Origin of the sequence: Paenibacillus sp. LHD-117 (assembly GCF_030929555.1) — a bacterium.
In the GTDB taxonomy this organism is placed as follows: Bacteria; Bacillota; Bacilli; order Paenibacillales; family Paenibacillaceae; genus Pristimantibacillus.
The window spans coordinates 115,343-173,013 of record NZ_JAVFVT010000010.1; the positions used below are offsets into that span (position 1 = coordinate 115,343).

Below are 57,671 nucleotides of genomic sequence, written 5' to 3' on the forward strand. Positions count from 1 at the left end.
ATGTTGTGAAAGAGCTTGTCCAACGCCTTCTCTTCTGCGTACTTCCAGCCTTCTTCATATTCGAAGCCGATTCCCTGCAGATGCGGCAGCACGTCCTTGAACGCCTCAGGATCCTGCGTTCTGAGGTAGTCTCCCAGCCAGAAAACCTGCCTCGGTCCCGTGATCGGATCAGGCTTGACGAACGCGGAGTAGGACAGCCCGATCATGACGTTGTCCGTCTTGATGCCGTGGTCTTCCATCATCAACAGCAGCGTATAGGCGTCGCCCGCCATGATGGACGGCGCTGACAGGTTGAACACCGCCTGCAGCTTGTCCTCGCCTTCGGCCGAGATCGCCTGATCGTTCAAATACCTGCCCAACGAATGTTCCGAGCTTTCGTTCGTGCCCCATGCGACGGAGTTGCCGATCATAATGGCGTAATTCGTCAGGTTGTCGCGTTTGATCGTCTTCGCCATCTCTTCGATAACAACCTCGATCATCCCGCGGTCTTCCAGAAACATATTATAGTTGATGCGATGGTTGTAGACGGTATCCAGCTTCACGTAATAGCTGACGGCGAATTGGGCCGTGACAAAAAAGAATAAAGCGAACGCGAGTCCCAGCAGGCCGTATCGTTTTTTGCGAATTTTGTTAATTGTCGTGCGGCGCGGCGCCGCGCTTGTCCGTGTCGGTTGTGGTCGATTGTCTTCCATAATCGCTGCGCAAAGCCCCTTCTTTTGTAAAATCATATCAGTTTATTATATACCATGTCCGAATTGGGCGACCACCTTTAATTCGAAATAGGCTACTCTCTCATGAACGGCCATTTGTAGATGCTACTATCAAGCATGGAATTGCAACAGATATAGGGGATGCTCGGGTAGCGAATAAACAGTATAAAGTTATTGACTTGAAGGTATTAGCTGAAAACAAAAGATTTTTGGGTTTTAATGCACAAATGACTTTGTCTGAATTGAACCAAAAAAAAATGAAAATGGCCTTAACCAATAAAAAATCCTTAAAAGATGGAAACCATCTTTTAAGGATTTTTTGATTCTGCGTGAAGTGTGAAGCTTCCTAGGCAATGCCTCTTCTTATATTAGCTCACAGGCTTATATACATTCATCAGATCCTCTAACCTCAGATCCATAGAAATTGGACCCGAGTTCATCCAGAAGGCTTTTTGTAGCAAGAAGACACGATCGTTTTTGACGGCTCTCAAATTGCTAAGCAGACTATCCTTCTTCAACTCGTCCAATGCTTTCTTCGGATCAGTAGCCGAGTATAGGAATATCGTCCCTGGATCGGCAATAATGAACGCTTCTTGTTCAACCATACCCGCGTAACCATCAGGTACAATATCAGATTTTGGCAATTGAAGTTCCTGGTATAAGGCATCCGCAGAGCTAAGCGGTCCAGCTAACGCGATCTGTTTCAAACCGAAATCGGCATGAAAGAACACAGCGTCCTGCGGGTCGACTTTTTTCTTAACTTCTTCAATTTTATCGGACAGATCTTCCAGAATACGTTCCGCATGAGCTTCTTTTTGTACTGTCTTGGCAATCGTCTTGAATAATTCCCTCCAATCACTCTTTGTCATATCGAGCACGATTGTAGGAGCAATTTTGCTGAGTTGCTCGTATTGATCCAATTGATCTGCATACGCGATTATAAGATCAGGTTCCAACGCTAGTACTTGCTCTAAATTTGCTTTATTATCGATCATTTCGATAGGTTGAACACCTTCAAGGTTTAAGTATGGAACCGTTTCGATCTTGCCGGCCCCCCAGTCCTTAGCGGAGGCCCCTACCATCGGCACATCGAGTGCGGATAAATAATCCGAAGCAAAGGCTATGTCGACAATTCGCTTGCGCTCAGATTCAATCACAGTCGTGCCGGCTTCATGCTCGACCGAAATGGGATATGATGCTGTTGAAGTTTCACCTCTGGTCGATTTCTCAGTGTCAGACTCCTTCGAAGAGCATCCAGCGATTAAAACTACGCTTAGTACAACAAATAATATCAGCTTTTTCATCAGAGTTCACCTTTCTGTACATCCTCTAACTAACGGCCGCTATACTGACTTCGATGATCGAGGATGATAATTATTATCATCGAAATTATATCTCGCTTGTCTTCCCCCATCAATATACATTCTTCTTTTGATGATGGACGATCTTCACAATCGTTGACTTATGCTTTAGGTTCTTGTTCCCGACTTCGCGTTGCGAGAAGTTTCGATTTATATTGGCCGGGCGGTACACCTGTATACTTTTTGAACATGCGATTAAAGTAATACACATCGGAATAACCTACGCCGCTTGAAATCTCAATGAGACTGTCGTCAGTCAGGCTTAGCCTCTCTTTCGCCTTGTTAATGCGAATCCGCGTCAAATATTCGATTGGGCTAATTCCGGTTTGTTTCTTGAAAACATTCGACAAATAACCAGGAGTGCTACCCAAAGCCTGCGCTAACGAGTGAAGCGTAATCTTCTCCTTGTATCGTTCCTCCATGTATTGCTCCACGCGTTCCATGAGTGCAGGTGCCGCCTTGGTTTTCCCGAACAATATTTGACGGAACAAGTCATGCACGAATTGGTAAAATAACGTTTTTGCATAGAATCGATCGATCACGCCTGGTTTGTTCCAAGAACGGTACATTTGCTCGACTTTGCTCAAAATATAAAGCGGATCGGTTAACGCCGAATCGTAGACGGTCTGAAAAGGATCCCCTCGACGCATTACCGCTTCTAATTCCGGGCTACCGTTTACGGGCAGTTCTGCGGAAAACAAGATGATGTAATACTCAAACGGCTCTTCAAGAACGGTCAAATCGAGAATCATATCTTTAGCACCGTATTGCACGGTCAATTTATGGCCGACTAACTCTTCTGTTCCATTAAACACGAATCGCGCCTTGCCGCTTACAACAAATACAAAAGCATGCGCTGGCGTAATATACGAACGGTATGCATCCTCCAATCTCATCCTATTACGCCATACATCGATGATCGTGATCGACACCTCATTCCATACAGCGAAATGTTCGTTCGCATTCATCTCGTCCATCCATCCCTTCTTTCAGTCGCTATTGGACAAGGGTTTCAACTGTAGCTCTTTTGTGAATAGCAGCCTGTAACATAACATACTCAGAAGCATGCTTGTAATCGCCGCGGATCCCGTGAAGGAAAATACGATTAATAGTTGATACCGGCTTCTGATAGTGAATTCCCGTCTACATAACATTATAGTTAGTATAATTTGTTGAGAGCTCGACCGCATCCTAAAGTTTACTTACCAATTTAAAGCTAGTTCTTTCAGATTCAAATCATCCATCATCACGGAGTTTGACCGTTTTTTATTAATGCCGTCAAGGGGGTTATAATGATTAGAGACAGGCTTATCGGCTCTATACATACAGCTCCCAAGCGTATCCACTTGAGAGCTGCGAATTTCTTTATTTGTTATCAAGAGGGAGTTGGATATGTTGGAAAAGCCGGAGGAGTAATGGCTAAATCCAAAGTACCGCGTTATTCAATGAGTACGTTTTGGTGGAAATCCTATACTCTTTTAGGGACAGCCTTTCTTCGTCTACATGCGGCGCAACGGAGCGAACGTATACGAAAAACCATACACACAACGCCTAACCGTGGCGCAACGGAGCGAATGTGTACGAAAAACCATACACACAACGCCAACCGTGGCGCAACGGGGCGAACGTGTACGAAAAACCATACACACATCGCCCAACCGGGGCGCAACGGAGCGAACGTATACGAAAAACCATACACACAACTCCCAACCGGGGCCGAAAGGGCTGTCTCATCAAGTGTGCAGAACTACTTGTGAGACAGCCCCTTATGATCATACTAGCTCATACCCATTCACAGCCGCCTACTCTCCCCGGTCTTCAGGCTCCGGCTGGTCCGGCAGCTGGCTCACGTAGCTGTCGGACAGATGAAGCAACTCCAGAGCTCGGTTGAACTCGTCCTCCGTCGAAGCGGATGCTTCCGTGCTGTCGCTTCCGGAGAGCGTATAGTGTTTGCCGTCCTCGAAGCCGCTGCCCGGCAAGAACAGCTCCTCGTTGTTGACGAACGAGCCGGTCGGCAAGTAATAACGCTGCGGCAGCAAGTTATATTGCTTCTGGTTCAGCAAGTCCTGTCCGAAGTGGATTTGCTCCTTCATGGATATGCCCAGCAAGTTGGCCAGCGTAGGCAAAATATCCACCTGACCGCCTAGCTGCTGGAACTCCGAAGGCGTCGTGACGCCATCACCCGCAATAACGAAAGGCACGTTGATCATATCGCGTTCGAGATAGGTGCCGCCGAAGATCTCCTCGAGCAGCACGCGGTCCTCCTCGTCGAGCGAGAACACCGGCAGTCCGCGATGATCACCGTAGAACAGGAGGAGGCTATCCTCGAGCAAGCCCCTTCCCTTCAAGTCTTCAAGGAATAACCCTAAGCAGTAGTCCGCATAATTTTGAGATTGGATATAATCCCCGACATAAGTGCCTTCGAACCGCTCCGGCAAGGTCATCTTGTACTTCTCCTCGGGAAGCTCGAACGGATTGTGGGCGGACATCGAAATGACATGCGCGTAGAACGGCTGCGCGCTTGCGTCCATCCGCTGCAGTTCTTCCGCCGTCTTGCTGTAGAGCACCTCATCCGAAGGTCCGAACCATAACTCGTCATTCCCTTCGCCGAAAAACGTCTTGTCATAATAGCGATTGAACCCTAACCCTTCGTACAACTCGTCGCGGTTCCAAAAGCCCACTTCGTTCGTATGGAAGGTCGCGGTATCGTAGCCGTGCGACTCCAGCAGTTTCGCCATGCTCGGAAGCTCCTTCTTGGCATAGATCTGCGTGGCGGGGCCGTCAGGCGGAACGTAGAACGAAGTGTTTACCACGAATTCCGCATCCGACGTATTGCCCTGCCCCACCTGCTGATAGAAGCGCGGGAAATAATAGTTGCCATGGGCGAGCTTGTTCATGACGGGCGTAATTTCTTGTCCGTCGATCTTCAGATCGATCAAAAAGTTTTGGAACGATTCCATCTGCAAAATGATCACGTTCTTGCCCTTCGCCTTGCCGAACAGGACAGGCGTCGCCGGTTCCGTTATGCCCTTCAGCTCGTGAATCGTGGATTGGGTAATCAAGTTTTGCTGGACCGGCGTTTCTTCATCGTCCTCCAGCAGACTATAAGCTTCGTAATTCAGAATGCCCATCTGCTCCGCCTGCACGGTTTCATTAATACTTTCCGTATGGGGGAGTATGTTAAACAGACAAGCAAACAAGGAGATCGAGAATACCGCCGCCACCGTCTTGCGGCTGGCTCTGACCGTCAACGCGCGTTTCCAGTCTACCGCAATCCTGCGGCGAAGAAGAACATAACCGAGGATGAGAATATCCATATAGATGAGCAGATACTTCGGATGAATGACGGAGAAGATGCTTTTCTTCACCGCGCCGACTTGATCGGCCTGCTCCAGCACATGATAAGTCGGAATGATGCCGAAATGCCTGAAATAAACGATTAAGGTAAAAAACAACACCGTAATGAGCAGGTTGACGAACAGATACCACCAAAGCTTCCGTTTGACCGCGAACCATTCGATAAAGCAGAACACGATCAGAATAAAAGGGAGCTCCTTGAGCCACACCGTATTGAACGAGCTTCCTTCGAACAGGACCGTCCAGGTGAGATAGCTTTTGATCAACATAATGACAGAAAATACGAGGATGGATCTGGCGCTCCATCTCCGGGACAAGCTTTTAGTCATCGTAACGACTTCCTTTCCATGCGACATGCCGTCGAGCCGTAACATCGCCCCGAATCTTCCTCGAGCCGTAAGTTATTCTATGATAAAATCTCGGCGCCGTTGGCGCAAGCCCGTGGGCCCGTCCATGCGCTAGGAATGGATGGCAATTTGGTGACAAAAAGCAAGACGCCCAACACCTTTCCGAATGACAGCGGCTCAAAACATTAAAATTTACTAAGCCGCCCTCCCGCTAGTCTCCGGAGGAGAGCGGAAGGGCGGCCGGTCATGCGCTTATTAATGGCTTAGAAACGCAAGCTGGATGAAGAACAACACGGCGAACAGGTAGAAGATCGGATGAACGTCGCGCCACTTGCCGCGGATCGCCATCAGGATCGGGTAGACGATGAAGCCGACGCCGATGCCCGTCGCGATGCTGTACGTCAGCGGCATAAGCACGATGATCAAGAACGCCGGGAACACGACCTCGAAATCCTGCCATTCGATCTTCTGGACGACGCTGATCATGAGAAAGCCGACGATGATGAGTGACGGAGCGGTAATGGCCGGGATCGACGCCAGCACCGAAACGATCGGTGAGAAAAACAACGTCAGCGCGAGCAGCAAGCTGACCGTTACCGCCGTGAGTCCCGTGCGGCCGCCCACGGCGACGCCCGCGCTGGATTCGATGTAGGCGGATGTCGGGCTCGTCCCGAGCATCGCGCCGGAGGTCGTGCCGACCGCATCGGCGAGCAGCGCGCAGCGCGACCGCGGGAACTTGCCGTCCTTCATCATTCCGGCCTGCTCGGCGACGCCGAGCATCGTGCCCGTCGTGTCGAACAGCGTAATAAGCAGGAACGTGAAGATGACCGCGTACAGGCCGTTCTCGAACACGCCCCCGATGTCCATCTGCAGCGCCGTCTCGGAGAGGCCGCTCGGCAGCGCCACGATTTGCGAAGGCAGCTCCAGCAGACCCATGGAATAAGCGATGATCGCCGTCACGATCATGCCGATGAACAAGTATCCTTTGACCCGATAAGACATTAGCACAAGCGATATAATCAGTCCAATTATCGTAAGCAGCGTCATCGGCTCCGTCAGCTTGCCCAGCGTGAGCAGCGTAGCCGGCGAATCCACGATCAGCTTCGAATTTTGCAACCCGATAAACGTGATGAACAGACCGATGCCCGCCGTAATCGCATGCTTCAAGCTAGCCGGAATCGCGTCCAGCAGCATGTAGCGGAACGAAGTAAGCGATAGCAGAACGAACAAAGCTCCCGCGACGAACACCGCGCCAAGCGCCGTCTGCCAATCAATCCCTTCCCCGCCGACGACGGTGAAAGCGAAGTACGCGTTAAGCCCCATGCCCGGCGCGATGACGATCGGATAATTCGACGCGAGCCCCATGATCAGCGTGCCGACGATGCTGGCCAGCACCGTCGCGACGAACACGCCGTGGAAGTCCATGCCCGCCTCGCCGAGTATCCCCGGGTTGACGATGACGATGTACACCATCGTGAAAAACGTCGTCACGCCCGCGATCAATTCCGTAGGCACGGTCGTGCCTCTTTCTGTTAACCTAAACCACTTCTCCAACATGTCCGATGCCTCCGCCAAAAAAAATAATCCTAACCCAAATATAGGGTGCGTCATAAGACGCGCACGCTATACCCGTAGTCAGGATTAATTGGCTCCTGGTAGAGACCCTCAAACCATATTAGTGAGGATATACGAATGTTCTGCGATCATTAGATTACTGCAATCGGACACTCGAGTCAATAAAAATGTTTGTTTTTACCGGAAATTCCCGAACTATTATTTAATCTTGTTGAAATATCGTTCGCCTATCTTGCATTCGAAGTTGTATCGTTAGCCCATGCTCTCTACCAGATATCCGCCCGCCGCTCCCAGTAACACGATCGTCCAAGGAGGCAGCTTCCAATAAACCAGCAAAACAAATAAAGAGGCCGCCAGCACAAAATCCCGCGTGGACGCGACCGCGCTCGTCCAAATCGGATCATAAAGCGCCGCGAGCAGGATGCCGACGACCGCCGCATTCGCGCCGGCCAAGGCGTGCTGCACCTTCGGCAGCGCTCGCAGCGTCTGCCAGAACGGCATGGCGCCCGCCATCAACAAGTAGGCTGGCAGGAATATCGCGAGCGTGGCAGCCAACCCGCCTAACCAACCGTCCGACGCCGCGCCCAAGAAGGACGCGAAAGTGAACAACGGCCCCGGAACGGCTTGCGCCGCGCTATAGCCGGCGAGAAACTGTTCTTCCGTGACCCATCCCGTAGGCACGACCTCGCTCTCAAGCAGCGGAAGCACTACATGGCCGCCGCCGAATACGAGCGATCCCGACCGGTAGAAGCCGTCCGCCATCGCGATCCAGTGGTTCGCGGTCAGCTCGCGCGCCAAAGGCAGAACCAGGAGAAGCAGCAGGAACAACGCCAAACAAACGAAGCCGGCTATTCGGGAAACGCCGGGGACATCTGTTTCGGATGGTCCGAGCGCGATGGAATCAGCGGGTTTCGGCCTAACCAAGTCCACCGCTTGGTTCCCATCAACCTTGCCCGTGCCGCTTCCGGATGCAGCATCGGCGCCTCCCGCCCCGCGCCTTCCGAATAACCACCAGCCGGCGAGCGCGGCGGCGGCGATGACGGCGACTTGGCTGTACGCCGCATTCCATAACAAAACGATCGCCGCCGATAGGATAGCCATCGTCATGCGGGTGCGCCCCGCCGCCAGCTTCTGCCCCATCCCCCATACCGCCTGCGCGACGATGGCCACCGCGACGAGCTTGAGGCCGTGCAGCCAACCCGCGTCGACGATGCCCGCTCCTTGAAGGAGCAAGGCAAACACAGCTAACACTATCGCCGACGGCAGCGTGAAACCAGCCATCGAAACCGCGCCGCCTATCAATCCGCCGCGCATAATGCCGATGCCGATGCCGACCTGGCTGCTCGCCGGCCCCGGCAGGAACTGCGCGAGCGCTACTATATCGGCATAACTGCCTTCATCCAGCCACTTGCGGCGGCGGACGTATTCTTCATGAAAATAACCCAGATGCGCGATCGGCCCGCCGAAGGACGTCAGCCCAAGCTTGGTCGATACCGCGAATAGCTCCCATAATCGTTTGCCTCTGCCCGACACTTCCCCGGCCCCCAATGCCAGTAGAATCAAACCGATCTGCAATTCATCAAAATCTTAGAGGATACCCCCCTTCTTCAAGTGGGGGAGGAATGTGCGTCAGGCGCTAGCCTGAATGATTTTTCAAATGTTCTTGACCTCCAATATATGCTATCATAAGTATAGAAAGGAGGCGAACGTATGATCGCAACCGTTACGGCAAAAATCAAGATTAAGCCGACGGATAGTCAAATGGAGGCGCTGCATCAAACCATGATTGCTTATCGGCGAGGCTGCAATCTGGTCTCTGACTGTGTGTTCGACTCGAGCGAATTAAAGCAGCCTGCTTTGCACCGAATGACCTATCAATTCCTCCGCGGTACGATTGGTCTGCGCTCCCAAATGGCTCAGTCGGTGATGAAAACCGTCATTGCCAGATACAAGACGATTCGGAGCAGCGGCCACGATTGGACGCGCGTGCAGTTTAAGAAGCCGGAATATGATCTAGTCTGGAATAGGGATTATTCGCTGAACGCGCAGCTGTTCTCCGTGAATACACTTCAGGGCCGCATCAAAGTCCCCTTCGAATCCAAGGGAATGGAAGCCTATTTCGACGGCTCTTGGACATTCGGCACAGCAAAGCTTATCTGGAAAAAAAGCAAATGGTTTCTGCATATTCCTGTATCTAAGGAAATAGCAGCTCCTGGGCTGCAGGACATTGAACAAGTTGCTGGGATCGATCTAGGCATCAACTTTATTGCCACGGCGTACGGCACCGATGGCAAGACCGTCTTCTATCGGGGCAGGGCGCTGAAACGAAAACGAGCGAACTACAAACGATTGCGTTCCGAGCTTCAGCGCAAACAAACGGCCTCGTCACGCCGCAGGCTGAAACAAATCGGAGAGCGAGAAACCCGCTGGATGACTGATGTGAATCATCAGGTCAGTAAGGCACTCGCCCACCGGTACGGGGCGAATACGCTGTTCGTGCTGGAAGATTTGACAGGTATTCGCCGTGCAACGGAAAAGACCAAGCTAAAGGATCGATATGTGATGGTATCATGGGCGTTCTACCAGCTTCGCAACATGCTGGCGTACAAGGCGCAGCTTGTTGGATCGATCGCGATTGCGGTTGATCCGAAGCACACGTCGCAAGCGTGTCCGGTATGCGGCCACATCGCAAAAGAAAATCGGGATAAAGGGAAGCATCGTTTCCATTGCCGGGATTGCGGATATGCAAGCAATGATGACCGCATAGGCGCTATGAATCTCTGTCTGAAGGGAAAACAGTACCTTCTTCAAGGTGCAGGCGTAGCATGACTAGGCTTGCAGGGCAGCTGTCAATCTGCCCATCGATAGGCGTATGCTTATCGTGGATGTAACACCACGTTCTTCTGAACGCAAAGAGATCGGAGTCGTAGAGACGTTACCACGATTGGGTAGTTACAAGCTCCCACTTCAAACAATAATTAAGTGGGAGTCATTGACTGGAACCATTATACCCGATTCCGCTTATAGGCTAAAGTTGAGCTATTGTAAACGTCATGCGGAAATCCCCTTCCCGTCCGACCGGCGCTGCCGCTCCGCGAACAAGGATCTTGCGCCGGCGGCCGTCACGAGGATGAAACAGGCGGCCGCGGCAAGAGGCAGCGCCGACCATTCCAGCAGCGGGCGGCCGAGCAGCGTCTGCCAGCCCATAGCGAGCAGGCCGAGGAAAAACGCGATGCCCGAGACGTGGATCAGCGTCCGGCGGAACGCCGCGGGAAGCGCCGATCCCACCGCCAGCCACGCGATGAACGGCAGCGCCTGAATGGCATGGAAGCCCATACCGTGCAGCCAGATCAGATTGCCCTCCGCGCCGATGAACCGGCCGCCGTTCATGGAAATCGAGATGCCGCCGGCAAACGCGACCATGATCGAAACCATCGCGTAACGAATGCCGAGCACGAGCTCCGGGTTCGCTTCATACGTTGTTCTTTTAAAGAATTGAATCGCGAATAACAAATAGTAGCCTGCCAACAGAAGGGCGACGAGGCCGAATACCCCTGCCGCAATGATGTCGAAGGTCGAGCCGTTCTCCGCGAAACGCGGATTCACTCCGCGAATATTTTGCACGGTCTCCAAGAAGTAGGAATAAAGCGCAAGCACGATATATGACCAGCGAAAAAATGCCCTCCCCTTCCGTCCCATGCCCGATAACGGACTAATTGCCGCCGTAGAAAGCATAAATATGCCCAAAGCAGCGTTAAACGAAAACGCCTTCCACAGATTCCCGTCGGGCGGCATTTCTGCGCCTCCGATGAGTGCCCAAACGCCGCACATCAGCGCCAGCGCGAAACCCAGCAGCCCCGTCGCGACCATCCATTTCTCGCCTGTGAACCAACCGGCTTCGCCTTGCGCCTTATCTGTTCCCATAATCATCATCCCCATCATCGTTTTCCTTAAATTTACAGGATTACTAGCTGAGGCGTAACAGTCGCTGGAAGGGTTCTCCCCTGCTCCGTAGGACGGTTGCCGTTTCCGACCGAAGAACGGGACGCCTCCCCGCCCTAAGTCAGTGACAACGCGTCGATTGCCGGGAGTCGCAAGCTAGAAACATCCGACGTCATCGATTCGTCTAGGAAGTCATAGAATCTTGTAGCCATGGAAAGGAAGGGATCCGTAAAATGAAAGAACAGAACGAATCGGCTTGTCCGTTTACCATTGAAGTCTTGGGAGAAGGTCTGGCAACGGCGAAACCGGACGAGACGCGCGTGACGCTTGGCGTGATAAGCGAAGGGGAGAAGCTGGAGGAGCTGCAAGCGGGCAACGCCGCCAAAATCGCGGCGATCGTTCAAGCGTTGACGGCGCTTGGCGTCGCGCGCGAGAACATCGCCACCGCGAGCTTCGCCATCGAGCCGCAGTACGACTACGTCGACGGCAAACAGGTCTTCCGCGGCTACAAGGCGACCCACCTGCTGCAGGTAACGATCGCCGGCACGGAAGCCGCCGGCCGGATCATCGACGCGGCGGTTGCCAATGGGGCGAACACGGTCACCGACGTCTCGTTCCGCTCGTCCATGGCTGACGAGGCGCAGCACGATGCTCTGACGCTGGCGGTACGCAACGCGCAGGCGAAAGCGCTCGCCATCGCCGACACGCTGGGTGTCTCTCTTTCGGCCGTGCCTTGCAAGGTAGAGGAAACGCAAAAGACCGGCTTCGAGCCGGTCCAATTCAAAGCCGCGATGCCCGTCGGCGACGCCGCGACGACGCTCGAACCCGGGACGCTGACTTTCCGGGCCGCGGTTCGCGTTTGGTATTTGTACGCATAAGCGACCCTCCTTCAGAGGCTTCCGCTGGCATTCGAGATCAACCGAAATGATAACGGTTTTAGGATCGCTCCACTAGACTAGTAGTTCGATTCAGAATTACCGTCACTACTCTACATTTGCCATACAGCCATGATCTGCAAATCGATGGCAACCGTTTGAGATGGCTAACGGCGGCCACAGTCGTTATTTGCTCCAAAATCGGTTGTTTACTAATTCTAACGGAGCTGGAGGCTGCTATTGGCCATCAAACAGTGCCATTTCCCTGGAAATCCGTCCAATAAGCGCGCGTAGCTCCGTTAGATTTTAGAATGAGGCATGAAAGGCAAAATAACGGCTGTGCGCTCCGTTAGCCATCTTTTCAGTTCGGCATACCGTTTGAAGGATCGCCGAAGTCGCGATGGTTACGGAATTTTAGAATCGTTCCACTAGACTAGTCTACCTCCGCAGCGAAGAAGTGCTCACGACGCCATATCGCGATAGCAGCCTGCGGCCCAGCAGCGCGACGGCCCGGTCGGTCAGGAAACCCATCAAGCCGAGGCAGATGAGGCCGACGAAGATCCAATCCGTGCGGAAGAACAGCCGCGAGTTCCAAATCAAGTAGCCGACGCCTTCGTTGGACGCGATCATCTCCGCTCCGATAATCGCCATGAACGAGGTGCCCATCGCGAGTCTGATGCCCGTGAACATAAAAGGCACCGTCGCGGGAATAATGACGTGGAGCACGATCTGCCACTCGGAGGCGCCCATGCTGCGGGCGGAGCGAATTTTGTCCTCCTCGACGGACAGAACGCCGGTGAGCGTGTTCAGCACGACGATGAAAAACGTAGCGTAGAGGATCAGCATGATTTTCGACGTTTCGCCGATGCCGAACCAGACCAGGAACAACGTAATAAACGCGATCGGGGGAATGAAGCGGATGAAGTTCAGGAACGGCTCCGCCACGATGCGGACCGCGCTCACCTTCCCGATGATCAGGCCGACCGGAATCGCGACCAGGCTTCCGAGCGTCCAGCCTAGCAATACCCGGTAAGAGCTAATGCCGATATATTGCAGCAGAGTGCCGTCCGAGAGCAGCTCGTAGCCGCCCTTTGCCGTGTAGACGGGACCCGGCAGTATTTCCGGTCCGTACAGCAGCGCAAGCAGCTGCCAGAGTCCGAGTCCGGCGATCCAGAACAGAAGGGTGAACCCTATTTTTTTCCATTTTCCGCTCAAGTCGATCCCTCCTTTATTCATCGAAATGCGATTGGATTTGGGCATGCAGCGCGTGGAAGGCCGGGTCGGCGATATCCCTCGGATAGGATAGCGGCACGTCGTAAATATGCGATATTTTGGAGGAAGGTCCCGGGGACATAATGCCGATGCGACCTCCTAGCAGGATAGCCTCCTGAATGTCGTGCGTGACGAAAATAACGGTTTTGTCGGTATCCCGCCAAATCCGGACGAGCTCCTTCTGCATCGTGCGCCGGGTCATCGCGTCTAGTGCGCCGAACGGCTCATCCATGAGCAGGATCGCCGGATCGTTAGACAGGACGCGTGCCAGCTGTACCCGCTGCTTCATGCCGCCGGACAATTCGCGCGGGAATTTCCCCTCATGCCCTTTCAGCCCGACCAGCTCGATGAACTGATCGGAAATTTCCTTGCGCTTCGCCGCCGCGATCCGCTTAATCCGAAGTCCGAATTCGACGTTCTCGCGGACGGTCAGCCAAGGGAACAAGGAAGAATCCGCTTGCTGGAACACGACCGCGCGATCCTGGCCGGGGCGCTCCACTTCCTTCTCGCCGACCCGTACCGCACCCGACGTTTTGGAGACGAATCCGGCAATCAGCCCAAGCAGCGTCGACTTGCCGCAGCCGCTCGGCCCCAGCAGCACGAAGAACTCCCCGCCCTTCACCGCCAGATTGACGTCCTGAATGATGTAATGCAGCTCGCCTGCCGAAGGCTGCGCATAGCTTTTGTCCAATCGCTCGATCCGAATTTCGTTCCGTTTCGCCGCCGGTCCCATCGTCTCAGCTCCTTATTCGGGTTCGATGACGCGATCCGGGAACGCTTCCCGCGCGACATCCAGTCTTAGCTTGCCGATCAGGTCGAAGTCCTTCTCGATGATGCCGGTCTCGACCATGTACTGCTTCTGCCCTTTTAATCCTTCGTAAGCTTTCTCGGTAAAACCGATCTTCCATGGGTTCTTCGGCAAATCCTTCAGTGTCGCTTCCTTCGGCTGTTTGACGGCATCGTACATGATGTCGGCCGTTTCGTCTGGATGCGCCTGGGCATATGTCGACGCTTCGTCGAGCGCCTTCAGGAAGCCGACCAATACGTCCTTCTTGCCGTCGATCAATTCGTCGGAGGCAATCAAGCCTTGCCCAAGACGGAGCGAGGTTTTCGACATGTCGCTGATCTCGTGCACGCCCTCCAGCGCGCCGAACTTCTCATGGTTGACCGCGTTGTACACCCATACCCCGTCGATCTCACCCTTCTTCAGCGCCACGTAGGCTTCGTCGAGGCCGCCTTGGCCGATCAGCTCCGCGTCCTTTAGCGTCAGCCCGTTGTCCGTCAGGTAAAGGTCCCAAAGATACGGAAGAAAAGTACCGCGCAGGAAGCTCAGCTTCTTCCCCTTCAGATCCGCCCCGCTCGCGATCTCGTCGCGGACGAACAGCTTCCAGTCGCTTGCGCTTAGATCCGTCGCCGTGCCGGACGAGGCGAAGATCGAATATTCGCCTTTGCTTACCGCGTTCAGCAGCGGGAAGTCCGCTCCGAACGCGATGTCGACCTGCTTGATGAACAACGAATTGACGCCTTCCGCCGGCGTTGCGAAAGTGATGAGTTCGGCGTCGATGCCGTTTTTCTCGAAGAATCCTTTCTCCTTCGCAACCCGGAACGTTATGTTCGTCGTGATGTCGGCGATTTTCAGCTTGGTGACCGTCCCTGCCGCGCCCGCTCCGCCGTCTCCGCAGGCCGTTAACAAGGCGCCGGTTAGCGCCAATATAAATACCAATAATGCCAATTGTTTTACACGGAATTTACGCATGGGAATCCCCCTCTTTTTTTAGCTCCTGGCTCTCGTCTGTCCGGGCGACGCACAAGGCGCCTTCCCCGTAGGAAATCGTTCCTTCCACTTCGACGGCCGTAACGGCGCCTCGTGCTGCCGCTCCCGGCAAGCGGAAATCCGCTACATCGATCGGCTCGATCTCCGATTCCTCCGGCTGCGAGAGTTGTGGCACCCACTCGTAGGGTACGCGGTAGGCGCGATAGACCATGTTGGAGTTCCGTTTGTTCTTGTACGGCGAAATGTATTCCCACACCAGCTCGTGTTCGGCCGTAACTTCGAAAATCCGGCCGTCCGCGCCTTCCGTGATAAGCGTATTGCCGTTCGGCAGCCGCTGGGCGGAGCTAATGTACGGGCTGTAGAACCGATAGGAGTCGAGCGGCGCTTGGAAGCCGGCTTCCGTCGGCGTGTACTGCCACTCGATCTCCAGCGTGATCGGGTTAATCTCCAGGATCCGCGAATGGTCGCGGCGGGCGTTCTTGAGACCGTCCGGCGATTCCGGATTCGGCTTGCCATAGCCGCCCCAGCCGCCGTTATCGAAGATCAGGATGTTGCCCGCGCCGGGCAGTCCTTGCGGAATGAGATGGGCGTGATGCTGGCCGATGATCCAGCCGATGCCCTTCGTCTCCTCCGTATCGTAGTCGGGGCCAAGTCTCCATACGATCTTGCCCGTCCGTTTGTCCGTGATCGCGATAATGTTCGACTCCCGCGCGTCCCAGATGATGTTGTCCGGATGGAAGCGCTCGTCGCCCGCATCGTAATGTTTGTTCGGCCCGAGTGTGGAAGCAGAGTTGATATGCATCCAATCCCCGTAATGCGTGCCGAATGCCCGCGTGTTGGGATCTTGGTACAATGCTGCTTTGGCGTCTTCGTCGAAGCCAAGCTCGTCGAAGTGATCGCTGACCGCCCACTCCCAGACGACCTCGCCATCCCAAGTCACTTCGATGATCGTATCGTCGAGAAGCTCCTTATCGGAAATTTCGGGACGCGTCACGTTTTTGTGCGAGAGGATGATCGTGTTGCCCGAATCCGTCTTCGGCTCCTGGCCGGGGACGTAATAACCGACCGGATTGCCCTCTCGCTGGTAATCGTGATGCTGCCTTGCCATCCATTGCGCCGGATGTCCGGGATCCTCGATCCATTCGTACTTGTCGAACTTCCAGACGATGTTGCCGTCCCAGTCGACCTGGACCAGATTCAGCTCATCCTGGAAGCCGTACTTCGGATCGCGCTCCGCCGTGCTTCCGAGCACGTAACCGCCTGGTAGCAGCTTGTTCGGGAAGCCGCGCAGCCCTTTCCATAAATGCACTTCCCTGCCGTTCATGTCGATGAGGAGCGCACCTGTATCTGCCGCTTGGTAAATCGTATAACCGCTCCATGCCTTCTCAGGCTTGTATACCGTTGTTCCTGTCGGATAAATCGTGGGATGTCCCATATTTCATTTCTCCCTTCCATGCATAGGTTCGTTCTTTTATTTTAGTAGGAAATAAATCGATTCGCCGGTTTGTTCGGCACCTGCTTGCGCGGCGGCACTGTCACGGCGGCCTCTTCTCCCGCATGCAGCATAACCTTGTCGGCGAACTGTTCAAGATGATCGATGAGCCGTTTGTAGATCACGATTTGCGCTTCCAGCTCGGGCTTCGTGAAAGAGCCGAACAACAAATCGATCATATAGCCGCCCGTTTCGCGGGTGCGCACCAGCAGCTCCCTGCCTTTCGGCATGATGTCGAGGACAATCGAGCGGCGATCAGTCTCGCTCCGCTTCCTGATCGCATAACCGCCAGCTTCCAGCTTATCGCATTGCGCCGTAACCGCGCCGGACGTGAAGTCCAGCCGTTCCGCCAGCTCGCCCAGCCGCTGTTCTCCTTCTCGGGCGATCGCGTTCAGGATGAGCATGCCCGGCAGCGCCACGCCGTCGATCGCGATTTTGTCGCGTTCCTTCACGAATCTCCGGACCAGCTTACGAAATAGCCAGTCGGCTTCCTCTAGCAAAGCTATGTCTCTGTCGTCCATGTCGCTCCTTTCCTACTCCAGCTTCGAGTTCCAAGTAAACAGAAAGGCTCCCGGCAACTCTTCCGTTCAAGCGGTAAGAGTAGTCGGGAGCCTTTGGCGGTCCAATCGGCTGTCCTTATGTTATAAATTCGAGATAATGATCGTTCGTTTAATGAGCTTTAATCAAATGATCTTGGAGTAAGATTAAACCAATTAATCATACCTGTCAAGTGGGTATTTAAAAAGAATGGCGGATGCGCGCTGACTATACGTTCTCTCCGTGCACCAGTAAGCTGATTTTTCGGCCAATTGCCCCGACACACCCGCACCGTGCACTCGTAAGCCGACTTTCTCGGCCTATCACGCTCACCGCACCCGCTCCGCGCACCCGTAAGCCGACTTTCTCGGCCTATTGCTGCCGACACACCCTCTCCGCGCACCCGTAAGCCGAATTTCTCGGCCTATCGCGCTCGCCGCCCCCGCTCTGCGCACCCGTAAGCCGACTTTCTCGGCCTATTGCTGCCGACACACCCGCTCCGAGCACTCGTGAGCCGACTTTCTCGGCCTATCGCGCTCGCCGCTCCGCCATTGTTTTTCGTTTTAATTAGTCAGCGAAAAAAACGCCCACTCAGGCGGGAGCTAGTCTCCGACTGCCTGAATGGGCGTTCATGTTTTTATTATTACTTCACGAATTTCACGCGATTCTCAAGCGGGCTGAATTGTTTCTCGCCAGCGGGAGCGACGACTTTGCCGAACGGCATTTGTGCAAGCAGCTTCCAACTGGACGGAACGTTCCACTCGGCCTTCACTTTGTCGTCGATCAGCGGGTTATAGTGCTGCAGCGAAGCCCCGAAGCCTTCCAGCTCGAGCGATGTCCAGATGACGAATTGCAGCATGCCGTTCGATTGGTTGGACCAGACCGGGAAGTTGTCGGCGTATGAAGCGAACTGCTTTTGCAAACCTTCCACGACTTCGTTGTCCTCGAAAAACAGCACCGTGCCGTAACCCGCTCCGAAAGCATTCATCTTCTCTTGCGTAGGGCCGAACTGATCGGCAGGAACGATCGCCTTCAGCGTATCCGTCGTGATGCTCCACAGCTTCTTGTGCTGGTCGCCAAGCAGGACGACAACGCGCGCGCTTTGGGAGTTGAAGGAAGAAGGCGTATGTTTCACCGCGTGGTTAATTACCTCTTGAATACGTTCGTCCGAGACAACTTGTTCATTGCTGATGGCGTAGATGGATCGTCTCGATTGTAACGCTGTATAAAAGTCTTTCGTCGCTGTTAAAGTTCCCATGTTTGTAACCTCCGTATATTCGTAATGAAATGGATGAAAAGTTCATGCAATGCAAATCATTTGAAGAAGTCAATCCGTACGTGTGACCTTATTTCCCCTCTGACACTAGCTTGACTCGGATTCCGAACGGGTCCGTCAAAAAAATCGCGCCGTCCTGTTTGGTCGGCTCAAAGCCCGCCGCCGCGGCGGATTCGGCTACTTTCGCCGTCTCTTCGTCATTCGGCTGCACGATCGTGAAATAATCGATACCCGTGCCATTTGGCGGTGTCGGAGGCGCGCCTGCTCCCGCCCACAGATTCAAGCCAACATGGTGATGGTAGCCGCCGGCCGCGATGAAGAGCGCGCCCATTCGCATCCAATCGGCAACAATGTCGAATCCGAGAACGTCGCAATAGAACCTTCTTGCTTTCGCCATATCCCCGATATGGAAATGGACATGGCCCATCGTTGTTCCGGCGGGCATGCCGCTCCACGCCGTGCTCCCGGCTTCCTGAAGCAATCCGTCCCAATCGATGGGATCGGAAGCCATGCGCACGGTGCCGTCGGAATTGATGTTCCACTCCTCTCGCGGACGATCTCGATAAATCTCGATGCCGTTATGATCCGGATCGGAGATATACAGCGCTTCGCTGACCAGGTGATCCGCTTGCCCGATCTCGATGCCCGACTCGATCAATCTTCTGAGCGCGAGACCGAGATCCTTCCTCGTCGGCAGCAGAATCGCGAAGTGGTACAAACCGCTGAAGGATCGCGGCGGCGTTATGACGGCGTTCGGAACTTCCTCCAAAATGAGCAGCGCCGTGCTGCCGTCAACAGTCAGCTCAGCCGTTCGGCCATGTTGCTTCAGCAGTCGAAGACCGACAACGTCTTCGTAAAATTTCAGCGAACGTTCCAAGTCGCTTATTTTTAGTTTAACCACACCCAGCTTGGTGCCAGGATGCAATTTATGGCTCAAGGAAGCTCACCCTCCTGTTTCGTTTTATGTGTTACTTACTATTTGTTATTAAGTATATAATGTGAACTTACTTAAGTCAAGTACGTTTTCTGTCCGGTCGCAGCAAAAAATCCACGCAGCTATTTGAGCTTGTGGATTTTGAGTCTAACTTATTCTCGTTCGCCGGTCTTCGCTGCTTCTCAAATCTTGGTGCGCTGCAGCCGCAGCGCGTTCAGAACGACGGATACCGAGCTTAGCGCCATCGCCGCGCCAGCTACCCACGGCGCCAGCAAGCCGATCGCGGCAATCGGAATGCCGAGCGTGTTGTAACCGAGCGCCCAGAACAAGTTCTGTTTAATATTCGCCATCGTCTTGCGGCTCATCTCTATGGCGCCCGGGATGCTCGCGAGGTCTCCGCGCATGAGCGTTACGTCGGCCGCTTCGATCGCGACGTCAGTACCGGTTCCGATGGCCATGCCTACGTCCGCCGTAGCCAAAGCCGGCGCGTCATTGATGCCGTCCCCGACCATGGCCACCCTGCGGCCTTGCGCCTGCAGTTTTTTCACTTCGTCGGCTTTTCCTTCCGGCAGCACCTCCGCCAACACGCGCTTGATTCCGACTTGGGAAGCGATCGTTTTTGCCGTACGCTCGTTGTCACCGGTCATCATGATGACCTCGATGCCCATGGCCTGAAGCTTTGCTACGGCTGCAGCCGATGTTTCTTTGACCGTATCGGCCACCGCTACGAGCCCGGCGTACGAGCCGTCGATGGCAGCGAGCATCGCCGTCTTGCCTTCGTTTTCGAGCATCGTCATAATATTATAGGCTTCCGATGCATCGACCCCTCTGCCCTCCATGAGCCGTCTGGTTCCGACGAGCACCGATCTTCCGTCCACTACGGCTTCAATTCCGAATCCGGGAATCGCTTCGAACGAATCCGCCGACGGCATCCCCACGCCTCTCCGCTCGATTCCGCCAACTATGGCTTCCGCCAGCGGATGCTCGGAATTTCGCTCCGCCGCTCCAACAAGCCGCAAGAACTCCGTCTCGTCCATAGCCGTGTGGATATCGGTCAACTCCGGCTTGCCTTTGGTCACCGTGCCCGTCTTATCCAAGACGACGGTGTCGATTCGGTGCGTATTCTCCAGGTGTTCGCCTCCCTTGAACAGGATGCCGAGCTCGGCTGCCCGTCCGGAGCCTGCCATAATCGAAGTCGGCGTAGCGAGACCCAAGGCGCAAGGGCATGCGATTACGAGAATGGCGATTGCCTTCTCGAGCGCCTCGGCGAAATCGCCCGGCGTGACAAAGAAGTACCAAACCAGGAACGCCGCAATCGCAATGACGACGACGATCGGCACGAAAATGCCGGAGATGACGTCCGCCACCCGTTGAATCGGCGCTTTGGAGCCTTGCGCTTCTTCCACCACTTTGATGATTTGCGCGAGGGCCGTATCCTTGCCGACCTTGGTCGCTTGAAGGCGAAGGCTTCCGTTTTTGTTCAGCGTCGCGCCGATGACGGGGTCTCCCGCCGCCTTCGATACGGGCAAACTTTCGCCGGTCAGCATCGATTCGTCCACGGCGGACGTTCCTTCCAGAACGATACCGTCCACCGGTATTTTCTCTCCTGGCTTCACGATCACGATATCGCCGGGCACGACGTCTTCGACCGCGATCGATTGCTCGGCTCCTTCCCGAATAACGGTGGCGTTCTTCGCCTGCAGGCCCATCAACGATTTAATCGCTTCCGACGTCCGCCCTTTGGCCATGGACTCGAAGAGTTTGCCCATCACGACGAGCGTGATCAAGACGGCGCTCGTCTCGTAATAAAGCGCCGGTCCTCCATGCCCGCCATGCGTCGATGCGTCTGACAAATACCACTCGATGGTCAAATACAGGCTGTAGAAGTAAGCCGCCGACGTGCCGAGCGAGACGAGCACATCCATGTTGGCGCTACGGTTGCGCAGCGCCTTGTAAGCGCCGGAATAGAACGGCCAGCCAACGTAGAATTGCACCGGCGTGGCCAACAGCAGCTGAAACCACGGATTCATGAACAGCTCCGGCACATAGATCCATGAAGTAAAGGAGAAATGCCCGACCATACTCCAAAGCAGCGGCAGCGAGAGAATCGCGGACAGAATCAGCTTCCGCTTATGTTTCCCGAGCTCCTCCGCCCGCCTTCCCGCGGAATCTTTCTCCGCTTGTTTTTGGACGGCTTCGTATCCCAGCTGCTTTACCTTCTCCTGAAGGTTCGCTACAGTGAGCTCGTTTGCCGAGTAGGAGACGCTGGCGGTCTCCATCGCGAAGTTCACGGCCGCGTTCGCGACTCCCGGCATTTTGGACAACCCCTTCTCGATTCGGTTCGCGCATGCCGCGCAGGTCATACCAGTTATATTCAAAGTGACTTGTTCCAAAGTTTGGTCGTTTCGGTCATTCCGTTGTGCTTCCATGGGTGAGACACGCTCCCGTCTTATCCGATTATTGTCATTCAAATCGTTAGTAACCATTCCTTTTATGGTTTGAGTATACCCCACCCAGGTATATTAGTCAACATAAATTTACAATACCCCCGTTCCCTATATTGAATATTGTCAATTCGTGCTATTCTAATTAAAAGCTTGAAGCGAGAATCCCAAGAAAGGCGGATGGATCATATGAAGTTAACGATTCTGCAAGTGAAGACAGCGGAAGAGATCGAGGATCTAGCTAGTCTGGCGGCCGAAATATGGCGCGAGTATTATGTAATCCTGATTACGATGGAACAGATCGATTACATGATTGGCAAATTCCAATCGGTTCCGGCGATCACGGATCAGATCAATCATCAAGGCTACGAATATTATTTGATCCGTGAAGATGGCTTCGCGGTCGGGTATTTATCATGCAAACAAGAAGAGGATAAGCTCTTCCTGAGCAAGTTTTATATAGACAAGGAGCGCCGGGGACGCGGCTATGCGAGCCAAGCGATGGTTTTCCTAGAGCAGTTGTGCCAAGAACGAAATCTGCGACGTATTTGGCTGACGGTCAATCGCCATAATGAATCTAGTATTGGAGTATATGAGAAAAAAGGCTTTAGGATCGTCCGAGATCAACTTGCGGATATCGGAAATGGATTCGTCATGGATGATTACATCATGGAGAAAGAAATTCCGGCTCCGGTCAATCGCCCCTATTAGATGCTTCCGCCTAAAAAAAGGCCGTCGTCCGGACTGCGGCTAGCGGCGGTCGGACAACGGCTTATATAACGATGGGAGTTGATGCGGTCAAAAGATTTACAAATACTTGTTACTCGTTTTCTTGCCCGGTCTTCCGCAAATAAACGCGCCAGCTCGTGCACCACTTGTCCGGCTCGTCGAACGAAGATTCGTCGATCCGGTGGACGGTGCTCGCATGAGGGGCAACCTTCACGACGCCCGGCGTATGGTATGCCTCGTAGGAAATTTGCTCGAGCGCCGCGATATATTCGTCCAGATCGTCCTTGGAATAGGACTCCGTCGGCTCCAGCGTGAACGGCTGCTTGACGATATACGGATGATGGCTGGTCCAGTAATGCAGGCCGAAGTCGCACATTCTGCGCTGCACGTCCTCGGTCGTCACGCCCGTCTCCTTCGTCATTTGCTCCCAGCTGTAGCGAACCTGTTCCAAGCGGCTGCCCGATACGTAAGGCGCGCTCGCGCCGCGGATTTTCGTGATTTTGTGATAAAGATAGTTGTTGTTCAGCACCGCGATCTTCGCGACCTGCTCGAGCCCCTCCGCGCCCAAGCTGCGAATCCAGGCGTAGGAACGAAGCACCGTCTGGGCGACGCCGTGGAAGGAACGAACCTTTCCGATGCTGCGGTCATGATCCCACCTGAACGTGTAGCGGTCCCCTTCCTTTTCGACATAAGGACCGGGCAGGAACGGCTTCAGCTCCTCCGTCACGCCTAGCGCGCCGGTCGCCGGACCTCCGCACATATGCGGTGCCGCGAACGTCTTGTGCAGGTTGAAGAAACACATATCGAAACCCGCTTCCTTCGCCCTGGCGATGCCGAGCAATCCGTTCGCGTTCGCTTGATCGTAGTAGCAGATGCCGCCTGCTTCACGCACAATGTCCGTAAACTCTTTTATTCGCGGGTTAAAAATGCCGGTGTCCTCCGGATTCGCCACGACGAATCCCGCCGTGCGCTCCGAGACGACCGCCTTCAGCTTCTCGATATCCGGAAAGCCGTTCTCGTCCGGGTACAACGTAATGATCTTGTACCCCTTCACAGCGGCGGTCGCCGCTTGGGAAGGATGGGAGAAGATCGTCGTGATGATCTCGTCCCGCTGCTCGCCCTCGCCGTTCGCCTCATGGTAGGCCCGCACGATGGACGCCATGGCGAAGAGAGCCTGCGTGCCGCTGCTCGGCTGGAAGGAGAACGCGTCCAGTCCGGAAATTTCGCGCATCGCCAGATCCATGCGATGGTAGATTTCAAGCATGCCCTGCACGGTGCTTTCGTCCTGAAGCGGATGCAGGTCAGCCACCTTGTCGGTACGGATCAGCATTTCGTTCACGCGCGGGATATATTTCATCGTGCAGGTGCCTTGGCCGATCTCGACGTTAAAGTCGGAACCGAGCGTCTCCTGGGACAGTCGCAAATAATGGCGCAGCACCTTCGCTTGTCCGATCTCCGGAAGCTTCGGCGAGATTGTTCTGCGCATCCCTTCCGGTATGGCGGATATGCCGTCGCCGACGGCGGCCGCGATGCCCGCTTCCGCTTCCGGAGGAAGCACGCCTCTCTCGCCCGCTTGATGAAGCTCGAAGATGACGGGTTCATCCCATTTGGCCTGATGGAAAGCTCTTACCTTATGTTCTCTACGAATACGTTTCATCGATCTCTCTCCTCTCTTCTCCGCGTTATGACAAGGCGTTCGCCTTGGCCGTCGCTCTCGCCAAAACATCCGCCAGCCTGTCGATGTCTTCCACGCCGATAACCTCCGTTACGCAATACAAGGCGCATTGCCCAAGCTCCGGGAAGTCCTCCGACAGATCCTTGCCGCCGAAGATCTTTTCCTTCAACAACATCTCGTTAATCGCCTTCACGCTCAGGCCGGAGTTATTGAAATCGACAACGAATTCTTTGAAAAACGGCGATCCGAAACGGATGCCAACGCCCGGAATGGCGGCAAGCCGCTTTGCGGCATACTGCGATTTCTGCAGAATCGTCGTCCCAAGCTCACTCATCCCGTGCGGTCCCATCAAGGCCAGATAGACGCCGGCAACGATACCCCAAAGCGCCGTCTGCGTGCCGACCGACTCCTTGCCCTTCTCGCGCTTCGCGAAGGAAGTGCGCTCGTAAGCAACGTCGCCGAAGCCGTATTCCCCGTCCACGCTAGTCGGAGCTATGCCGAAGAGACGGGACGGGTATTCCATGACGTAACGTTCCTCGTCGCGTGTTGCGATAAAGCCGGACTGGCCGCCTCCGTAGTTCATCCGGATGCCGAGCGGCTGCAAATCGCCGCACACGATATCCGCCCCGTAAGAGCTCGGAGGCGAAAGCACGCCCAGCGAGCTCGGGTCCACGCCTACGACGCATTCCGCGCCGACGCCGTGCGCCATATCCGCGATTGTCCGTCCTTGATGTTCGATCATGCCCAGGTAACCCGGGTTCTCGAAATAAACCGCGGCCACCTCGTCCGTCAGCTTGGCTGCCAGATCGTTCAGGTCCATGAGACCGGTGCGCTCGTCGAACTCCACCGTCCGCACTTCGACCTGAGGCGAGCAGTAATTGACGATGATCTTAAGCTTATCGGGCGAGATCGAGCGGGCTACCAATACTTTGCCGCGTCCCGTCATCCGGGCCGCCATCCGCAGCGCCGTCGAAGCCGCCTGCGCCCAGTCGAACGTCGGCACGTTGACGACGTCCATGTCGAGCAGCTCCGCCATTAGGCTTTGGTATTCGAACAGCGTCTGGAAGCGGCCATGATCCTCGTAAGGCTCGCCCGCATAGGCGGTGACGAACTCCGAACGCTGGCTGATTTCGTCGCATACCGCGGGGATAAAATGCTGCCAGCAGCCGGCTCCGAGGAAGCTTACCGCTTCCTTCGCGCTGACGTTGCGGGCTACTGTTTTCTCGATATGCCGCTGCAGCTCGTATTCCGTCAGCTCGGGCGGAAGATCCATTTTACCTGAAAGCCTCAGCTCTCCCGGCACTCCCGCGTACAGCTCTTCCAAATTCGCGACACCGATCTCGCGCAGCATCGACTCCTGCACTTCCGGCACGGTGTTAGGGATATAGGGATGGGAAATCCGTTTATCGTTTCGAGTCATCACATTCGCCTCCAGTTAGATAGATTTATAAGTTCAAAAGTGGACTTTTTGAATAACCTTTAAGCCAAACCTCCGCCGTCGACGACGAGTACCGATCCACTTACCCAAAGAGACATGTCGCTTGCGAGGAACAGGACCGCGTTCGCGATGTCCCGCGGCGTGCCGAGCCTTGCCAGCGGGCGATCGGCGGAGGAGACGAGGAACGCGCCCTCGTCCAGCTGCAGCTGCTTTGCTTCGTCGCGCAGCAGCGGCGTATCGGTATCGCCCGGGCAGACGCAGTTGACCCGGATGTTTTCCTTGCCGTGGTCGATCGCCATCGCCTTGGTCAGATTGACCATGCCTGCTTTGGCCGCGCAATAAGCGGCGGCTTTGTCTCCGCCCTTCAGCCCCCAGCCGGAGCCCGTATTGATGATGCTGCCGCCGCCCCCGGCCGCCATCAAAGGAATGATGTGTTTGGAGAGCAGGTATGCGCCCTTGAGCGACACGTCCATGACGAGATCCCACTCGCGCTCCTCCAATTCGACGACCGTCTTCCTGCGGATAACGCCGGCGTTGTTGAACAGGATATCAACCCCGCCGAACCGTTCTTTCACCGCGCGGACCGTCTCTTCGCATTGTTCCGCCGACGTGACATCGCAGCGGAAGCTCTCCGCTTCGCCTCCGGAGGCGTTGATGTCCTCGGCGGCCTTGCGCCCCTGCTCCCCGTTGATATCCAGGATCGCGACCTTCGCGCCGAAATTCGCCAGCGCTCCCGCTGTCGCGAGTCCGATCCCGGAAGCGCCTCCCGTCACGACCGCGACCTTGCCCTTCAAGTTCAAAAGTCCGTCGATCATCTTGTTCGTCATCTTAGCTGCTCCTCTCCGATTGCAAGGTTTTGCTGAGCGTAATTGGTGACACTTCCTCCGCGTGGAACGGCATGAGCCCGATCCCGAACGCGAACGGCTCCGGAACCGCCCGGTAAGGCGGCAGCTGGCCCGGTCCGCAGCTGTTGCTGCCGAGGCCGGATTGCTTCCAGTCCAGGTGCAGCGTAATAAAATCCCGTTCCGTCAATTCATGCCGATGTCTCGCCTCGTCCAAATCTTCCGTCGTATAATAATGGGCGCCGAAATTCAGCTCCGGCAGTCCGCAAGCCATCAAGCCGAGGCCTCTGTCGTCATGCAGCGCGGTCCAGCGCACATCGGTCCGGTTCCCGTTCTCCTGCGGAAAAATATAAGGGAAATGAAGCTCCTTGACGGAGCTGCGATAGATCCCCATCGCGCTTGCCCGCTTGCTGTCGGAATAGCTCTCGCCAGGCCCGCGGCCGTACCAAACGGTATTGCGCAAGCTGCCCGGCAATTCCATCCGCCAGCCGATTCTCGGCAGCAGCTCCGGCGGCTTGCCTTCCGGCGTGCCCGATGCCCGCAGCGTCACGAAGCCGTCCCCACGGATCGCATAGCTAACTTCGCAGCGGAAGCCCCAGTCGTAGACCGGAGGCGCGATCCGCAGCTCGAACGATACGTTTAGCTCGCCGTCCCTTTCCTCGACGCTCCAAGCGTCGACCCGCGTCGTAAGGCGGTCGAGATGCGCTTTCCGCCACTCCTTGACGACGTACATGTCATTGTCGATGGTCGCGCGCCAGAACGCCAGCTTCGGTCCTGCCTTCAGGAGCGATGTCCCTTCGAACGTCCATTCCGTCAGCGAGGCGGAAGGCAGATCGAAGGTCATCGAGAAGCGGTCGCCCGTTATTCGAAGCTCCGTCCCGGATTGTTCGCGGATCAGCTTGCCGCGAACATCGATCGGCGCCGCTATCAACGACGGCCGCTCTTGCTCGGCAGCTACGGGGAGGCGCCATTGTTCCCAAGCCAGCTCATGTCCGCTTCCAGCCCAAGGCTGATCCGTCGCGAGGACAAAGCCGACGCGCAGCCAAGCTTCATCATGCTTGTTGCCTGCGATCGGAAGGCTTACGATGCCCGTTGCGCCTGCCGGAATCGGCGGCAGATCCAGCGCTCCGCTGTCCCTAACCGAGCCGTCCACCGTCACCGTCCATACAAGACGAACATGCGCGAGCGTAAGGAAATCGAAGCGGTTGCGGATTTCCAGCTCGCCGCCTTCCAGCCGCGCGGCCTCCACCGTCACCGGTTCGATCGTTTTCTTATATTCCAATAGTCCCGGCGATGGCGTCCGATCCGGCAGGATCAAGCCGTCGAGGCAGAAATTGCCGTTGTTCGGCTCGTCTCCGAAATCACCGCCATAAGCGTAGAAGGAAGTGCCGTCCTCCCGTTTCGTCAGCAGGCCGTGATCGATCCATTCCCATATGAACCCGCCTTGCAGCCGGTCGTGCGCACGGAACGCCTCCTCGTATTCATGCAGGCCGCCCGGTCCGTTGCCCATGGCGTGGGCGTACTCGCACAGAATATGCGGTTTGTCCAGTTCGGCGCGCTGGCCGAAGCCCGTTATTTTCTCCACTGAGGAATACATCGTGCTGTACACGTCGCAGACTTCGGCTTCCCGGTCCCCCTCGTAATGGACGAGCCTTGTTGGATCGTTCGCCTTCACCCACGCGCTCATCGCCCGCTGATTGCAGCCGAAGCCGGATTCGTTGCCGAGCGACCACATGATGATGGACGGATGGTTTTTGTCCCGCTGCACCATTCTCGCGACGCGGTCCACGTAGGCGGCTTCCCAGGCGGGATCGTCGCTCAGCATGTCCGGTTTGTCCACCAGCTCCACGCCGTGGCATTCCAGATCGGCTTCGTCCATGACGTACAGGCCGTATTCGTCGCACAAGTCGTAGAATCGCGGATCGTTCGGATAATGGGCCGTCCGGACGGCATTGATGTTATGCCGCTTCATCATAAGAATGTCTTGCTTCATGATCTCGTAAGGCACGTATCTGCCGAGCTCGGGATGATGGTCGTGACGGTTCACGCCCTTCAGCGTGATCGGCACCCCGTTCACCCTCATCAGCCCTCCGCTTACCTCCACTTGCCGGAAGCCGACGCGGCACGGCACAACCTCTACCGTCGCGCCCGCGGCATCCTTAAGCGTAAGCAGCAGCATATATAAATTCGGCTCTTCCGCGGACCATTGCCGCGGGGAAACCACCGTTATTTTCTCATTCGTATGCGAAATGCCGCCTTCGCCGATTGCCGCTTGGAAAGGCGCTCCCTCGCGAACGAGGATTTCCTTGCCGGAAGGCACTTCGATCAATGCGTATTCCAGACGATAGTCGCCGCGCTGCGCATCCTTGCTTGCTCCCGACTCTCCATCTGCAGAGGAATAAGCGCTTTCGAGGCTTGCGATCTCCGCGTCTACGGACAACATCGCTTCTCCCGTCTCTCGCGACAGCTCCGTGCGGACCGTAAAGTCGCGGATATGGACGCGCGGATGCGCGATCAGCGAGACGTCGCGGAAGATGCCGCTCAGCCACCACATATCCTGGTCCTCGATATAGCTGCCGTCCGACCATTGGTACACCTTCACGGACAAGGAGTTACTCCCCTCCCGAAGATATGGCGTAATGTCGAACTCGGAAGGCAGACGGCTCCCCTGACTGTATCCCGCGAACTCGCCGTTCACCCAAACGTGGAACGCGCTGTCCACGCCTTCGAACCGCAGCGTCACCTTGCGCGACAGCCATGCGGCCGGAAGCTTGAATTCCCGCCGGTAACAACCGGTAGGATTGTCGTTCGGCACGCGCGGCGGATCAATCGGGAAGGGATAATATAAATCCGTGTAATGCGGACTTCCGTAGCCTTGCATCTGCCAGTGCCCCGGCACCTGAATATCCGCCCATGTCCCGGTATCGTAACCGTCAAGATGGAAATGCTCGGGCGCGAGCTGCGGCGATGCCGCATAATGAAATTTCCAAGCCCCGTTCAGCAGTCGAAACCATGGGGACATCCCCCGGTCGTAGCTCATCGCCGAAGGCTTGTCGGAATACGGCACGAAGTACGTCCGTCCCGCTTCTCTCCCCCGCTCCAGCACGTCCAGTCGCTGCCAGTCGGGCAGCTTCGCATGTTTGTTCATCGTGTATGGCCTCCCATCTCTGTCTCTTGCATCAGTGGTTGTACGTAGCGGCCGAAATAGCCATAGCCGATTAATAACATCAATCCCGCGATCAGGAACGGGAGCGAATAATAGCCCGCGGTTAGCATAAAGCCGACGGCGAATGTCGTGCCGGCCGCGCCGGCGCTCCGAAACACCGAGCGCATGCCGGCGTACAGATTGCGATCCCGCTCCGGCAGCGCGGACATCGACCGGCTGTCGATCATATTGCTAAGCATCGTGAAGCCGCCTCCCCGAAGCAGCAAAAGAACCGCGAACGCGGCAGCCGGAAGCTGCAGCGCCAGCACGAATGCAATGAGCGCGTTCCCCAGGTACATGAACCGAAAAGCCCTCTTCACCCCGTAACGCTCCAGCATCCAAGGCGTCAGCAGGGAACCAATGAACATAAAGGCGCCATTGACGGACAACAGGATGGAAACCATGCCGTCGTCCCATTGCAGCCGCTCCTTCGCGATCACGTTCAGGAACCCGCCGATCAGAGCGAAGCTGATCCCGCTGATCAGCGTGTAAATCGCGAGCTTCCACACGGTGCGGCTCGGCCAGCTCGCGACGCTTTTTGGCGCGTTCGTCGCTTTAAGCGGGACGGCATTGGCGCCGTTTCGGCTTTTCCCCCGAGTTTCCGAAACGTATGGCGTTCCATCAACGCCCAGACGTCTGGCCGTAGATTCATTCGATTCCGGTTCGCGAATGACGGCGGCCTCGGCGACCTTAGCGGCTTCGGCGGCTTCGGCAACCTCGGCGGCTTCTCGCGCGATTGCCTCCTTTGCGGCGGCTTCTCGAGCAATTGCCTCCTTTGCGGCGGCTATCTCCGAGACTGCGCTCTTCGCATGCTTTTCACTCGGCAGCCAGAACGCCCTCAGACATCCCAGCGCCAGCAACACGACGGAGGCGCACACCAGCACCGGCCGATAACGAAGCTCGCCATCCGCGCCTAGCCACTCCGGGATGAAACCGCCGAGCAGCGTTCCCGCGCCGATGAAAATCGTGAACACCGCGAACATCAGGCTGAACGCCGCCGTCTCCTCGCGCCTGTTGCGGCTGTAGCCGAACAGCAGCTGCACCTCCGTCGTTTCGATGCACGCCAGCCCGACGGATACCAGCAGCTGAGCGGCATAAAATTCGGGCAGACTCTTGCCGTATGCGTATAGAAGAATCCCTCCGCTTACAAGCAGAACGCCTCCCGCCAGAAGCGGCTTCCGCCCCGTACGTCCGGCCAGCACGCTGACCGGAATCGCCAATGCGCCCATCGTCAAAATGCCCGCGGACGCAACCGCGCCGACGGCTGCTTCGCTCATGCCGAGCGCGAGCAGATGATAGTTTAGCGCCAGCGTGTACAATCCCATGCCGATCCCGTACAGCGCCTCGCTGCTCAAAAATCGACGAACCCCCGTGCTTAAGTCGAACAATTGTCTCCAGTAACTTCCCATGATGAATAACCCTTCTACCCCTTAATGCCCGTGCCCGCCACGCCGTCGACGATGTAACGCTGCGCGAAGAAGAAGATGGCGAGCGGCGGAATGCAGATGAGCGTCGTCACCGCCATGATGCCTTCCATGTCGACGCCGTACATGCCGCGGAATTGGGCGAGGCCGAGCGTCAGCGTGTATTTGCTCTGGTCGTTCAGGAACACGAGCGGTCCCAAATAATCGTTCCAGCTGTTCAAGATGTGGAATACGCCCACGAGTATGAGTGCAGGTACCATCAGCGGCGCGATAACGCGCAGGAACGTCTGGATCGGGTTCGCTCCGTCGATCTTGGCAGCGTCCTCGAGCTCCATCGGGATCGTCATGATGAACTGCCGGAGCAGGAAAATAAAGAACGGAGCGCCGAACCAAGACGGCACGATCAAAGGCTTCAGCGTATTGATCCATCCGAGGTAATTAAACTCCATATAAAGCGGGATCATCGTCACTTCCCACGGGATCATCATCGTGGACAGCAGCACGACAAACAGCGCGTCCCTGCCCTTGAACTTGAATCTCGCGAAGCCGTAGGCGACCAGCGCTGACGAGAGCAGCTGTCCCGCCAGGGAGACGATCGTCACGATCAGCGAATTTTTCAGAAATTGGTTAAAAGGCTGCGAAGTCCACGCCTTGGCGAAATTGCCGACATGCAGCTCCGACGGAATCCACCGCGGCGGGTATAGGTACAGCTCCTCCGGCGACTTCAGCGAAGTCGTCAGCAGCCAGAAGAACGGCGCAAGGAAAAGGAGGGACATCAAGACAAGCAGCGCGTACGTAAAGGTTTTTTTCATCATCGCCCCTCCGTTCGCTTGCGTTTCTTTCCGCCGTTTTTCATCTCGCCCTCGTAGTACACCCACATGCTGGACGACTTGAACACCAGCATCGTAAGCGACAGCACGATCAGGAACATAAACCAGGCATTCGCCGAAGCGTAGCCCATCTTGCTGAATTTGAACGCGTTCTCGTACATGTACATCGCGTAGAAGTACGTGGAGAGCATCGGGCCGCCGCCCGTCAGCACGAGCGCCAGCGTCAGCTGCTGGAATGCCGCGATAATGGTCGTGATCAGATTAAAAAGCAGCGTCGGGCTGAGCATCGGAAGCGTTATGCGGAAAAACTGCCCGACCTTGCCGGCTCCGTCGATGGAAGCCGCTTCGTACAGCTCCTTCGGGATGTTCTTCAGTCCCGCAAGGAAAATGAGCATCATCGTACCTTGCCCCCATAAGCTCGCGATGACGATCGCCACCGGCGCCCATGTCGTGCTGTTCAGCCAATCCGGCCCCGCGATGCCGATCATCGACAGGAAATAATTTAGAATGCCGTATTCTCCGCTGTATACCCAAGCCCAAATCATGGCGAGCGCCACGCCGGATATGACGGACGGCAGGTAGAACACGGTGCGGAACACCGCTTTGCCGCGCACGTTCTGGTTAAGCATCATGGCGAGTCCCAGCGCGATGACCATGTTCAGCGGGACGAATAAAGCCGCGAATTTCAAGGTCACAAGCAGCGAGCTCCAGAACATGGAGTCCTGCGTGAACATTTCGATGTAATTTTGCAACCCGACAAACCGTACTTCGCCCACGATCGGCCAATCAAAAAAACTGATGACGAGGGAGAAGACGAGCGGCCCCAGCGTAAAAGCGAACAAACCGACGATCCAAGGAAGAATGAAGAGGTAGGGCGTAACCCTACCCCTCCGGAACTTGCGTCTTCGCTTCGCGGCGGGAGGAGGGACGAGCGCTGTTTCGTTCAAAGTAGTCATCGTCATTGCCCCTTTCCTGGCGGCGCTTCTATTTCAGGAATTTCTCGGAATCCTTCACGGCCTGGTTTAGCATTTCCTGCGGATCGTTGCCGAGCATGATCGCCTCCACGGCCGTCGACAGATTGCGGTTCATCTGGCTCCAGTTCGGATGAAGCAGGAACGCGGGTCCGTTCGACGAACGCTCCAGCATCGTGTAGAACGGCTTATACAGCGCGTCGTTCTGCAATCCTTTCTCTTCCACGACGCTGATGCGGATCGGCAGGTCGGCCGTTCTCATCTTGATCGCTTCCTCGGAAACGTAGAACTTCACGAATTCCCATGCCTCTTGCTTATGTTTGGAGTCCTTGGCGATGGAGACGGCTGATTGCGCGAGGACGCCTTTCACCGGCTTGCCCGCGAACGCCGGGGGTTCCACGGTGCCAACGTCGATGCCCGCTTCCTTGAACCCTTCCAGCGGCCAGATGCCGCTTTCCCACATCGCGATTTTGCCCGCTTTGAAAATATCGTCGCCGCTCTGCTGGTTTTTGCCGCCGACCAGGACGCCGTAACCGTCCTTCACCGCGCTGCCCAGCACGCCGATCGCTTCGGCGGTTTCCTTGCTGTTCATGAACCCTTCGATTTTCGTGCCGTCTTCGCTGATGAAGCTGCTGCCGTTGCTCCATACGAAGCCCTGCAGGTCGTACGTGTCGTTCTCGGCGCGAACGCCGATGCCGTATTGCTTCTTGCTCTTATCCGTCAGCTTCTGGGCGGCCGCCTTCATGTCGTCCCATGTCCATCCGTCCTGCGGATACGCGACGCCTGCATCGTCGAACAGCTTCTTGTTGTAGTAAAACACGCGCGTCGTGAATCCGGCGGGCAAGCCGTACAGATTGCCTTCCACCTTGTTGTAGGCGAACAAGCCGGGGTAGAAATCGTCGATGTTCAGGCTGCTGTCCTGCTCCACGAAAGCATCCAGCGGTTCAAGCGATTTATAGTACGTCGGGAAGTCCCACATATACATGACGTCCGGCGGGTTGCTTGCGCCGAAGCCGGCCGCCAGCTTCTGGTCGAAACCATCGCCGTAAGGCTCGACCTGTACTTTAATGCCGGGATGGCTCTCTTCGAATTTCTTGGCGATATCCTGCTGAATCTTAAGCGCTTCACCCGTATCCCATGTAGCGAAACGGATCGTCGCCTCGCCGCCCTTGCCTTCCGACGGTTTGTCGTTGTCTTGGGTCCCGCCTTCGGCGTTGCTGCCTCCGGCGCTGCCGCCGCTGCATGCGCTAAGCGCGAATGCGGCCAGCATTGCGATGGCGAGAAGAAGAATGGCTGATTTCTTCATTTCGAATTCCCCCTAATCTGATGTAAGATTCTTGAGACAAAATAATTGAACCGCTTTCATTGTAGCCTGAATGAAAGCGGTTCAAAACGTTTTGGCGTTTGCCGATTGGTCGCCCTTTGTTCGAATCGGACGGGACCGGCCGGACGCTCGTTATTTTGTTTTCTGCTGTTCTCCTTTTTGTTTCTGACGGAACTCGCTTGGCGTCTCGCCGCCGGCGCGCTTGAACCATTTGCTGAAATATTTGCCGTCGATCAGGCCGATGTGCTCCGCGATATCCTGCTGCGTCATCGGGGTATGAGCCAGCAGATCCCGCGCAGCCTTTAGCCTCATCCGATATATAAATTCCACGAAATTCTCGCCCGTCACCTTCTTGAACACCGTGCTGAAGTGGCTCCGGCTGAGTCCGACGCGGTCGGCCACATCGCTGACGGACCACGGGTGCTTCAGGTCTTGCGACACGATATGGACGGCCTGCCGAAGCGGCTCCGGCCACGATTCCGCGTGAATGCCGTAGTTTTTGTCCCGCTCGGCTCTTGCATGAAGCTCCCGCACGGCCGAGATCCAAGCCTCGACGCCGATCCGCGGCTCTTCCTTGTACCAGCGCAATGTCGGATCGATGCCGATTCGCGACATGATGTAAGCGTCCAGCTCTTTTTTGGCATGCGGCGGGAACCAAACGTAACAGCGGTCTCTGCCGCATGGCATCGTGACGGCCTGTAGCTCCGGCGGCAAACCCGCCTCAATCTCTTCCATTCCCTTATTCTTCTGCAGCAGATACACATAATATTCCTGCGTCAGCAAGCTCCAAGGGCCATGCGACCGCAGCCGAAGCTCCTCCTCGAACTCCTGCCCCGCACCGTATAGCCATGCGCAGAAGAGCGTCTTGCATCGGTCTTCCCCGGCTTCGGGAGAGAGCGAAGCCGGCGCTGCAGGCGCGTTCAGCTCGTCGCGGAAGCCGCCCAGCAGACGGCCCAGCTCGTCGTCCTCGAACGCCGTCTTCAGCAAGTAACCGGAGACGCCGAGCTGGATGCCTTGCTGCGCGTATTCGAAATCGCGATGGCAGCTTAGCAGCAATATTTTCGTAGCGGGGGAAACTTCCCTGATCTTGCGGGTCAGCTCAATTCCGTCCATCTCCGGCATGACGATGTCGGTTACGACCACTTGAGGCCGATGCTCCAGGAAACATTCCCACGCCTTCCGGCCGTTCGCTGCGTCCGCGACGACTTCCATGCCGAACCCGGCCCAGTCGACCGTCGCTTTCAGACCTTTGCGCACGATGCTCTCGTCATCCGCGATCAACACTTTAATCGATTCGCTCATCGCTCTCTGCCCCCTTCTTCGGCCATACGATCGTAATGGTTGTGCCTTCCCCAGCCGCCGATTCGATGCTCAGTCCGTAAGCCGGCCCGAAATGCAGCTTGAACTTCTGGTCGACGTTGCCGACGCCGAGACCGCCTCTGCCGATTCGTTTCGCGCCGGGATCCAGCACCGTTCTTCTGCGCTCTTCCGCCATGCCCGTCCCGTTATCGGACAGCGTCAAGACGAGCAGCCCGCCTTCTTCGCGGAGCTGCAGCGCGATTGCGCCTTCCCCGTCCTCGAACGCGTGGAAAAAAATATTTTCGAACAGGGGCTGCAGGCTCATTCTCGGAATGAGACATCCGAGCGCCGAGCCGTCCACGTCGCTCTCGTATCGGAACACGTCCCCGTACCGGATGCGCTGGATGTGCAGGAAGTGGTCGATCATCGCGAGCTCGCGTTCCACGGTCACGAGCTCCTGGCGAATATCGAGGCTTCCCTCCAACACCATCGTAAGATGGTACAACATTTGGCGGATCTCCTCGTTCCCCTGAAGCCGCGCTTTCCACTGAATGGAGTTGAGCGTATTAAAAAGGAGATGAGGGTTAATTTGATAATGGATCGCGCGCAGCTCCGCTTCCTTCTTCAGCTGCTCCGTCAGCGTCACTTCGTCGACCAGCGATTGGATCTGGCCCAGCATGTTGTTGAAGCTGCGTCCGAGCACGCCGAGCTCGTCGTCGGAATCGACGTCGATCCGCGTGCCGAGCCTGCCCGTACCCGCCTTGTTCATGGATTCCTTCAGCCGCTTGATGCGGAACGTGAAGCGCGACGACAACAGGAACGCGAGCAGCAGCGCAAGCAGCGCCGACAATCCGATGCCGATGTACGTATAGAAACGAATGACGGTAGACGATTGGTAAAATTGTTCGTAAGGCACGCGCGCCTCGATCGTCCAATTGTTTTCCTGAAGCCGCTTCGTCCAGATGACGTCGTTCTCACGCGGCGCGTAGTCCGTCCCGGACTCGTAGATCGCCCGGCCGCCGGCATCCCGGATCGTCAGGTTCGCGTTCATGTCCCGTTCGAATGCTTCGAGCTGCCGGTAAATTCCGTCCGCCTTCATCTCCACCAGAATCCGGCTGTCTCTCAGCGGACCTTCCTGGTTCCGGATCGGGACGACAAGGCCCAGCAGACGGTTAGCCGGATTGCCGTGCGACTTGGAATAATGGCGAGGCTCGTACAGCCCGGCCCAGTAGGGACCTCTATGGGAAGGAGGAATGTCGTTCCACCAGCTCTCCCGTTCCAGCTCCCTCGTCTGCAGCGCGTTCTCCCCGTAATAATAACCCGATTGCGTAACGATGAAGATTCCCGCGTGCGCCTCCGTTTTAAGCGCTTTCAAAAAATCCTCCAAATTGTTTTTCTCTTGAATTTGCGAATAAGACTTCGGAATTTCTTCCGTGATCACGCTCTTAGCGGGGTCGAGCAGGTAGGAATGGATATAGCTCGCCGTCAGCGCCATCTGCTTCAGCTGCGCGTCCAGCTGGGATTGCAGCTGTCCCACCGCGTTCTGGCCGAATTTCCCGAACTGCACGTGCAGGAGATCGGACGAAGTGCGGTACGACAAGAACCCCAAAGACAATAACGGAATGATCGCCACGATCAGAAAAAAACTAACCAGCTTGAAGCGTATGCTCTTGCGGGGCGATTGGAACGCGCCCCGGAGCCACGCGGCCATCCCTCTCGCCATATCGTCGCTCTCCTTCTTCTTCGGGTTCGTACTGGATGTACCAGAAGTGTACCATGTCCGCTCGCGGGGCATCAAACGGTAATAAATGCGCAGACCGCCGCCAACGACCTTACGCCCTCCGAATTCGAAGGGCGTAACTAGTGAGTTATTGCGCCGCGGTCGGCGCGTATTCGCTGGCGAGCATCAAGAAGACGCTGGACGTCCAGGTGAAGGCGCGGTCGCGAAGCCCTTCTCCCGTAAGCGCGTCGAAATTCTCGGCCATGCCGCTCTTGCCGGCCATGCGGCAGAACCGCTCTGCGGCAAGCGAAGCCAGCTCGGTTTCGCCGGCCGATGCGAGCCCGTCCGCCAGCAGCATCATGACCGGCGCCCAGATCGGGCCGCGCCAGTAGCCGTCAGGCGAGTAATAATCGCTTGCGACGTTCTCCGTCGCGAAGCCGTTCTCCGTCAGGAAGCGGCCCTCTTCCCGCAGCCCCGCAAGCAACGTTTGGAAAACATCCTCCGGCAGCCTGAGTCCGAGAATGATCGGCATATAGAGAAGCAGGCTGTCCCCTTGCCCTTCATGCCGCTCATCCCTCACGTACGCGACGAACCGGTCTCCTGTCCAGAACCGCTCCAGCATCCGGGCAAGCAGGGCGTCGGCTGCCATCTGCCACTGATCCGCTTCGATCGGTTTCCCTAGCCGCTCGGCGACGAGCGCGAGCGTTTCGCATTGCAGAATGAGGAACGCGCACAGCTCCGGCGTCTCGACGGGCCCTCCGTGCAGGAATACGGTGCTGTTGTCCCAGCCGCAGTCGTTGCCGTGCTGGTATTCCGGGATACCGTTGCCGTTGTCGTCCCGCTGCTCGAACCACCACCTCGTCCAGCGGGACAGAGGCTCGTAGACTTCCTCCAACTGCTCGGCGCCGATCCAGTCGGTCCGCTCCATCATCCACCTCAGCGTCCATCCGTGGATCGGCGGCTTGCAGCAGTTCCATAACGCGTACTTATCGTTGATGAAATCGGGCAGCGCCCCGCTTGCGTCCTGCGCGTCGAAAAAAATCATGAACTGATCCCAAGCCAGCTCCGGCCTGGATCGGATCAGCGCCATCGCGTTAAAGCAGTGGTCCCAGCTCCAGATGTTTGTCATCCAGTTCTTGGACATATACATCGCCTGTCTCGTCAGCAATCCGCGCTTCGGCACCACGCAAGACCAAGTTATATAGGCGGCCAGCTCGCGCGCTTCGCTCCACTCCGCTCTGACGGGCAATATTTTGGACAACCACTCCCGAAACTCCGCCCCCGCTTCCGCCCTGCGTTCCGCCATGGGCGCGAACGCCCTGACGGGCGGCCGCACGGTCCAGAACTGCTCCAGCGTCGCGTCGACGGTCCCGTCATGTCCGGGAGCCAATTCGGCCAGCACGTAAGCGCAGCGCGTTCCCGACCACGGCGCATCCACGCGCAGCCCGCCTGAATGGCACTGCAGCATGAACCTCGACTCCGTCGTGAAATGGTTGATCTCCCATCGCCCGTCGCTCATCGGGGACGCGTAATCGTAGCTGCCGCCGGTCAGGCTAAGCCGCAAGCCGACGCCCGAAGCATGGAGCTGCAGCGTCCTTTCGCCGGTCACGCAAATTTCCGCCGAGCCTTGCTGGCACGAAATGAAAAGGCCGTCCGGTGAAGCTTCCATGTCCGTTGCCGCTTCATCGATCGCAGATCCGGTGCCGCCGTCGATCAGTTGAACTCGCAGCACGGCCCCATGGCTAAGGTCGCCTCCTTGAACCGTGCGTATATATAATCCTTGCTCCAGATCGCCGACGCCTCCGAGCGGAGATACGACCAGAAACGAGCCGAATCGGCTATAAGGCACTTGCTTGATATCGAATACCATCCGTTTCCCTCCCAAGCTGCAAACGTTATGTTTTCAGTGTAGAGGATGAACGGTTTTCGGCAGACTCGCGGGAGGCGCGTATTGTTCGCCATTTTGTTGGCAGCGGGCCGCGCCATGCCTTGCTTTCGTCTTTTTGTCGGGTTTCGCTCCCCTTTTTGTTCGGTTGCAATGAATACGACTATAACAACAGAGAGATAAGATGCGCTGCTTGCGCTCTCGTTAACTCCTGCTTCGGCGCGAACTTACGGTCCGACTTGCCCTGCAGAATGCCCGCGGCGCTCAGCCTCGACACCGCATCCTTTGCCCACGGGGCAATCTCGCCGGAATCGGCATACGACGGCTCCGTCGCCGTATCCGAGGCGCCTCCTTGGATGCGATCGATCGCGACGGCCGCCTCTTCTCTCGTAACGGGCGCATTCGGCGCGAAAGCATGATCGCTTCGTCCCTTTAGCCAGCCCGCTTCATAGACGGCTGTCACGCTGCCGGCATACCAAGCGGACGAACTGACGTCCCGGAAAATGGAGTCCCCTTCTCGCTCCTGCAGACCGTAGGCTCTGGCTAGCAGCGCCGCAAGCTCGGCTCGCGTAACCGACGCTTCGGGAGCGAATTCCCCTTTGCCTTTCCCCTTCACGATGTGTTTGGCGCTTAGAGCCTCTATGGCTGCAGCGGCCCAATGGTCTGCAGGGATATCCACATAAGCCTGCTTCCAGGCAAGCGCTGTATAGCGGCTAAAATGCGACAGCTCCGCTCGCAGGACGCCTTTCTCCGCAGCTCCTCCGGCATAGCTCCATCTCGAAAGCGCGTCATCATGGACGTATAGGCCCGTCAGCGGTTCTTCCTTGCCGGCATCAATTCGAAGTTCCAGCTTCACCCTATCGCGGAAATCATCCTCCATCGAGGTAAATCCGTCGTCCGATAGCAAGCCCAGTCGGAACGAATACATCCCGGATACGGGCACGGCCGTCGCGTGCGCAGGAATCTGCGACAGCGAACCGAGTAGCTTCTCTCTCTCCTCTTCGGATATCGGCGATGCGATTACCGCCACATATCGGGTCCCCTCCGATTGCATTCCTGCAGCCTGTCTCAGGACGGACGCCGGGAAGCTCAATTTCAGTCCGTTCCGGACCAGCTCAAGCGGCCGATCTCCCAGCAGCTTCAAATCGGCAACAGGAAGCAGAAGCGTATCCTGTCCTTCCTCGAACTTCACCGCGATGCTTTCGGAGGTCGCTGTCAGCTCTTCCCGGCTGACGATCCTTTCGTTCAACTTCGCCTGTCCGTCGGCCGGCGGAACGTAGCCTGCGCCTTCTCCGCCGGATGCGGCTTTCCCTTTATCGATGATGATCATTTCCCAATATTCCAGAGAAGGCACGTTGATCAGCAGATCGGTACCGCTCCATTCGAAACTCAATTCCCGGAACATGCCGCCATCCCTGTCCGGAGAAGCTGAGTATGCCTTCAGCTCCGGCCATCGACCTTCCGTTTCGCCTATCGGATACCGAACGACCAGATTTTGCTGAACCTCGGGAGAGGCCGCGGCGTTACGCCAGTTCTCGTCGTTGCCTAGCAGGTTGACAAGGTGAACGAGCTCGTATTGCTCGAAGCCAACGTTATCCGCATTGTCCCGAGGGAGGACTAGCAGCGATTCCGCGGCGCCTTCGCCGCTGACGGCGACATCGTTGCCGTCAAAGTCCGTTACAGAAACGGCTTTGTCCACGTTCAACCGACTGTCGAACAATAAATTTTCATAAGCGGCAAAAAATTTATAGTAATCCTTCAGCGCTTCCTTCAACGAGCCTTTCATCTTTTTGCTGCGGTTCGGGTAATATTCGTGCGCGAGCATGTTCGGACCTTCCTGAAGCGATTCGGCCGTGCCGAGCTCGATATGCGTCGCTCCCATCGCCGCAAGCGCCGCGTCCGTCAAGCGGACGGACGGTTCGTCGAAGAAGCCTAGCGTCATGCTCTTCAGCGTGATGCTGCCCTTGTCGTCCGATTCATGCCGCAGCGTGATTTCGTGCATGCCTTGGCTTAGGTAAGGGACGATATAGTAAGCGTCCTCGTTAAACGAATCGCCGTTCGCCGTTGGCGCAAAGGAGAGGCGCACCGGTTTTCCCGATTCGTCCAGAGCCGGCTCGCCGTCGATATACAACGTCTTGGTCGACGCTGCTCCGTCATTGGAGTACGTAAAAATAAGCGAGGTTTCGCCCTCTTGCCCGATCTCGATCGGGAACGCGATCTCGTCCCCTGAATGACCGAAATGAAGCAGCAAATCCTTGTACAACACCATCGGCGGCAGCGCATCGGCCTTCTCCGCATGCAGCTTCTTCCCGCCTACGGAAAGATAATCCAGATCGATGCCTTCATCGTCCCGCCCTTCCAGGCGCAAAACAATTTCATTCGCGCCTTGCCGCAGCTCGATGCCTTGCGTGACGAGCTCCGTCCAAGCGCCTCCCGAATGCCCGAACGAAAGCTCCGCCTCCTGCTTCGCGCCGTTCACGTACAAGACTCTTGCGGCGCTTTCCCCGGATGAGGAACCGTTGCGGTACCTCCATGTCAATTCGGCCGTTTCGTCAGCGGCCACTTCTAAACGAAAGGTCAGAAAATCGTTTTCTTCAGCAAAATCCGTCGCATAACCATCGCTGACCGCAATGCCATGACCTTCCGGACCAAAAATAGCATCCTCGGCCTCATATTCGGCATCTGCCGCAATTAGGCTGTCCAGGTTTATATATTGGCCGTCCGTAGCCATTACGAGTTCTACCCTATGCGTCCCCGGCCGGATCGGAACTTTGATCGACTTCTCGGCCATTCCGCCGTCCCAGCCCCCCGGAGTCGCGCCGAATACGGCGTCCTCGGCGATCAGTTCGCCATCCCAATAGATATCGAAAGCAGGGTTGTTGCCGCTGCGGTACCGGAACGACAGCTCGTCGGCCTCGCGCGTCGCCTGGATGTCGAAAGCGACGCTCTGGCCCGCGCGGCCGTGATTGTCCGTCTTGCCGAGCGTCATCCGGACGCCTCCATTCTTCGCCGAGACAGTCTCCCAGCCCGTCTCGGCCGATTCCGCCTCGAATTTGACTCCGTCCAACTCGATATAATCGATGGCGATTCCCGACACATCATCCTGCAGTTCATGCTTCAACGTCAGCACGTTCAATTCGGCCGCGTCGCTGATATATACGGAAGCTTGAGCGGTCGACCACGCTTCGCCCGTCGCCGGCAACGCCACTTCCCCCGCCTTTCTGCCGTTTAAGTAAAGGGACCGCTTCGATTCCGCCCCCGGATTGCGATAAGCCAGCGTGATCTCGTATCGGCCGCTGGCAGCGACAGCTCCCGCAACGAAACGAAGGAAGTCGCCTTTCTGCATGAAACGGTCCGCATAACCGATCTCGCCGTTGCCCGCATGCTGCTCGATCTTCGCCTCCCTCGTCGGTTGCCAGCCGAATTCCGTCTTCTCCGCTTCGTATCTAACCGTGCCTACCTGCGCGTAGTCCAGCTTAATGCCCCTATCCGTCGCGCCGGTATGCTTCAGCACGACCGTATTGGCGCCGGCGCGAAGAGGCACTACGATTTCCGTGCCGTTCTTGAAGTTTTCAAAGCCGCCCGTAGGTGCAAAAGCTAGATGGTCTGCAACCGTTTCGCCATTGATCAGTACGTCTCTCGAAGCTGCCGACGCGGCGCTGTACCGGAAGCGAAGCGGATATAGTCCGTCGGTCTCCGCGTCAACTTCGAAAGCGACATAGTCGCCTTCCGTCTCGAAATAATAGACATGCCCGTATTGATCCACTTTACAGCTGATCAGCTCGGCATATTCCGCTTCGTAAACTTGCGCGAAATCCGCTCCGCCGACAGTAAGGCTATCCACGTTAAGCCAGAGATCATTCGTAGCGAGCTGGAGCTTGATCGTATTGGCCCCCGCTTTCAGATCCGCTTGCAGCGAAAGCTCCGCAACGGGGTTGCCCCAGCCGGTTTTCCCCGTGAAGTCCAACTCCCCGTCCGCCTCCTGCCCGTTAACGGAAAGCTTGCCGACCGGGTTGCCGCCCCCGTTGTCATGACCGTAATGAAGCGTCAGCCGATACGTCCCCGCTTCCGGCGCTTGCACCGTCCAGACGATCGCGTCCTCGTCCTTCTTGCCGAAATCGCCTACCCAGCCGTGGGCTTTGCCGATTCGCGATTGAAACTCGACCGTACGGGCTACGTTCTCAAGCTCCTCCGCCGGGTAAACGTCGCCCGTCGCCTGCTTGTAGTTCATATAGGCCGCGATAACCATCGCTTTGTTTCCGTTTTTTGATTTCGTATCCTCGATCACTTTAAGCAAATCGCGGTAATTGTCTTTATCCGTCCATATTTCGCTGTAATCGAAGTCGGTCATCGTGGACGGGCTCGGCACTTCGGAATACCCTCCGTTGCCGCCGACCATATTGAAGGTTACGTCGTTTTTGCCGGGATCGTTGACCGTCAACGCTTCCTTCGTGGCATTGATCAATTCGTCGTAATCGAGCGAGTAATAACGTTCGTTGCCATAATAGTCGTACAGAAAGTCGTTGTCCGAAGCCCCCCATTGATCGAGATGAATGCCGTCGAAGCCAAAGTCGTCGACCGAGCGGCTGAACTCCCGCGTAATGTAAGCCTGCCACTCCTCATTGCCCGGATCCTGCAGGTAAAGCGCAGACGGTACCCAATCAAAGAAAAAACCGTTCTGGTACATGAGCGGATCGGGGTTCGGAAACCGGGCGTTTTTGTTGTACAACCCCCATTCCTTCTTGACGCCGAACTTCTCGTATTGCTCTCGCGCCGCGTAATTCATTTGGTAAGCCATCGCGGCTGAGCCGTATTTCTGAGCGGCCTCCGCCTGCTGCTTGACCGTTGCCGGATACAGCGGCCTGCCGAGCAGATCGTCATAGGAAAGTCCCGGCGCAATCTCCTGCGTGACGAATTCCCCGTTCTCGTCCCGCAGCGGCTCGCCGTTCTCGTCGAGCTTGGAAATGACCGATACATCATGCCGCCACATCCAGTCGTAAAACTGATAGCCGTTCAAGTAATACTCCTGAGACAGCTGCTTCAGCTTCGCGTCGCTTTCCTCAGACGTTTCGTCCGGGAATTCGGACGTATAGCCGTAGCGCGGGAAATGCGTCCAATCGCTGGATACGTCTACCGCCGCCGTCTTGAAGGCATTCGGCATTTCCTCGATGTACGCCTTGACGAGATAGCCCCGGAAATCCGTTGCCGGCGGCTGCCAGTTGACGGTCAGGTCGGATTCCGCGCCTTCTTGGACGGTAATCTCCCGTTCGACGCTTCCAACAGGTCTGTTCGCCGAATAATACGCCAGAATCAGCTTTCCGCTCCAACTCGCCGACTCGTTAAAGTCGATATGAAATTCGGCTTCTTCCCCAGGCTGATATCTCGCTTTGCTGACAGTCAACGCCTCGATGGGCGATTCAGGCACTGCGGCGTCCGCCGCACGCGCCCCTTCTATCGAAGCCGCTTCGGCGTCATAAACGCCAATAGGCCCGAAGAACACTTGCGTGAGCAGCGCCGCCGAGCAAACGACGCTTAGCAATCCGCGCTTCCAATTTTTCATCTTCCAATCTCCCCTATTCCCGATAATGAAGTTCCTCTTCAGTATGCGGAAAAGCCACTCGAACGGTAACCGCTTTCATATCGATGAAAGTGTCATATATTATCAAGTGTTGGGAAAAGCCGATAAAAAATAGGAAAGAAGGCCTGCTCGAAAGGCGCCGCGCTTTCGAATCAGCCCTATCCCATTGTTCAGCTGCGCTCTGCGGCCTCAAGCAGAACGTCCATCTTCCGCGCCGCATCGTCCAACGTTTCCTTAATGTTTTCTCCCCGGATGAAAATGTCCTCCATGGCCGAATTGTAAATCCGCTCGATCTCATTCCACTGCGGAATCGACGGACGGTAGAAGGCGTCATGGATGCTCTCCATATACGGCGCCAGGTAGAGGCTGACGGTTCCTTTCGCCTTGCCTCCTTCTTCGAACGCATCCGTATTGACGGGAATAAGCCCGGCCTCCAGTAGCTTTAACTGCGTCTCCTTACGGGTCATCCAGCTCATGAAGATCCATGCCTCCGGCTTGTTTCTCGTGCCTTTCGTCATGACCAGATTCTCGCCGCCGATGATCGACCTGTAATCCCCGCCGCTCGGGAATGGCACGGGCCTCGTCCGCTGCAGCAGATTGACGTCCACGCCGGCGCTGTTGAGCAGGATGCTGTAATACCAGGGTCCTTCGTCCATCATCAGAAGTTTCTGGGACGCGTAAACCTCACGCCAAAGATCCGCGTTACCTGCAAGCAGCGAAGGATTGATGATGCCATCCCGGAACAGCCGGAGGAGCTCTTCCGCTGCCGCGACGCTCCGGTCGCTATTGAAATACCCTTCCGTCCGCGTAAACGCCTCGTCCGCAAGCTGCCCGCCATTCGCGAAAAAGTACGGGAGACTGTTCCACAGATCGATGCCGGTCATCCCGAGCGTATATCCGTTTTCACGCGCCAGTCTCGCGAGCTCCGCGAAGGAAGAAGGCGGCTCTTGCATTCCCATTTTGTCGAGAAGCCTGGTATTGTAGATCGCGGCCTTCGTCGTTATGTTAAGCGGCAAGCCGTATACATGACCCTCGTGGCGGTTCGTGTCCAGCATTCTGCCGCGGAGCTGCTCCGATACGGTATCGAAACCCGGCATCGACTCGATTGGATGCAGCAGCCCTCTCTGCGCGAAAACCGGAATCCAAGTGTAGTCCATTCGGATAATGTCTGGTGTCTTGCCGGCCGAAGCGCGGGCGAGCAGCGCGGCATGGTATTCCCGGTTATGCGTTTGCCTGACGGACTCGATCACGATGTCGGGATGCTCGGCCTCGAACGCCGGTATGATCTCCTTCTCGAACAATAGCGTTTCTTCGTCGCTGTACGTATGCCAGATGACGATTCTCTTCTGCGGTTCCTCTCCGATCCGCTTCACCGTATTCGGATCGTCGATAATCGAGTTGCCCAAGCAACCGGAGAGCGTCGTGAGCAAGACGGCCAACGCCAAACAACGGAGCGCGGCCCGCTTCATTGCCGTTCTCCCCCTCTCCGCGGCTGTACGGCAGACGCCGGGGGAAGCCGGCGCTCCCGGTACTCGACGGGCGAATGCCCGGTCATCTTTTTGAACAGCTTGCTGAAATATTTGACGTCGTTAAATCCGGACCGCTCCGCCACCTCGTACACCTTCAATTCCGTGCCGCCAAGCAGCTCCTTCGCCCGCTGAACGCGCAGCGTGATGACGTAATCGATAAAGTTTTGCCCCGTAATCTTCTTGAACAGGATCGAAAAATAGTTTTTGCTGACATGTACGTAATCCGCCACCTGTTGCAGCGTCATCGATTCGAGATAATGTCCTCTTATATAGTCGAGCGCCTTGTCGATCGGATGGTAGGAGCTTTGGGCGTCAAAGCTGTCCGAGCACGCCTTGCGAAGCTCGACGATGCTGGTCTGCAGCACCTCGCACAACTCCCCGAGCGTCTCCGTTTTGAACAGCCGGTCGAACGATTCAACGAGCGCGTAAGGATCGACCTGTTGCTTGAACATCATCGACAGCACCTTGCTAGCCTCTTCCTTCAACGATAGCGGCGAACAGCCGCCATGCGACCAGTCGATGCGCCACTCTGTGAGCAGCGCAGCCAGCCGCTCGTCGTCCGCGCCCTCCAGCGACTGATACGAAGAAGGCAGACGAAGCCCATCGCGCCGAACCGCATCGGACGACTCGTAGCCATAAATGCCGCTTCCAACAAAAAAACCTCGATCCGAAGCCAGTCTGCTGCACGAGTAAGCTTCGCGAATTCCGGCCGTCTCCTCCCCTCGCGCGAAACCGATCGTCACGCTTGCCCCGCTTTCCTCCTCCATCTTCGCCTTCAGCTTCCGCAGCCGGCTCGCTTGCTCCTCCCGGGACTGGGGCGCGGGCAGCAGGAAAAAGAGCTCATGCTCCGCGGTCTGCACCGCGATCCCCTCTTGTTCTTCCCCGTACAGCGCTTCCGCCAGCTGTTCCAGCACCACGGATTTAAACAAGTAACCCTGTTGCTCCTCGATCAATGACACACGGTTCAACACGATTGCAAGTCCCAAATAACCGTGATCCAGCCAAGCCGGAAACACATCGCCCTGCGGCTTTCCTTCTTTTTGCAGCAACAGCAGCTTCAGTTCGCCTTCGCAGCGCTTGCGAAGCTGCAGCATCTCCTCGCCGTTGCCCACCTGATCGACACGCTGCCCTTTCTTTCGCGCTTCCTTCTCCAGCATAACCAAGCAGCGCCTGACCACCTGCTGAAGCTCTTCCGGCTCAAGCGTATGCTTCAGAATATAATCCGTAACGCCAAGCTTCAAGCCCTCCCTGACATATTCGAAATCGTTATGGCTGCTCACCAATACAACCTTGGTTTCCGGATACAGCTCAAGCACCCGCTTCGATAGGGCAAGACCATCCAGTACCGGCATCTTGATATCGGTAATAAGCAGATCTACCGGCTCCTTCTCGAGCAGTTGCAGCGCTTCCGCTCCGTTCGCGCAGTCCGCCACAAGCTCGACGCCCTCCTTGCTCCAGTCGACGGACGCCTTGATGCCGAATCGAATTATCGGCTCATCGTCCACGATGATTGCCCGCCACATAGGCATCCTCCTTTGGTATCAACAAGATTCGTGCCAGCGTGCCGCCTTCCTCCCGCGAATGAATCGACACGCCCGATTCCCGGTCGAAATAAAGTCTCGTGCATTCGTATACATGCTGCAGGCCGATACCCGCTTCGCCGTCTTTGACCGCCCTTTCGACCGACTCCAGCACCTTTTCCTTGCCGGGCAACAGACCGATGCCGTCATCGAATACCGTAATGATCGTCGCTTCGCCTTCCCGCGCAACCTCGATAACGATCTCCCCGTCGCTGCCCTTTGGCACGATGCCGTGGAATATCGCGTTTTCCACGAGCGGCTGAATAAGCATTCTCGGCACAAGCAGCTTCGCCGCTTCTTCATCCTTGCGGACATGAAGCGTAAATCGCCGGCTATAGCGCATCTCCAGAATAACCAAATATTTTTCGATAATGTCGAGTTCTTCTGCGATGGTGATGAAGTTCCCTTTCCGCCCCATATTGGCCTCGAGCAGCCTGGTCAGTGCGGAAATGCCTTCGTACGCCCGCTCGGATTGTCCGTATTTGATCAACCAGCGGATCGTGCCTAGCGTGTTGAATAGGAAATGGGGATTGATCCGGTGAACGGCCGCCCTCAGCTCCGCCTCCTGCTTCAGCCGCTGTTCTTCCGTTACCTGCTCCATCAGAAGATTGATGTCGCCGATCATTTTGTTGAATTGATGGCTCATGAGCCCGAATTCATCATTCGTGTTCACATCCGTACGGACCGTCAAATCGCCCTTCTGCACCTGCTTCATGCCCCGGGTCAGCTGCTTGACGGGCTGCGTAACCCTGCTTGCGATAATAAGTCCCATGCCGATGCCAAGTAACGTAAAGATGCCGAACGAAAACAAAATATTGCGGTGCAGCGCGCTTAGGCGATCCGTGATTTCGTGAACCGGCACCGTGCCGACGAGCAGCCAGCCGTTGCTTAGCGTCTGCTTCACCCCGTAATAGGGCACCTCGTCGCGCTTGAATTCGAATTCGATATAGGGATTGCCCGTCACATGGGCCAGAAGCTCCTCGTTTCGAACGATTTGCCCGATGCTTTCGGTATCGGAAGCGACCATAATCCGCCCCTCGCCGTTGACGACCATAAAACTTCCCGTCTTTCCGAGCTTCATCTCGTCGATCTTATCGATGACCTTCCGCCCGTTCAAATTAACGAGAATATAACCAACCGTTTCCCCGCTGTCATAATCTTTGATCGCCCTGCCGATCGGCAGCACCAGTTCCGTGGTGTCACCGCCGCTGCTTAGCTGGTCCGCGCGAATTTCGTTCCAGACCAGTCCGCCTTCCAGCTTCTCCGCCTCTTGGGCCCAAGGCTTCTCTTCCACGAAATAGCGGGCAAGCTTGATCCGTGAGAACGTGCCGCTTCCCCAGCCCGTTTCGTGATCCTTCAGGACGTACACGATATTGACGAAAGAGCTGGAATAGACGATGTTGTTCAGGAAACTTTTCATATATTCCTCGTTCTCCCGCCACAGGAGCAAATCCGCTCCGCTCGCGGGTTGGTTCGCGATGACGTGCTGAACTCTCGGATCGATATAGATCATGTCGGACACGTCGCTTCCCGCGTTGAATATAAACGATAACGAATCCGCGCCTTGCTTGGCGATCTGTATGGAAGCCTCCCGTACATTTTGTTTCACCGTAGAATTCGACACGACATAGAAGGAGAAGCTTGTGAACAGCGTCGGAATTAAGATAACGAGAACGAATGCCACGATCATTTTAGTCGTAAACGACATGCGAAACCGCATTCGAAGTTTATCGGACATGCTTCTCCTCCCTTTCTGTCGTCTAGTATACACTGAGCGGGCCGAACTTGCTTTCCAACGGCGCAAAGACGCCCCCGCAGGGCGCCTTTAATTGCATTAATATTCCAGAACAACCATGTTCCAATACTTCAAATGCGGCAGCGTCAGCGTAAGCTCGCCGTTCTTCTGCTCGAAGTCCAGCGCGACCGGCGATCCGCCGTAATAATCCGGCGACGCGACCCATGCCTTCTTCACTTTGCCGTCCATCCGAACCGTCAGCTTCACGTCCTTGATTTCCTTCGGCTCCGTTTGATCCGCGCGGTCATCCCGCCATTCCATTCCCTTCGCGTCCGTGAAGTTGATCAGATGCAGCACCGCGCGGCCCTGCGCTTCCTTAGTGAAGCTCCAAACCTTGCCGCGCTCCGGCAGGTCGGACAGCTCCGCGGCTTCGGTCCCGGCGACCTCCAGTTCCTTGTCGACGGTTCCGTCGCGAAGCAGGTTCTGGTAAGCCGTCAGGAAGTCGTAATAAGCGATCAGCGCGACCTGCAGCTCCTCGGTCATCCTCAGATTGCGGTTCGGAAAATATTCCTTCGCCAGCATGTTCTCGCCAAGCTCCAGATGAGAGGCGCCGGAAGCGAACATGACGGCATCCGTCAGCAGAACGCCCGGCATGTTGAATTCGCCCGCGGAATTCGCGTGGTCGTAGTTCATGTAAGCCGCGAACACGGTGTTCAGCGCGCCTTTGCTGTATTTCAGGTTCTGATCCGTTATTTCTTTCAGATTGCGATATTGCGGATGCGCGTCCCATACTTCGGTGTACAGGAATTTCACGGGCGTCTTCGCGATATTCGCTTGCCCGAATTGTCCTACGGCGTTCATGACGTAATCGACGTCGATTGTTTCTTTCGCCTTGTTCATGAACGATTCGTAGGCATCCGGCAGATTCACCTTATCGGCGTTCGCGTCGTACAGGATGCCGCGGTCTCCGAGCTGATCGACATGCCAGCCGTCGAACGGCAGGCGGTCGAACACTTTCTTCTCTTCGCGGAACAAGTAGCTCTGCCATTCTTCGTTCGCCGGGTTAAGCAGCATAATATCGCTCGCCCAGCTGTCCGGCAGCGGATGTTTGTCTTGGTTCTTCAGCAGCGGGTCCTTGAACAGGCCCCATTCCCGCTTGACGCCGTCCTGCTCCGAATCCTCGAACGCGCCGAAGAGAAGGTTGTAGTTCATCGCCTTCATGTTGCGTTCGTGTGCGAGATCGATATAACCGCTAACCGTATCGTAAGCAACCGGGCGGTTTGCGATCTCCGGCCATGTCTTCGCCGGTGCTTCGCCTTCCAGCTTCATCGGCATATGGTGTTTCCATTGCCAGTCGTAGAATTGGATGCCGTTGATCCGATACCGGCTCAACCGCTCCATGACCGCCTCCTGCTCGGAAGCTTCCATCGCCATAAAGTCGGCAAGATAACCGTACCTCGGGAACTTGCCCCAATCGGAGGATACGTCGACTGCGATGTTCGCATGGTCGACGATTTCCTTGTCTTGCTTCAAGAAAATTTCCGTCATGTATCCCCGGTAGTCGTCTTCGGACGGCTGCCACTCCCAATTGACTTCGGGTGATCCGTCCCACTCGATCGCCTTCTCTTCCACGATCTCGTCCAAATGCTTGTAGCGGACGACGAGGTCGCCGCCCCCCGCCGATTCGTTCATCTTGAGCGTAAAGCGAACCGGGTCTCCGGGATTGTATCTGGCCTTATCCGTTGTCACATACGACAGCAGGTCGGCGTCGCCCGCCTCTTGCGGATCGATCGCCGCTTGATCACGAGCGCAGCCTCCGATCAGCGCGGTAACGACCAGAACGCCGGCTCCGATCGCCGCCGTTTTCATGCGGGATGCTTGAGATTTCATATCGTGCTCCTTTTTCGTGGATTAGCTCTACCCCTTCACGCCGCCCTCATTGAAGCCCGATTGCACGAACTTCTTCTGGAACGTCACGTAGAGCAGGATGACCGGCAGCAGCGCGATCATGGATGCCGCGAACACTTGACCGTAGTTGGTCGAATATTTGTCGTTGAACATGAGGATCGCGATCGGCAGCGTCCGCATCGCCTCGCTCTTGATGAGCGTCAGCGCCAGGAAGTATTCCTCCCACGTCCCTTGGAAAATAAAGATGGCCAGCGTGCCGAGCGCGGGCAGCGACTGCGGCAGGTAAATGTTCCAGAAGATGCGCCAGCTTCCGCCGCCGTCGATCAGGACGGATTCCTCCAGTTCCTTCGGAATGCTCTCGAAGAAACCTCGCAGGAAGAACACGTTGCCGATGACGCCGCCCGCGATATAAACGAGCCATAAGCCGCTGTACGAGTTCACCAGCCCCATGTCTTTGATGATGACGAACTGCGGGATGATGTTGATGACGCCCGGAATAAACATCGTCAAGAGGAAGATCCGAAAGACGAGCTCCTTGCCCGGGAAGTCAAATCTGGCGAAGCCGTAGGCCGTCAGCGCTCCGAGGAACAGCGACCCCACCATCGCGACCGAGGTTACGATGACGCTGTTCATGAAGTAGCCGACGAAATTGTTTTTGTTCCATACCGTGACGTAGTTGGCGAAGTTGGCCTTGACCGAGAACACCTGATCCGGCTTCGGCAGCGTGTTCGTGCCTTGGAAGAACGTCGTCAGGATCATGTAGATGAACGGGAAGACGAACAGAAGAGCGCCCGCTATGATGATCGCGTAAACGACGAACTTGTTGATAAACGATGTTTTCATGTGCGCTTCTCCTTAGAACATTTTTTGTCTTCCGATTTTTTTCATCTGCGTGTAGGTCAGGACGAATACCAAGAGACCCATCATGACGCCCATGGCGGAAGCCGGTCCGAACTTCAGGTTCTGGAACGCTTCGATGTAGATCAAGCTCGGGATGACATGCGTTTGGTTCATCGGGCCGCCTTGCGTAATAAAGTACACTTGCGGGAAGAAACCGAATGCCCCGTTGATGAGATTAATGACGATGAACAACGTGATCGGCTTCAGCAGAGGAATGGTTACCCGCCAGAACCTCTGGTTCGCGTTCGCGCCGTCGATCTCCGCCGCTTCGTACAGGTCTTTCGGGATGCCTTGCAGCGCGGCCAGATAGATGACGACGCCCCAGCCGACCGTCTTCCAAATATGGAACAGCCAAATCATGACCATGGCGGACCAGTAATTGCTGCGCCAAGCGATCGGCTCGTTAAGGATACCCAGCTGCTTGTGGAGGATATAGTTGATGAAACCTCCGTCGCCGTCGGCGAACAAATATTTGAACAAGAGTGCGATAATGATCCACGAAGTCACGATCGGCAAATAATAGACCGTCCGGAACGCAATCTTGAATTTGACGAATTTGGCATTGATCAGCACCGCGAAGAAGATCGCGAGAAACCAGTTGATCGGCACGGTACCGAGCACGTTCAGAAACGTATTGCGAAGCGCGATAAGAAACCGGTCGTTCGGATCCTCGAATACTTTCGTATAGTTGTCGAAGCCGACCCACGGGTTCTCCGCGTTCGGCATGATGCTGTAATCCTGGAAGCTGATCATGATGTTTCGGATCATCGGATAAATGACGAATACGGCAATGCCGATGAAGCCGATCGCCACGTAGGGCAGCACAGCCGCCCATTGCCGCAGCCCTGACTTGAATTTCATGAGCCTCGAGGCCTCCTTTCTGCAAATAGGGAATCGGCCGACGCGCGTCGACCGTAAGGGAGGAAGGGTTCTTCGCCTGGGCGCCGCCCGGCGCAGCCGCCCTTCCTTCTATCGGATACCGTCTTTATTTCAAAATCGCGTCGATCTGCTTCACGGCTTCGTCCAGCGCGGCCTTCGGCTCTTGCTCGCCGCGGATCGCTTTCTCGAATGCCAGGTTGAAAATCGCTTCCACTTCGCCCCATTGCGGGATCGGCGTACGCGGCAGCGCCGTTGCGAGCTGCTCGACGTACGTATCCACGAACGGAATGTTCATAGTCTTCATGGCTTCGGCAGCCGTTTTATTGGAAGGAATGAGGCCCGTCTCCGCCATGATCTTCTGCGGCTCTTCCGTCAGCATCCACTTCGCGAACGTCCACGCTTCTTCCGGATGTTTGGAGTTCGCGAACATGACCAGGTTCTCGCCGCCGATGACGGAACGGCTGCCGCCGTCGCCAGCCGGCATGACCGCTCTAACCGTCTGCTCCAGCGGATCGAAGCCCGTCGCTTCCTTCTCCGCGATCTTCGTGCTGTAGAACCAAGGGCCGTCGTCGCTCATCAGATAGTCGCCGCTGATGATGCCGTCCCATGTCCCAGGCTCGCCGCCAAGCATAACCGGAAGAACGAGGCCTTCGTTGTTCCAATCCACGATCGTCTGCAGCGCCTTCACACTCGCGTCGCTGTTCAGGTAACCGTCGACTTGCGTGTAGTCTTCGTTCGTGATGGAACCGCCGAGACTCCAGAACCAAGGGCCGAGACCCCATGCGTGGATGCCGGATACGCCGATGCCGAACTTGCCTTTATCCTTCAGCGTCCGAGCCGCCGCCGCCAGCTCGTCCATCGTCTTCGGCGCTTCCGTCAGACCCGCTTCCGCGAGCGTCGCTTTGTTGTAGATCGCAACCTTCGTATTCGTGTTGACCGGCACGCCATAGTAACCTTCGTTGTAGTAGTTCGTCGCCATCGGCGCTTCGAACACGCTGCCTTTCAGCTCCTCGAAGCCTTCCAGCTTGCTTACGTCCATCAGCGCGTTCTGCGCCGCGAATTCAGGCACCCACACGATGTCCATGCGCATCAAGTCCGGAGCCGCGTCGCCCGCAACGCCCGCGATAACTTGCTGCTTCAGGCCCTCGTACGGCATACGCGTCAGCTTCAGCTCGATGTTCGGATAAGCTTCCTCGAACGCCGGCTTGATCTTGTCCGTCAGCACGATCTCTTCCGCGTCGCTGTACGTGTGCCAGTACTCGATCGTTACCTTCTTGCCGGACGGCTTGTCGGTCCCACCATTGCTTGCCCCGCCATCGCTTGCGCCGCCGTTACCCGCGTTGCCGTTGTTTCCGCCGTTGCCTCCCGCGCATGCCGCCATGACGAATACCATCACGAGCGCCATGACCGCAAGCGCTGTTTTTTTCAAATTGCTCATTCTCTATTGCTCCCCTCTATTGCATGTCGATTTGGCTACACTCTGATTATCGCTTGCGAGCTGGCAATCGGTAACCGTTTACATTCTCATGGTCGTGTCGAATATTACCGAGTCGGCGGCGCTCCCCGCGCCTTGGTGTCCGATATTACGATGGGGCGTAAGATTGTCCCCCTTCGTCGCAGGCCTTCACGCGGAAAAGCAAAAACCCGTTACCGGCGGCAAGCGGTGCGGGCTCTTTTCACCATTTCGTTATACAAATAATCGACTTGCGGTTATCATTTGACTATGCGTCAAATCCATCTTAATCCGCTCTAGGAGGATCACCATGCGAATCGGACTAGCTCAAACCAGATTTCCATCAAACCTGAAGGACGGGATGGCTGCGGTCAAGGAGATGATCGAGAACGGGGCCAAGCAGCATTGCGACCTTATTTGTTTCCCGGAATCCATCATTCCCGGGCTCCGCGGCGTAGGTTACGAAGTCGAGGCTTACGATCATCCAAGCATAAAAAAATCCCTTGAAGCGGTCGCCGTTCTCGCCAAGCGGCACCGGATATCCGTTATTTTGCCGATGGAATGGGAGGATGAACTCGGTTTGCATCTGGTCGCTTTCGTCATCTCGGCCGAAGGGCAGGTCATCGGGTACCAAACGAAAAACCAAATCGACCCGGATGAAGACCAATTCGGTTATACGCCCGGAGCGGGGCGCCGAATGTTCGAACTTGAGGGCGTGAAATTCGGCATCGTGATCTGCCATGAAGGCTGGCGATATCCGGAGACCGTCCGGTGGGCCGCGCTTCGCGAAGCCAGCATCGTGTTTCATCCGCAATTTACCGGCCGGACCTCTTCATCCTTTTATGATGACGCGATGGTGTGTCGGAGTCAGGAAAACCGGATCTTCTTCGCCAGCGTCAACTATGCGCTTCCCGACCAAGGAAGCCGGACGGCGGTCATATCTCCGTCAGGCGAGCGATTGTGCGCCGCTGACCTTGGGAGGGAGCAACTCGTCGTTTGCGATATTCGTCCCGAGGAGGCTACCGGACTGTTAGCCCGGCGTTTGCGCCCCGATCTGCTCCTATGATCGCCGCGTTTATCCAATGAAGGAAAAATTGAAGCAGGAGACCGATACATGAAGAGGATCGGTTGTTTTCACGCGCATCATTCCAATATTGAACTTATCGATAGAGCGTTGGAGGGATTTAATGTCGAGCTTATCCATTTTGTCGACCCAGGGCTGGACCGGCTGAAAAAAGATCCCGGTTTCACCATGCAGTTCGCCGAGAAAAAGGTGCTCGACACGCTGGAATGGATAGAAAGCTGCCATGTTGATGCGATCTTGGTCACATGTACGTTTTTTACGGGCATCCTTCGCGATGATCTCCATGCTTCCCGGGTTCCCGTCATTAAGATCGATGCACCGTTGTTCGAACTGCTTACGGAGCAGGACAGGCCGGTTGTTTTGGTATTCACCAATCCCCAAACGATCGAGGGGACCATGAAGCGGTTCAATCAATTGATGGCAGGCAAAGGAATAGCTGCTCGCGCGGAAGCCCGGCTGCTGGAGGGAACCTTCGAGCTCATCATGCAGGGCAGGAAGGAAGACTATCTCCGCGAGGTGACCGCCGGCTTCATTCGAATCGCCAAAGAAAATCCCGATTTGCTTATCGCAGCCGCGCAATTATCGATGGCTCCCGCCGCTCGGGATGCCGCAAGCGTCATAAGTATGGAAGGAATCCGGACGGCGAATCCATTGGATGCGTTATCCGGTTATTTGGAGGACAAGCTGTCGCTAGGCAGCAGATGAAAGTAAGCACGGGACAAAAAAAGCCTTGCATGAACCCGATACGATCGGGCGTTGCAAGGCTTTTTCCTATTCCGGCATACGTCTATGCCCGCTTATTTCGTCACGCCTATCTTCTCAAATTGAAATCACATTTCCTTGGGATTTTTGTAGCACCAATTTGCATCATACGAAGACATCATTTTTAATTTGCTAATTTCTTCACATCCATATACCCAATCATAATCTGTTATCCATAAGTAATCATTCTGATTAACTTTCAAATACTCGTAAACAAAATCTAGCAACAGATGTTGCACTCCAAAAATTTCTTCTATGTGACCAACTTGAACTAACGATAATTCATTGTCTAGATCTAAATCATTATAATAATAAAAATCGATACTTGGATTGCTGTTAGAATGGACGTACATTAATAATGAGTGGCTAGAATCTTCGGATAATACCTTGTCAGTGCTAATGTTCAATGTTCGATATGAAAAGTCACCTTCTAATGTTAAGTGTTGGTAATTATCAATATGCATATTAATTCCGGCGTGATTTGTTGCAACGCTAATGTCGTTTAGTAGCTTTTCATGTGAATAAGTAACTTTTTTCGTTAATATAACTGCCGTTGTTCCCATACTATTATCTATTAATCTTAATGTCTTCTTCTTTATAGTCCAAATTCAACGCATGGAAAGGAAACTTTTCGATTCCTGCCAACTTTTTATCATCTACGATAACAACATTGTCTCTTTTAAGTAATATCGGTATTTCACCATTGGATTCCAAAAGACAGTCACCATCCAAGCGATGCATGATTCTTCCGATGAAACCCATTAACTCTCGTGCCCAATCTGTATGATAACTATAGATATCAAACCAGAATTCAAATCTAAAATTGATTCCGTAATCTTCACTTCTAAACTTAACCCCGTCGCTTCCCTCCCTAGTTCTTAGGTTAAAGCCATCGGACGAGATTTCGTATCTCTTCTCGGAATTTTCAATTATCTCGTCATTACTTATTGATTCCGAAATAATCCTCTTCAATTCATCAAAAGGAATATTCGACGATAAGTAAAATGTGTAAAACACCTCATTTC

At 55.7% G+C, this 57,671-nt stretch carries 41 protein-coding genes and 1 riboswitch (1 of these 42 cut by a window edge); of the genes, 5 read left to right on the forward strand and 36 right to left on the reverse strand.

Annotated features, from left to right (window positions below; all coding sequences use genetic code 11):
- The 6 genes from RB620_RS09930 to chrA all read right to left on the reverse strand — a co-directional run.
- Positions 1-692 carry the 5' portion of a hypothetical protein gene (locus RB620_RS09930; RefSeq protein WP_308093912.1) on the reverse strand. 469 nt of this gene lie to the left of the window's left edge, so 692 of the gene's 1,161 nt are visible here — the first part of the coding sequence; the start codon lies at positions 690-692; the stop codon falls past the left edge of the window.
- A gap of 386 nt (positions 693-1,078) precedes the next feature.
- The gene (locus tag RB620_RS09935) at positions 1,079-2,014 is read right to left on the reverse strand and encodes an ABC transporter substrate-binding protein (protein ID WP_308093914.1); all 936 of its coding nucleotides are present in this window, start codon (positions 2,012-2,014) and stop codon (positions 1,079-1,081) included.
- A gap of 158 nt (positions 2,015-2,172) precedes the next feature.
- Complete coding sequence (locus RB620_RS09940; protein WP_308093916.1) at positions 2,173-3,048, reverse strand: helix-turn-helix transcriptional regulator; 876 nt, start codon at positions 3,046-3,048, stop codon at positions 2,173-2,175.
- Positions 3,049-3,873: 825 nt separating this feature from the next.
- Positions 3,874-5,757: an LTA synthase family protein gene (locus tag RB620_RS09945; protein WP_308093992.1), complete on the reverse strand. Its 1,884-nt coding sequence runs from the start codon at positions 5,755-5,757 to the stop codon at positions 3,874-3,876.
- Between the two features lie 273 nt (positions 5,758-6,030).
- Positions 6,031-7,332 (reverse strand): NCS2 family permease, encoded by a 1,302-nt coding sequence (locus tag RB620_RS09950; RefSeq protein ID WP_374121388.1) that lies wholly within the window; start codon positions 7,330-7,332, stop codon positions 6,031-6,033.
- Between the two features lie 55 nt (positions 7,333-7,387).
- Positions 7,388-7,487, reverse strand: a riboswitch (purine riboswitch).
- 115 nt (positions 7,488-7,602) lie between these two features.
- Positions 7,603-8,919, reverse strand: coding sequence for a chromate efflux transporter (gene chrA, locus RB620_RS09955; protein ID WP_374121392.1), 1,317 nt, complete (start codon positions 8,917-8,919; stop codon positions 7,603-7,605).
- Between the two features lie 141 nt (positions 8,920-9,060).
- Here chrA and RB620_RS09960 point away from each other — a divergent pair, with 141 nt between their 5' ends.
- Complete coding sequence (locus RB620_RS09960; RefSeq protein WP_308093918.1) at positions 9,061-10,179, forward strand: RNA-guided endonuclease InsQ/TnpB family protein; 1,119 nt, start codon at positions 9,061-9,063, stop codon at positions 10,177-10,179.
- A 222-nt stretch (positions 10,180-10,401) separates the two neighbouring features.
- Here RB620_RS09960 and RB620_RS09965 read toward each other — a convergent pair whose 3' ends face one another.
- Complete coding sequence (locus tag RB620_RS09965) at positions 10,402-11,274, reverse strand: hypothetical protein (RefSeq protein ID WP_308093920.1); 873 nt, start codon at positions 11,272-11,274, stop codon at positions 10,402-10,404.
- A 251-nt stretch (positions 11,275-11,525) separates the two neighbouring features.
- Between RB620_RS09965 and RB620_RS09970 the strand changes: the two genes are divergently transcribed.
- Positions 11,526-12,170 carry an SIMPL domain-containing protein gene (locus tag RB620_RS09970; protein WP_308093922.1) on the forward strand — a complete coding sequence of 215 codons (645 nt, stop codon included), beginning with the start codon at positions 11,526-11,528 and terminating at the stop codon, positions 12,168-12,170.
- Positions 12,171-12,605: 435 nt separating this feature from the next.
- On the opposite strand, the gene RB620_RS09975 is transcribed toward RB620_RS09970, so the two are convergent.
- The 8 genes from RB620_RS09975 to RB620_RS10010 form a co-directional block, all read right to left on the reverse strand.
- The gene (locus tag RB620_RS09975; protein ID WP_374121389.1) at positions 12,606-13,403 is read right to left on the reverse strand and encodes an ABC transporter permease; all 798 of its coding nucleotides are present in this window, start codon (positions 13,401-13,403) and stop codon (positions 12,606-12,608) included.
- Entirely contained in the window at positions 13,396-14,172 is a 777-nt protein-coding gene (locus RB620_RS09980) for an ABC transporter ATP-binding protein (protein WP_308093926.1), read from the reverse strand. Before RB620_RS09980 ends, RB620_RS09975 begins: the two co-directional genes overlap by 8 nt.
- A gap of 12 nt (positions 14,173-14,184) precedes the next feature.
- Positions 14,185-15,195, reverse strand: a complete 1,011-nt coding sequence (locus tag RB620_RS09985; protein ID WP_308093927.1) for an ABC transporter substrate-binding protein — start codon at positions 15,193-15,195, stop codon at positions 14,185-14,187.
- The gene (locus RB620_RS09990) at positions 15,188-16,648 is read right to left on the reverse strand and encodes an aryl-sulfate sulfotransferase (RefSeq protein ID WP_308093928.1); all 1,461 of its coding nucleotides are present in this window, start codon (positions 16,646-16,648) and stop codon (positions 15,188-15,190) included. The genes RB620_RS09985 and RB620_RS09990 overlap by 8 nt, the downstream gene beginning before the upstream one ends.
- A 41-nt stretch (positions 16,649-16,689) precedes the next feature.
- The gene (locus RB620_RS09995; protein WP_308093929.1) at positions 16,690-17,226 is read right to left on the reverse strand and encodes a MarR family winged helix-turn-helix transcriptional regulator; all 537 of its coding nucleotides are present in this window, start codon (positions 17,224-17,226) and stop codon (positions 16,690-16,692) included.
- 659 nt (positions 17,227-17,885) lie between these two features.
- The gene (locus tag RB620_RS10000; protein ID WP_308093930.1) at positions 17,886-18,500 is read right to left on the reverse strand and encodes a nitroreductase family protein; all 615 of its coding nucleotides are present in this window, start codon (positions 18,498-18,500) and stop codon (positions 17,886-17,888) included.
- 88 nt (positions 18,501-18,588) lie between these two features.
- Positions 18,589-19,455 (reverse strand): VOC family protein, encoded by an 867-nt coding sequence (locus RB620_RS10005; RefSeq protein WP_308093932.1) that lies wholly within the window; start codon positions 19,453-19,455, stop codon positions 18,589-18,591.
- A 179-nt stretch (positions 19,456-19,634) separates the two neighbouring features.
- Positions 19,635-21,881, reverse strand: coding sequence for a heavy metal translocating P-type ATPase (locus RB620_RS10010; RefSeq protein ID WP_308093934.1), 2,247 nt, complete (start codon positions 21,879-21,881; stop codon positions 19,635-19,637).
- A 204-nt stretch (positions 21,882-22,085) separates the two neighbouring features.
- On the opposite strand from RB620_RS10010, the gene RB620_RS10015 reads away from it, so the two are divergent.
- On the forward strand, positions 22,086-22,607 hold the full coding sequence (locus tag RB620_RS10015) for a GNAT family N-acetyltransferase (RefSeq protein WP_308093936.1): 522 nt from the start codon (positions 22,086-22,088) through the stop codon (positions 22,605-22,607).
- A 109-nt stretch (positions 22,608-22,716) separates the two neighbouring features.
- Here the strand turns inward: RB620_RS10015 and gcvPB are convergent, their stop codons facing one another.
- The 19 genes from gcvPB to RB620_RS10110 all read right to left on the reverse strand — a co-directional run bounded on the left by gcvPB (position 22,717) and on the right by RB620_RS10110 (position 54,785).
- Positions 22,717-24,282, reverse strand: coding sequence for an aminomethyl-transferring glycine dehydrogenase subunit GcvPB (gene gcvPB / locus RB620_RS10020; RefSeq protein WP_308093938.1), 1,566 nt, complete (start codon positions 24,280-24,282; stop codon positions 22,717-22,719).
- A gap of 25 nt (positions 24,283-24,307) precedes the next feature.
- The gene (gcvPA, locus tag RB620_RS10025) at positions 24,308-25,720 is read right to left on the reverse strand and encodes an aminomethyl-transferring glycine dehydrogenase subunit GcvPA (RefSeq protein WP_308093939.1); all 1,413 of its coding nucleotides are present in this window, start codon (positions 25,718-25,720) and stop codon (positions 24,308-24,310) included.
- Between the two features lie 59 nt (positions 25,721-25,779).
- Positions 25,780-26,565, reverse strand: a complete 786-nt coding sequence (locus RB620_RS10030; RefSeq protein WP_308093941.1) for an SDR family NAD(P)-dependent oxidoreductase — start codon at positions 26,563-26,565, stop codon at positions 25,780-25,782.
- A gap of 1 nt (position 26,566) precedes the next feature.
- Entirely contained in the window at positions 26,567-29,728 is a 3,162-nt protein-coding gene (locus RB620_RS10035; RefSeq protein WP_308093942.1) for a glycoside hydrolase family 2 TIM barrel-domain containing protein, read from the reverse strand.
- A complete protein-coding gene (locus RB620_RS10040; RefSeq protein ID WP_308093944.1) occupies positions 29,725-31,194 on the reverse strand; it encodes an MFS transporter in 1,470 nt (489 codons plus the stop codon). Before RB620_RS10040 ends, RB620_RS10035 begins: the two co-directional genes overlap by 4 nt.
- Positions 31,195-31,208: 14 nt before the next feature.
- The gene (locus RB620_RS10045; RefSeq protein ID WP_308093946.1) at positions 31,209-32,021 is read right to left on the reverse strand and encodes a carbohydrate ABC transporter permease; all 813 of its coding nucleotides are present in this window, start codon (positions 32,019-32,021) and stop codon (positions 31,209-31,211) included.
- A complete protein-coding gene (locus tag RB620_RS10050; RefSeq protein WP_374121390.1) occupies positions 32,021-32,995 on the reverse strand; it encodes a carbohydrate ABC transporter permease in 975 nt (324 codons plus the stop codon). Before RB620_RS10050 ends, RB620_RS10045 begins: the two co-directional genes overlap by 1 nt.
- 28 nt (positions 32,996-33,023) lie before the next feature.
- Positions 33,024-34,316 carry an ABC transporter substrate-binding protein gene (locus RB620_RS10055; RefSeq protein WP_308093950.1) on the reverse strand — a complete coding sequence of 431 codons (1,293 nt, stop codon included), beginning with the start codon at positions 34,314-34,316 and terminating at the stop codon, positions 33,024-33,026.
- 150 nt (positions 34,317-34,466) lie between these two features.
- Positions 34,467-35,636: a response regulator gene (locus RB620_RS10060; protein WP_308093951.1), complete on the reverse strand. Its 1,170-nt coding sequence runs from the start codon at positions 35,634-35,636 to the stop codon at positions 34,467-34,469.
- Positions 35,620-37,356 (reverse strand): sensor histidine kinase, encoded by a 1,737-nt coding sequence (locus RB620_RS10065; protein WP_308093952.1) that lies wholly within the window; start codon positions 37,354-37,356, stop codon positions 35,620-35,622. The genes RB620_RS10060 and RB620_RS10065 overlap by 17 nt, the downstream gene beginning before the upstream one ends.
- A 145-nt stretch (positions 37,357-37,501) precedes the next feature.
- Complete coding sequence (locus RB620_RS10070; protein ID WP_308093953.1) at positions 37,502-39,223, reverse strand: amylo-alpha-1,6-glucosidase; 1,722 nt, start codon at positions 39,221-39,223, stop codon at positions 37,502-37,504.
- 178 nt (positions 39,224-39,401) lie between these two features.
- Positions 39,402-44,798, reverse strand: a complete 5,397-nt coding sequence (locus tag RB620_RS10075; RefSeq protein ID WP_308093954.1) for a glycoside hydrolase family 66 protein — start codon at positions 44,796-44,798, stop codon at positions 39,402-39,404.
- A 188-nt stretch (positions 44,799-44,986) separates the two neighbouring features.
- Positions 44,987-46,285: an extracellular solute-binding protein gene (locus tag RB620_RS10080; protein WP_308093955.1), complete on the reverse strand. Its 1,299-nt coding sequence runs from the start codon at positions 46,283-46,285 to the stop codon at positions 44,987-44,989.
- Positions 46,282-47,868: a response regulator transcription factor gene (locus tag RB620_RS10085; RefSeq protein ID WP_308093957.1), complete on the reverse strand. Its 1,587-nt coding sequence runs from the start codon at positions 47,866-47,868 to the stop codon at positions 46,282-46,284. The genes RB620_RS10080 and RB620_RS10085 overlap by 4 nt, the downstream gene beginning before the upstream one ends.
- A complete protein-coding gene (locus tag RB620_RS10090) occupies positions 47,840-49,663 on the reverse strand; it encodes a cache domain-containing sensor histidine kinase (protein WP_308093959.1) in 1,824 nt (607 codons plus the stop codon). Before RB620_RS10090 ends, RB620_RS10085 begins: the two co-directional genes overlap by 29 nt.
- A 96-nt stretch (positions 49,664-49,759) precedes the next feature.
- A complete protein-coding gene (locus RB620_RS10095) occupies positions 49,760-51,550 on the reverse strand; it encodes a glycoside hydrolase family 66 protein (protein WP_308093961.1) in 1,791 nt (596 codons plus the stop codon).
- 27 nt (positions 51,551-51,577) lie between these two features.
- The gene (locus tag RB620_RS10100; RefSeq protein ID WP_308093962.1) at positions 51,578-52,411 is read right to left on the reverse strand and encodes a carbohydrate ABC transporter permease; all 834 of its coding nucleotides are present in this window, start codon (positions 52,409-52,411) and stop codon (positions 51,578-51,580) included.
- Between the two features lie 12 nt (positions 52,412-52,423).
- Positions 52,424-53,329: a carbohydrate ABC transporter permease gene (locus tag RB620_RS10105; RefSeq protein ID WP_308093964.1), complete on the reverse strand. Its 906-nt coding sequence runs from the start codon at positions 53,327-53,329 to the stop codon at positions 52,424-52,426.
- Positions 53,330-53,453: 124 nt separating this feature from the next.
- Entirely contained in the window at positions 53,454-54,785 is a 1,332-nt protein-coding gene (locus tag RB620_RS10110; RefSeq protein ID WP_308093965.1) for an extracellular solute-binding protein, read from the reverse strand.
- Between the two features lie 325 nt (positions 54,786-55,110).
- Here RB620_RS10110 and RB620_RS10115 point away from each other — a divergent pair, with 325 nt between their 5' ends.
- Both RB620_RS10115 and RB620_RS10120 read left to right on the forward strand, forming a co-directional pair.
- A complete protein-coding gene (locus RB620_RS10115) occupies positions 55,111-55,866 on the forward strand; it encodes a carbon-nitrogen hydrolase family protein (RefSeq protein WP_308093966.1) in 756 nt (251 codons plus the stop codon).
- 48 nt (positions 55,867-55,914) lie between these two features.
- Positions 55,915-56,589: a hypothetical protein gene (locus RB620_RS10120; protein WP_308093967.1), complete on the forward strand. Its 675-nt coding sequence runs from the start codon at positions 55,915-55,917 to the stop codon at positions 56,587-56,589.
- Between the two features lie 125 nt (positions 56,590-56,714).
- Here RB620_RS10120 and RB620_RS10125 read toward each other — a convergent pair whose 3' ends face one another.
- Positions 56,715-57,209 (reverse strand): hypothetical protein, encoded by a 495-nt coding sequence (locus tag RB620_RS10125; RefSeq protein WP_308093969.1) that lies wholly within the window; start codon positions 57,207-57,209, stop codon positions 56,715-56,717.
- Positions 57,210-57,213: 4 nt separating this feature from the next.
- Positions 57,214-57,663 carry a SitI3 family protein gene (locus RB620_RS10130; protein ID WP_308093970.1) on the reverse strand — a complete coding sequence of 150 codons (450 nt, stop codon included), beginning with the start codon at positions 57,661-57,663 and terminating at the stop codon, positions 57,214-57,216.
- Positions 57,664-57,671: the final 8 nt, after the last annotated feature.

Coding starts and splice junctions, on each gene's coding strand:
- RB620_RS09935 (WP_308093914.1), bottom strand. CDS start 2,014: ATGAAAAAGCTGATATTATTTGTTGTACTAAGCGTAGTTTTAATCGCT.
- RB620_RS09940 (WP_308093916.1), bottom strand. CDS start 3,048: ATGGACGAGATGAATGCGAACGAACATTTCGCTGTATGGAATGAGGTG.
- RB620_RS09945 (WP_308093992.1), bottom strand. CDS start 5,757: ATGACTAAAAGCTTGTCCCGGAGATGGAGCGCCAGATCCATCCTCGTA.
- RB620_RS09950 (WP_374121388.1), bottom strand. CDS start 7,332: ATGTTGGAGAAGTGGTTTAGGTTAACAGAAAGAGGCACGACCGTGCCT.
- RB620_RS09960 (WP_308093918.1), top strand. CDS start 9,061: ATGATCGCAACCGTTACGGCAAAAATCAAGATTAAGCCGACGGATAGT.
- RB620_RS09965 (WP_308093920.1), bottom strand. CDS start 11,274: ATGGGAACAGATAAGGCGCAAGGCGAAGCCGGTTGGTTCACAGGCGAG.
- RB620_RS09970 (WP_308093922.1), top strand. CDS start 11,526: ATGAAAGAACAGAACGAATCGGCTTGTCCGTTTACCATTGAAGTCTTG.
- RB620_RS09975 (WP_374121389.1), bottom strand. CDS start 13,403: ATGAATAAAGGAGGGATCGACTTGAGCGGAAAATGGAAAAAAATAGGG.
- RB620_RS09980 (WP_308093926.1), bottom strand. CDS start 14,172: ATGGGACCGGCGGCGAAACGGAACGAAATTCGGATCGAGCGATTGGAC.
- RB620_RS09985 (WP_308093927.1), bottom strand. CDS start 15,195: ATGCGTAAATTCCGTGTAAAACAATTGGCATTATTGGTATTTATATTG.
- RB620_RS09990 (WP_308093928.1), bottom strand. CDS start 16,648: ATGGGACATCCCACGATTTATCCGACAGGAACAACGGTATACAAGCCT.
- RB620_RS09995 (WP_308093929.1), bottom strand. CDS start 17,226: ATGGACGACAGAGACATAGCTTTGCTAGAGGAAGCCGACTGGCTATTT.
- RB620_RS10000 (WP_308093930.1), bottom strand. CDS start 18,500: ATGGGAACTTTAACAGCGACGAAAGACTTTTATACAGCGTTACAATCG.
- RB620_RS10010 (WP_308093934.1), bottom strand. CDS start 21,881: ATGGAAGCACAACGGAATGACCGAAACGACCAAACTTTGGAACAAGTC.
- RB620_RS10015 (WP_308093936.1), top strand. CDS start 22,086: ATGAAGTTAACGATTCTGCAAGTGAAGACAGCGGAAGAGATCGAGGAT.
- gcvPB (WP_308093938.1), bottom strand. CDS start 24,282: ATGAAACGTATTCGTAGAGAACATAAGGTAAGAGCTTTCCATCAGGCC.
- gcvPA (WP_308093939.1), bottom strand. CDS start 25,720: ATGACTCGAAACGATAAACGGATTTCCCATCCCTATATCCCTAACACC.
- RB620_RS10030 (WP_308093941.1), bottom strand. CDS start 26,565: ATGACGAACAAGATGATCGACGGACTTTTGAACTTGAAGGGCAAGGTC.
- RB620_RS10035 (WP_308093942.1), bottom strand. CDS start 29,728: ATGAACAAACATGCGAAGCTGCCCGACTGGCAGCGACTGGACGTGCTG.
- RB620_RS10040 (WP_308093944.1), bottom strand. CDS start 31,194: ATGGGAAGTTACTGGAGACAATTGTTCGACTTAAGCACGGGGGTTCGT.
- RB620_RS10045 (WP_308093946.1), bottom strand. CDS start 32,021: ATGAAAAAAACCTTTACGTACGCGCTGCTTGTCTTGATGTCCCTCCTT.
- RB620_RS10050 (WP_374121390.1), bottom strand. CDS start 32,995: ATGACTACTTTGAACGAAACAGCGCTCGTCCCTCCTCCCGCCGCGAAG.
- RB620_RS10055 (WP_308093950.1), bottom strand. CDS start 34,316: ATGAAGAAATCAGCCATTCTTCTTCTCGCCATCGCAATGCTGGCCGCA.
- RB620_RS10060 (WP_308093951.1), bottom strand. CDS start 35,636: ATGAGCGAATCGATTAAAGTGTTGATCGCGGATGACGAGAGCATCGTG.
- RB620_RS10065 (WP_308093952.1), bottom strand. CDS start 37,356: ATGGCGAGAGGGATGGCCGCGTGGCTCCGGGGCGCGTTCCAATCGCCC.
- RB620_RS10070 (WP_308093953.1), bottom strand. CDS start 39,223: ATGGTATTCGATATCAAGCAAGTGCCTTATAGCCGATTCGGCTCGTTT.
- RB620_RS10075 (WP_308093954.1), bottom strand. CDS start 44,798: ATGAAAAATTGGAAGCGCGGATTGCTAAGCGTCGTTTGCTCGGCGGCG.
- RB620_RS10080 (WP_308093955.1), bottom strand. CDS start 46,285: ATGAAGCGGGCCGCGCTCCGTTGTTTGGCGTTGGCCGTCTTGCTCACG.
- RB620_RS10085 (WP_308093957.1), bottom strand. CDS start 47,868: ATGTGGCGGGCAATCATCGTGGACGATGAGCCGATAATTCGATTCGGC.
- RB620_RS10090 (WP_308093959.1), bottom strand. CDS start 49,663: ATGTCCGATAAACTTCGAATGCGGTTTCGCATGTCGTTTACGACTAAA.
- RB620_RS10095 (WP_308093961.1), bottom strand. CDS start 51,550: ATGAAATCTCAAGCATCCCGCATGAAAACGGCGGCGATCGGAGCCGGC.
- RB620_RS10100 (WP_308093962.1), bottom strand. CDS start 52,411: ATGAAAACATCGTTTATCAACAAGTTCGTCGTTTACGCGATCATCATA.
- RB620_RS10105 (WP_308093964.1), bottom strand. CDS start 53,329: ATGAAATTCAAGTCAGGGCTGCGGCAATGGGCGGCTGTGCTGCCCTAC.
- RB620_RS10110 (WP_308093965.1), bottom strand. CDS start 54,785: ATGAGCAATTTGAAAAAAACAGCGCTTGCGGTCATGGCGCTCGTGATG.
- RB620_RS10115 (WP_308093966.1), top strand. CDS start 55,111: ATGCGAATCGGACTAGCTCAAACCAGATTTCCATCAAACCTGAAGGAC.
- RB620_RS10120 (WP_308093967.1), top strand. CDS start 55,915: ATGAAGAGGATCGGTTGTTTTCACGCGCATCATTCCAATATTGAACTT.
- RB620_RS10125 (WP_308093969.1), bottom strand. CDS start 57,209: ATGGGAACAACGGCAGTTATATTAACGAAAAAAGTTACTTATTCACAT.